Annotated in this window: 46 protein-coding genes and 2 tRNA genes (2 of these 48 cut by a window edge); 29 read left to right on the top strand and 19 right to left on the bottom strand. The window is 35.6% G+C overall.

The genetic code is table 11. From position 1 onward, the window contains the following. The 7 genes in view from ACZZZI_RS05740 to ACZZZI_RS05710 are tightly spaced (at most 1 nt apart) and all read left to right on the top strand, a layout consistent with a single transcriptional unit that may run on beyond the window. Nucleotides 1-42: the 3' end of an NAD(P)/FAD-dependent oxidoreductase gene (locus ACZZZI_RS05740; RefSeq protein ID WP_424056834.1), read on the top strand. It extends 1,092 nt beyond the left edge of the window; 42 of the gene's 1,134 nt are visible here — the last part of the coding sequence; the start codon falls outside the window, past its left edge; its stop codon occupies nt 40-42. Further along, nucleotides 43-753: a methyltransferase domain-containing protein gene (locus ACZZZI_RS05735; protein ID WP_316763476.1), complete on the top strand. Its 711-nt coding sequence runs from the start codon at nt 43-45 to the stop codon at nt 751-753. After that, on the top strand, nt 750-1,802 hold the full coding sequence (locus ACZZZI_RS05730; RefSeq protein ID WP_463488909.1) for a type III polyketide synthase: 1,053 nt from the start codon (nt 750-752) through the stop codon (nt 1,800-1,802). Before ACZZZI_RS05735 ends, ACZZZI_RS05730 begins: the two co-directional genes overlap by 4 nt. 1 nt (nt 1,803) lies before the next feature. Continuing rightward, complete coding sequence (locus ACZZZI_RS05725) at nt 1,804-2,250, top strand: 3-hydroxyacyl-ACP dehydratase FabZ family protein (RefSeq protein WP_463488908.1); 447 nt, start codon at nt 1,804-1,806, stop codon at nt 2,248-2,250. Next, complete coding sequence (locus ACZZZI_RS05720) at nt 2,243-3,523, top strand: beta-ketoacyl-[acyl-carrier-protein] synthase family protein (protein ID WP_463488907.1); 1,281 nt, start codon at nt 2,243-2,245, stop codon at nt 3,521-3,523. The genes ACZZZI_RS05725 and ACZZZI_RS05720 overlap by 8 nt, the downstream gene beginning before the upstream one ends. Continuing rightward, entirely contained in the window at nt 3,516-3,776 is a 261-nt protein-coding gene (locus ACZZZI_RS05715; protein ID WP_316763467.1) for an acyl carrier protein, read from the top strand. Before ACZZZI_RS05720 ends, ACZZZI_RS05715 begins: the two co-directional genes overlap by 8 nt. Next, on the top strand, nt 3,766-4,311 hold the full coding sequence (locus tag ACZZZI_RS05710) for a 4'-phosphopantetheinyl transferase family protein (RefSeq protein WP_463491775.1): 546 nt from the start codon (nt 3,766-3,768) through the stop codon (nt 4,309-4,311). The genes ACZZZI_RS05715 and ACZZZI_RS05710 overlap by 11 nt, the downstream gene beginning before the upstream one ends. A gap of 340 nt (nt 4,312-4,651) precedes the next feature. Here ACZZZI_RS05710 and ACZZZI_RS05705 read toward each other — a convergent pair. Both ACZZZI_RS05705 and ACZZZI_RS05700 read right to left on the bottom strand, forming a co-directional pair. Further along, a tRNA-Leu gene (locus tag ACZZZI_RS05705) sits at nt 4,652-4,735 on the bottom strand. A 69-nt stretch (nt 4,736-4,804) separates the two neighbouring features. Continuing rightward, nucleotides 4,805-4,877, bottom strand: a tRNA-Gly gene (locus tag ACZZZI_RS05700). Between the two features lie 482 nt (nt 4,878-5,359). Between ACZZZI_RS05700 and ACZZZI_RS05695 the strand changes: the two genes are divergently transcribed. Both ACZZZI_RS05695 and obgE read left to right on the top strand, forming a co-directional pair. Then, nucleotides 5,360-5,929, top strand: a complete 570-nt coding sequence (locus ACZZZI_RS05695; protein WP_344765908.1) for an adenylate kinase — start codon at nt 5,360-5,362, stop codon at nt 5,927-5,929. A gap of 168 nt (nt 5,930-6,097) precedes the next feature. After that, nucleotides 6,098-7,093, top strand: a complete 996-nt coding sequence (obgE, locus tag ACZZZI_RS05690) for a GTPase ObgE (RefSeq protein ID WP_424057830.1) — start codon at nt 6,098-6,100, stop codon at nt 7,091-7,093. A gap of 79 nt (nt 7,094-7,172) precedes the next feature. Here the strand turns inward: obgE and ACZZZI_RS05685 are convergent, their stop codons facing one another. Both ACZZZI_RS05685 and ACZZZI_RS05680 read right to left on the bottom strand, forming a co-directional pair. Continuing rightward, nucleotides 7,173-7,916 carry a YdcF family protein gene (locus ACZZZI_RS05685; RefSeq protein WP_463488906.1) on the bottom strand — a complete coding sequence of 248 codons (744 nt, stop codon included), beginning with the start codon at nt 7,914-7,916 and terminating at the stop codon, nt 7,173-7,175. Nucleotides 7,917-7,963: 47 nt separating this feature from the next. Further along, nucleotides 7,964-8,329 (bottom strand): YtxH domain-containing protein, encoded by a 366-nt coding sequence (locus tag ACZZZI_RS05680; protein ID WP_424057832.1) that lies wholly within the window; start codon nt 8,327-8,329, stop codon nt 7,964-7,966. Between the two features lie 495 nt (nt 8,330-8,824). Between ACZZZI_RS05680 and ACZZZI_RS05675 the strand changes: the two genes are divergently transcribed. The 4 genes from ACZZZI_RS05675 (at nt 8,825) to ACZZZI_RS05660 (ending at nt 13,771) form a co-directional block, all read left to right on the top strand. Further along, nucleotides 8,825-9,205, top strand: coding sequence for an OsmC family protein (locus ACZZZI_RS05675; protein WP_316763451.1), 381 nt, complete (start codon nt 8,825-8,827; stop codon nt 9,203-9,205). A gap of 86 nt (nt 9,206-9,291) precedes the next feature. Beyond that, entirely contained in the window at nt 9,292-10,545 is a 1,254-nt protein-coding gene (locus tag ACZZZI_RS05670; protein ID WP_463488905.1) for a DUF2130 domain-containing protein, read from the top strand. Between the two features lie 289 nt (nt 10,546-10,834). Beyond that, nucleotides 10,835-12,925 carry a glycoside hydrolase family 97 protein gene (locus ACZZZI_RS05665; RefSeq protein ID WP_463488904.1) on the top strand — a complete coding sequence of 697 codons (2,091 nt, stop codon included), beginning with the start codon at nt 10,835-10,837 and terminating at the stop codon, nt 12,923-12,925. Nucleotides 12,926-13,294: 369 nt separating this feature from the next. Continuing rightward, nucleotides 13,295-13,771, top strand: coding sequence for an acyl-CoA thioesterase (locus ACZZZI_RS05660; RefSeq protein ID WP_316763444.1), 477 nt, complete (start codon nt 13,295-13,297; stop codon nt 13,769-13,771). 328 nt (nt 13,772-14,099) lie between these two features. Here ACZZZI_RS05660 and ACZZZI_RS05655 read toward each other — a convergent pair whose 3' ends face one another. Then, nucleotides 14,100-15,581, bottom strand: a complete 1,482-nt coding sequence (locus ACZZZI_RS05655; protein WP_463488903.1) for a phytoene desaturase family protein — start codon at nt 15,579-15,581, stop codon at nt 14,100-14,102. A gap of 153 nt (nt 15,582-15,734) precedes the next feature. Between ACZZZI_RS05655 and ACZZZI_RS05650 the strand changes: the two genes are divergently transcribed. The 3 genes from ACZZZI_RS05650 (at nt 15,735) to ACZZZI_RS05640 (ending at nt 17,469) form a co-directional block, all read left to right on the top strand. Next, complete coding sequence (locus ACZZZI_RS05650) at nt 15,735-16,265, top strand: hypothetical protein (RefSeq protein WP_344765914.1); 531 nt, start codon at nt 15,735-15,737, stop codon at nt 16,263-16,265. Continuing rightward, entirely contained in the window at nt 16,266-16,949 is a 684-nt protein-coding gene (locus ACZZZI_RS05645) for a lycopene cyclase domain-containing protein (RefSeq protein WP_463488902.1), read from the top strand. A gap of 286 nt (nt 16,950-17,235) precedes the next feature. Continuing rightward, the gene (locus ACZZZI_RS05640) at nt 17,236-17,469 is read left to right on the top strand and encodes a cytochrome b5 domain-containing protein (RefSeq protein WP_344765916.1); all 234 of its coding nucleotides are present in this window, start codon (nt 17,236-17,238) and stop codon (nt 17,467-17,469) included. Here the strand turns inward: ACZZZI_RS05640 and ACZZZI_RS05635 are convergent. Next, nucleotides 17,466-18,293, bottom strand: a complete 828-nt coding sequence (locus tag ACZZZI_RS05635) for a helix-turn-helix domain-containing protein (RefSeq protein ID WP_316763430.1) — start codon at nt 18,291-18,293, stop codon at nt 17,466-17,468. The two genes, ACZZZI_RS05640 and ACZZZI_RS05635, sit on opposite strands and share 4 nt — an antisense overlap. Before the next feature lie 85 nt (nt 18,294-18,378). Here ACZZZI_RS05635 and ACZZZI_RS05630 point away from each other — a divergent pair, with 85 nt between their 5' ends. Genes ACZZZI_RS05630 through ACZZZI_RS05620 form a run of 3 tightly spaced genes read left to right on the top strand, consistent with a single transcriptional unit; the run spans nt 18,379 to nt 22,371 of the window. Then, nucleotides 18,379-19,713, top strand: coding sequence for a TolC family protein (locus ACZZZI_RS05630; protein WP_316763427.1), 1,335 nt, complete (start codon nt 18,379-18,381; stop codon nt 19,711-19,713). Between the two features lie 2 nt (nt 19,714-19,715). Beyond that, on the top strand, nt 19,716-20,783 hold the full coding sequence (locus ACZZZI_RS05625) for an HlyD family secretion protein (protein WP_463488901.1): 1,068 nt from the start codon (nt 19,716-19,718) through the stop codon (nt 20,781-20,783). Beyond that, the gene (locus ACZZZI_RS05620) at nt 20,776-22,371 is read left to right on the top strand and encodes an MFS transporter (protein WP_463488900.1); all 1,596 of its coding nucleotides are present in this window, start codon (nt 20,776-20,778) and stop codon (nt 22,369-22,371) included. Before ACZZZI_RS05625 ends, ACZZZI_RS05620 begins: the two co-directional genes overlap by 8 nt. Nucleotides 22,372-22,716: 345 nt before the next feature. Here ACZZZI_RS05620 and ACZZZI_RS05615 read toward each other — a convergent pair whose 3' ends face one another. Further along, nucleotides 22,717-23,301 (bottom strand): RNA polymerase sigma factor, encoded by a 585-nt coding sequence (locus ACZZZI_RS05615; RefSeq protein WP_316763416.1) that lies wholly within the window; start codon nt 23,299-23,301, stop codon nt 22,717-22,719. A gap of 264 nt (nt 23,302-23,565) precedes the next feature. On the opposite strand from ACZZZI_RS05615, the gene uvrA reads away from it, so the two are divergent. Both uvrA and ACZZZI_RS05605 read left to right on the top strand, forming a co-directional pair. Further along, nucleotides 23,566-26,379: an excinuclease ABC subunit UvrA gene (uvrA, locus tag ACZZZI_RS05610; protein WP_463488899.1), complete on the top strand. Its 2,814-nt coding sequence runs from the start codon at nt 23,566-23,568 to the stop codon at nt 26,377-26,379. A gap of 8 nt (nt 26,380-26,387) precedes the next feature. Next, nucleotides 26,388-27,041: a LysE family transporter gene (locus ACZZZI_RS05605; RefSeq protein WP_316763410.1), complete on the top strand. Its 654-nt coding sequence runs from the start codon at nt 26,388-26,390 to the stop codon at nt 27,039-27,041. An 83-nt stretch (nt 27,042-27,124) separates the two neighbouring features. Here the strand turns inward: ACZZZI_RS05605 and ACZZZI_RS05600 are convergent, their stop codons facing one another. The 3 genes from ACZZZI_RS05600 to ACZZZI_RS05590 form a co-directional block, all read right to left on the bottom strand. Further along, complete coding sequence (locus ACZZZI_RS05600; RefSeq protein WP_463488898.1) at nt 27,125-30,058, bottom strand: DNA gyrase/topoisomerase IV subunit A; 2,934 nt, start codon at nt 30,056-30,058, stop codon at nt 27,125-27,127. Between the two features lie 117 nt (nt 30,059-30,175). Next, nucleotides 30,176-31,861 carry a PNGase F N-terminal domain-containing protein gene (locus tag ACZZZI_RS05595; RefSeq protein ID WP_463488897.1) on the bottom strand — a complete coding sequence of 562 codons (1,686 nt, stop codon included), beginning with the start codon at nt 31,859-31,861 and terminating at the stop codon, nt 30,176-30,178. A gap of 34 nt (nt 31,862-31,895) precedes the next feature. Then, the gene (locus ACZZZI_RS05590; protein WP_316763402.1) at nt 31,896-32,384 is read right to left on the bottom strand and encodes a cytidine deaminase; all 489 of its coding nucleotides are present in this window, start codon (nt 32,382-32,384) and stop codon (nt 31,896-31,898) included. Nucleotides 32,385-32,532: 148 nt separating this feature from the next. Here ACZZZI_RS05590 and ACZZZI_RS05585 point away from each other — a divergent pair, with 148 nt between their 5' ends. Genes ACZZZI_RS05585 through ACZZZI_RS05575 form a run of 3 tightly spaced genes read left to right on the top strand, consistent with a single transcriptional unit; the run spans nt 32,533 to nt 40,845 of the window. After that, nucleotides 32,533-37,527 carry a translocation/assembly module TamB domain-containing protein gene (locus ACZZZI_RS05585; RefSeq protein WP_463488896.1) on the top strand — a complete coding sequence of 1,665 codons (4,995 nt, stop codon included), beginning with the start codon at nt 32,533-32,535 and terminating at the stop codon, nt 37,525-37,527. Continuing rightward, complete coding sequence (gene tamL, locus ACZZZI_RS05580) at nt 37,511-39,820, top strand: translocation and assembly module lipoprotein TamL (RefSeq protein ID WP_463488895.1); 2,310 nt, start codon at nt 37,511-37,513, stop codon at nt 39,818-39,820. Before ACZZZI_RS05585 ends, tamL begins: the two co-directional genes overlap by 17 nt. 8 nt (nt 39,821-39,828) lie before the next feature. Continuing rightward, on the top strand, nt 39,829-40,845 hold the full coding sequence (locus ACZZZI_RS05575; protein ID WP_463488894.1) for a YihY/virulence factor BrkB family protein: 1,017 nt from the start codon (nt 39,829-39,831) through the stop codon (nt 40,843-40,845). A gap of 358 nt (nt 40,846-41,203) precedes the next feature. On the opposite strand, the gene ACZZZI_RS05570 is transcribed toward ACZZZI_RS05575, so the two are convergent. After that, nucleotides 41,204-43,072, bottom strand: coding sequence for a DNA topoisomerase IV subunit B (locus ACZZZI_RS05570; protein ID WP_463488893.1), 1,869 nt, complete (start codon nt 43,070-43,072; stop codon nt 41,204-41,206). 344 nt (nt 43,073-43,416) lie between these two features. On the opposite strand from ACZZZI_RS05570, the gene ACZZZI_RS05565 reads away from it, so the two are divergent. From ACZZZI_RS05565 to ACZZZI_RS05555, 3 genes are all read left to right on the top strand, one after another. Beyond that, the gene (locus ACZZZI_RS05565) at nt 43,417-44,754 is read left to right on the top strand and encodes an APC family permease (RefSeq protein WP_316763386.1); all 1,338 of its coding nucleotides are present in this window, start codon (nt 43,417-43,419) and stop codon (nt 44,752-44,754) included. Nucleotides 44,755-45,118: 364 nt separating this feature from the next. Further along, complete coding sequence (locus tag ACZZZI_RS05560; RefSeq protein ID WP_463488892.1) at nt 45,119-46,453, top strand: MFS transporter; 1,335 nt, start codon at nt 45,119-45,121, stop codon at nt 46,451-46,453. A 206-nt stretch (nt 46,454-46,659) separates the two neighbouring features. Next, complete coding sequence (locus ACZZZI_RS05555) at nt 46,660-47,964, top strand: DEAD/DEAH box helicase (protein WP_344765381.1); 1,305 nt, start codon at nt 46,660-46,662, stop codon at nt 47,962-47,964. Between the two features lie 132 nt (nt 47,965-48,096). Here the strand turns inward: ACZZZI_RS05555 and ACZZZI_RS05550 are convergent, their stop codons facing one another. The 8 genes from ACZZZI_RS05550 to ACZZZI_RS05515 form a co-directional block, all read right to left on the bottom strand. Next, on the bottom strand, nt 48,097-49,131 hold the full coding sequence (locus ACZZZI_RS05550) for a DUF2157 domain-containing protein (protein WP_463488891.1): 1,035 nt from the start codon (nt 49,129-49,131) through the stop codon (nt 48,097-48,099). A gap of 101 nt (nt 49,132-49,232) precedes the next feature. Continuing rightward, on the bottom strand, nt 49,233-51,446 hold the full coding sequence (locus ACZZZI_RS05545; protein ID WP_463488890.1) for a cation:proton antiporter domain-containing protein: 2,214 nt from the start codon (nt 51,444-51,446) through the stop codon (nt 49,233-49,235). Between the two features lie 506 nt (nt 51,447-51,952). Beyond that, entirely contained in the window at nt 51,953-52,951 is a 999-nt protein-coding gene (locus tag ACZZZI_RS05540; RefSeq protein ID WP_344765375.1) for a bifunctional riboflavin kinase/FAD synthetase, read from the bottom strand. A 166-nt stretch (nt 52,952-53,117) separates the two neighbouring features. Next, a complete protein-coding gene (locus tag ACZZZI_RS05535; protein ID WP_316763371.1) occupies nt 53,118-53,978 on the bottom strand; it encodes a YitT family protein in 861 nt (286 codons plus the stop codon). Next, entirely contained in the window at nt 53,975-54,706 is a 732-nt protein-coding gene (truB, locus tag ACZZZI_RS05530; protein ID WP_424057166.1) for a tRNA pseudouridine(55) synthase TruB, read from the bottom strand. The genes ACZZZI_RS05535 and truB overlap by 4 nt, the downstream gene beginning before the upstream one ends. A gap of 26 nt (nt 54,707-54,732) precedes the next feature. Further along, the gene (locus ACZZZI_RS05525) at nt 54,733-55,527 is read right to left on the bottom strand and encodes an undecaprenyl-diphosphate phosphatase (RefSeq protein WP_463488889.1); all 795 of its coding nucleotides are present in this window, start codon (nt 55,525-55,527) and stop codon (nt 54,733-54,735) included. Nucleotides 55,528-55,606: 79 nt separating this feature from the next. Beyond that, entirely contained in the window at nt 55,607-55,834 is a 228-nt protein-coding gene (locus ACZZZI_RS05520) for a DUF3098 domain-containing protein (protein ID WP_316763364.1), read from the bottom strand. Next, entirely contained in the window at nt 55,834-56,712 is an 879-nt protein-coding gene (locus ACZZZI_RS05515) for a cell division protein FtsX (RefSeq protein WP_316763361.1), read from the bottom strand. Before ACZZZI_RS05515 ends, ACZZZI_RS05520 begins: the two co-directional genes overlap by 1 nt. Nucleotides 56,713-56,913: 201 nt before the next feature. Here ACZZZI_RS05515 and ACZZZI_RS05510 point away from each other — a divergent pair, with 201 nt between their 5' ends. Together ACZZZI_RS05510 and leuS are read left to right on the top strand one after the other, a co-directional pair. Further along, the gene (locus ACZZZI_RS05510; protein WP_316763359.1) at nt 56,914-57,318 is read left to right on the top strand and encodes a hypothetical protein; all 405 of its coding nucleotides are present in this window, start codon (nt 56,914-56,916) and stop codon (nt 57,316-57,318) included. A gap of 343 nt (nt 57,319-57,661) precedes the next feature. After that, a protein-coding gene (gene leuS, locus ACZZZI_RS05505; protein WP_463488888.1) for a leucine--tRNA ligase crosses the window boundary here: on the top strand, nt 57,662-57,671 show its start. It continues 2,777 nt past the right edge of the window; the window shows 10 of its 2,787 coding nt (coding positions 1-10); its start codon is at nt 57,662-57,664; its stop codon lies off the right edge, out of view.

Here is a 57,671-nt window from a genome sequence, read left to right as displayed (position 1 = left end):
ATCAAAATGACGCATGGAAAACCACTATCAATTTCTCAATAAATGCCAATAGATACAAAATTTAGAAGCACAGCTGCAGAAATCATGGATGACTTCGCAATGGAGGGAGATATCTTAACGGATGCCTTGGATAAAATCGCGGCAATAAACAAACTCCTTGGGGGAAACAAAGTGACTTTGGAAGGCGTTAGAATGTTGATGCCGAAAAATAATGCTGCTAAGCTAAGCATTACTGACGTAGGTTGTGGTAACGGAGCAATGCTTAGAATGCTCGCGGATTATGCCCGTAAAAATCATTTGAACTTTGAGTTGAAAGGAATAGATGCTAATAAATGCACCATCGCACATGCCGTGCGCTGTTCTTTGAACTATCCGGAAATACAATATCAGTGCAGTGATATTTTTGATCAAAGCAAAGAAACTGAGCGATGCGATATCATGCTCTTCACCCTCACCCTGCATCATTTTTCCGACGGCCAGATAACTAATCTTTTCAACAACCTTATCAAGGGGGTTTTCGTAGGTATAGTTGTCAATGATCTGGAAAGAAGTGGTCTTGCATACCGTCTTTTTACCGCGTTGAGCTATGTGTTCAAGCTTAATGATATGTCAAGGGAAGATGGTCTAGTGTCAATTCTTCGTGGATTTAAGAAGGCAGATCTAAAGCGCTACGAAAAAGCCTTAGACATTACTTCAAGTTATATAGGCTGGAGATGGGCTTTCAGGTATTTATGGGTTATTAAAACAAGATGAGCGTAAAAATTAAAACAATAAGCAAAGCTTTACCTGAGTTCTCCAGAACAACTTCTGAAATTCTGCCATTTTTGGATATTTGGTTAGCTGGACAGGACGACCGATTTATCAGAAAGGTTAAAAAGATATTTGAAGGTGCTGCAGTGGACAAGAGGTATTCAATTATGTCACCCGAAGAAGTATTTTCCGACTTGACTTTTGAAAAGCGAAATGATATATATGTTCGGGCGGCAATTAAGCTCGGCATACAATGTCTTTCTTCTGCTCTGGAAAAGGCAGACTGGAAACCAGTCGATTTAGATTTTATCATTACCGTAAGTTGTACGGGGATTATGATTCCGTCATTGGATGCGTATCTAATCAATGCCCTTGGCTTAAGGCAAGATATTGTTAGGCTTCCAGTTACTGAAATGGGCTGCGCAGCAGGTGTGTCTGGGATGATTTATGCTAAAAATTTTTTAAAGGCAAATCCTGGAAAAAGAGCAGCTGTTATTGCTGTTGAATCCCCGACAGCAACATTTCAGCTAAATGACTTTTCCATGGCCAATATCGTCAGTGCGGCAATTTTTGGAGATGGGGCTGCATGTGTGCTGCTAAGCTCTCATGAATCTGATCAGGGGCCAGAGATCCTTGCAGAGGAAATGTATCATTTTTACCACGCAGAAGATATGATGGGTTTTAAGCTTACCGATAGCGGACTTCAGATGGTGCTTGATGTGGAGGTACCCGAAACCATCGCGGAGCATTTTCCAGAAATAATTCATCCTTTTTTACTAAAAAACGGGTTGGAAATTTCGGATATAGACCATCTTATTTTTCATCCCGGAGGAAGAAAAATCATCCAGGTGGTAGAAGCACTATTTGGTCAGTTAGGCAAAAATATAGATCATACCAAAGAGGTGTTGAGACAATATGGTAATATGAGTAGTGCTACGGTACTTTACGTTTTGCAGCGTCATATGGAAACGAATCCCGCCTCTGGTGAAACGGGTTTGATGCTCAGCTTCGGTCCAGGCTTTTCTGCCCAAAGAATACTTTTGAAGTGGTAATATGACTAAAGCAGAAATTCTAAGCAAACTTCCTTACGGGAAGGACTTTTTATTTGTCGGGGAATTGTTACATGTCGATGAAGATGGCGCAAAAGGTACCTATACTTTTGATAAAGAGCTTTCCTTTTATAAGTCACACTTCAAGGATTTTCCGATTACTCCGGCAGTCATACTTACAGAAACCATGGCGCAGATTGGCGTGGTGTGTTTAGGGATCTTCCTGGTTGGAGAAACCTTGATGGAAAAAGGTTTTGGACTCGCGATGACCTCCAGTGAAATTGATTTCCTGAGACCTGTCTATCCTGGAGAACAAGTTTTTGTTACAAGTGAGAAGATTTATTTCAGGTTTAACAAACTATCCTGCAAAGTGGTTATGAAAAATTCAGCAGGGGAAACAGTTTGTAAAGGTATAATATCGGGTATGTTAACAACGAATGCAAATGACTGAAAATAGGGTTGTAATTACTGGCTTGGGTGTATGTGCACCAAATGGAACAACTGTTGAGGAATTTCTTCATGCCATAAAAAATGGGCTATCTGGAATAAGCCATCAGCCCGAACTTGAAAGACTGGGTTTTTCTTGTCAGATAGCAGGCAAACCTACTCTTGATGAAGCGCGGATAGCTCAATATTTTACCCCTCTTGAAATAAGAAGCTTAGCGAGTTCTGGAATTGTTTATGGAGTTATTGCAGGACTTGACGCTTGGCGGAATGCAGGCCTTGAAATATCCGCCGCGGCTGATCCTGACTGGGATAGTGGAACTTTTTTTGGAACTGGAACTTCTGGGATTGATAAGTTCAGATGGGCAATTAACAAAATAGATGAACTTGATATAAGAAAGCTAGGTAGCAGTGTTGTAGCGCAAACAATGGCCAGTGGTGTGAGTGCTTTCATCAGTGGTAAGCTTGGATTAGGCAACCAGGTTAGCACAAATTCTGCAGCCTGTGCAACAGGCACAGAAAGTATCTTGATGGCTTACGATCACATTAAATCTGGAAAAGCGAGGAGAATGCTTGCAGGAAGTACAAGTGATAGTGGACCATACATTTGGGGGGGATTTGATGCGATGAAGGTTTGTACCTTCAAACACAATAATTCACCTGAAAGTGGTAGCAGGCCAATGAGCGCCACTGCAAGTGGGTTTGTTCCTGGCAGCGGGGCAGGTGCAATCGTATTGGAATCTCTCGATAGTGCGCAGTCCAGGAATGCCAGTATTTATGCTGAGGTAATCGGTGGTCATGTTAACTCGGGTGGTCAGCGTGGCGGGGGGACAATGACCGCTCCTAACCCAGGGGCTGTTCAGCGTTGTATCGTAAAAGCGATTGAGAATGCCAGAATTAATCCTGAGGACATCGATGTTATTAACGGGCATTTGACTGCAACAAGCAAAGACGCACTTGAAATTGAAAACTGGAAGCATGCACTTGGCTCCTCCAAAGAAAATTTTCCATATATAAATTCGTTAAAAGGAATGATTGGTCATTGTATTAGCGCCTCAGGGAGCATCGAATGCGTTGCATCCGTGCTGCAGTTATACGAAGAATTTATCTTCCCAAACATAAACTGCGAGGATTTGAATTTGGAAATTTCCTCACTGATAGATGAGCGTAGGGTTCCTCGCAAACTTTTAAAAAGAAGTTTTAATATTTTGGCCAAAGCGAGTTTTGGGTTTGGAGATGTGAATGCCTGTTTAATTTTAAAAAAATACCGCAATGGATAAAAAAGAAATAATTGCTGAACTTAAGGAAATTGTTTCCCTTTATACCGAAAACCAGGATTCATTGGAAAACATAAATGAACAGACTGATTTCATTACGGACTTGAAAATAAATTCAGCTAATCTTGTGGATATCGTACTTGATATCGAAGAAAAGTTCAATATCTCAATCGACAATGATTCGATGGCGAGAATGCTAAATATTAAAGCTACAGTTGAGGTCATTGAAACTAAACTTGCTGAAAATGCTGGGTAATGATGTTATAGATCTAAGACTTGCCAAAACGCAAAGCAACTGGAAACGGTCAAACTATTTGTCTAAGGTTTTTTCTTTAAATGAGCAGGATATAATTTATAATTCAGACAATGCGGACCTGATGGTCTGGCTGATGTGGAGCATGAAAGAGGCAGTCTATAAGATTGTAAACCGGCAAACGGGAATTCGTGTTTATGATCCAAAGGCATTCATTTGCGGATTCGATCTGAATGGTTCGAAGGCAAAGGGTTCTGTCGACTATTTTGGTGAAAAATTTTTAACAAGTAGCGAGGTTGCTCAAAACTACGTTCATACGCTGAGCTTTAAGACTTATGCCAGCTATGAAAAGTGCAGGATAATTCACGCAAAAAACTGTACCGATTACTTAACTCTTTTTAACCGTGATCATAACGATTTATTTCTGCAAACAGATGAATCGGGACTGCCTGAAATCTTTAGGAAACAGGCGATGACACATCATATCACGACAATAAGCCATCATGGAAACTTTCTATTTATTGCTTACCTGTTATAGTGAGCAATTTTGGGCCAGCTTAAATGGGATAAATTGCAAATTTTGTATTCCTATTTGATGCTCTCGTTGGTTAGAAATTCGGGTGGCCGGTTTTGCACGGAATCACATAATTATTTTTTCGATACTTCGTCAATTCAATTGAAGATTCTAATTTCATAGTACCTCTTAGGTTTTAATATCACACAACTTCCAGCCAAGAACAATATTCATGCTCGAACTATAAGTTGGATTAAGCTTGTATTCGAAATGTGATGTGATTAAAATTCGAAAAGAGAGGGAAAAAAGGTATAAAACAAAAAGCCATCATTTCTGATGGCTTTAGTTTCGATTTTTTTTGAAGTACTCGGGGCGGGAATCGAACCCGCACGCCTTTGAAAGCACAGGATTTTAAGTCCTGCGTGTCTACCAGTTCCACCACCCGAGCATTAGCCTGTTCCGAAATCCTTCGGTAGGTTAATTTTTAATAAATGCTTTCTGGTAGGAAAACATTTAGAGCGAAAGACGAGATTCGAACTCGCGACCCCGACCTTGGCAAGGTCGTGCTCTACCAACTGAGCTACTTTCGCAAATTAATACATTGCTGTATTCCTTTGGGGTTGCAAATATAGGGATATAATTTTCAGTACCAAAAATAATTGAAAATAATTTTCAATATTAATATAGATATCGCGAATGCTAAAAGTCAAACTAATATTTGTACCTGCTTTCGGATTATTTTAGTGTACTTGAAAGTTGATATCAATCGCATCATTAAATAATTTTTATCAGACAAATAATTAAATGTTTTGGGAAACGACTTGCATACGAATAGAATATTTGGTTAAGTGTAAACAAGACCTAAGATTCTTTGCAAAAGCATTTAGAATGCTTTTAAAATGGGTTTATTTTCAAATAAATTCTCAATTATAAATAGCATCTAAATTAATAATTATATATTTGCAGCCTTGAAAGGCAACGCTTTAATTTAATATTAGGCATTGACTTTCATATTTAGTACAGCCATAGGAATAAGGCTTTTTTAATTTTAAAGACAACCTAAACAACTTGAATGCTTAATTTAGTTCTCTTTGGCCCTCCAGGGGCGGGTAAAGGCACCCAATCTGAAAAACTGATTGCAAAATATCAGTTGGTACACGTTTCAACAGGCGATCTATTTAGAGCACACGTTAAAGGAGAAACAGAATTAGGAAAAAAAGTTAGTCAATTGTTAGCTGATGGAGAATTGGTGCCAGATGCGATTACAATTGCCATGCTTGAAGAAGAAGTAGATAAAAACCCTGATGCAAAAGGATTTGTATTTGATGGTTTTCCTCGAACGGTTCCGCAAGCAAAGGAACTTGATTTATTTTTAGAGCGTAAGGACAGTAAAATCGCTGGTGTTATTGCTTTAGATGTTGATCAGGATGAATTAACAAAACGCATAGCTGAACGTCATAAAATTAGTGGCCGTCCAGATGATGATGCAGAAAAGTTAAAAAAACGCATTTCAGAATACTTCGATAAAACTATCCATGTATTACCTTATTACGAGGAGCAGGGGAAATTGAAGAAAGTAAACGGAATTGGTGAAATAGATAGAGTTTATAATGATCTTTGCGCTGTAATAGATCAGTTTTAAATAATCAATTTTTTTAAAAATAGCATCCGCAAAAAAGGCATTAGTTGTTTTTTGCGGATGTTTGTTTTTTAGCGATTTTTGTAATCTAAAATCGTTAATAGTAGATACAATAAGAATTCATCGTCGATTTTTTTTAATCTAAATCGTCAATCTAAAATCGTAAATAATATGTCACAGGGTTCGAATTTCGTAGATTATGTAAAAATTTGTTGCCGTTCTGGTAAGGGCGGGGCAGGTTCTGCACATTTGCATCGTGATATTTTAACATCTATGGGTGGGCCTGATGGTGGTGATGGCGGTCGTGGCGGCCACATTATCGTTAAAGGTAGTAGCAACATCTGGACATTATTACACCTTAAATACCGTAAGCATATTATTGCTGAAGATGGTTTGGCGGGAGGAAGTTCACACAAATTCGGCCGACAAGGTAAAGACGAAATTTTAGAAGTTCCGTTGGGAACTATTGCTAAAGATGCTGAAACTGGAGAAGTTCTTTTCGAAATTACAAAAGATGGCGAAACTAAGATTTTAACGGCTGGTGGCCGTGGCGGTTTGGGTAATGCACACTTTAAAAACTCCGTTCAGCAAACACCACGTTTTGCACAACCTGGCGAACAAGGACAAGAAGTTTGGAACGTTCTGGAACTTAAAGTTTTGGCTGATGTAGGTTTGGTTGGTTTCCCGAATGCAGGTAAATCTACCTTGCTTTCAGTAGTTTCGGCTGCTAAACCAGAAATTGCCGATTATCCTTTTACCACAATTGTTCCTAATTTGGGTATAGTAAGTTATCGTGGTGGTAAGTCGTTCGTAATGGCCGATATTCCAGGCATAATCGAAGGTGCTTCTAAAGGAAAAGGTTTAGGTTATCGTTTCTTACGCCACATTGAGCGTAATTCTGTATTGTTATTTATGGTTCCTGCAGATACGAGCCGTTCGATAAAAGAAGAGTATGAAATCCTTAAAAAGGAATTAGAATCTTACAATCCCGAATTAATGCAAAAACCACATGTTTTAGCTATTACCAAATCGGATATGTTAGATGAAGAATTAATGGCAGAAATGAAACAGGATTTGCCAAGTGTGCCATCCATATTTATATCATCAGTTGCCGAAAAGAATATTTTAGAATTGAAGGATATGCTTTGGAAAGCAATTGAATCTTAAGTTGAAAGGTGAAAAATTGGGCAAGTAAGAAGCAGTTTAGCTGAAATTTGCTTGCACAGTTAATCATTTTATTCAATTATTAAGATCTTATTCCATCTACAACATAACCTACCCATTCTTTTAAAATATATTGCCAATAGCCTAAAGAACCAGCATCTGGTAAGTAGTAATCAGATATATCGTAGTTTTCTTTGCCAATATAGTCTGTTGGGTAGTAATCCAGTTTTCTTTTAAAAGCTTTGTCAAATATCATTCTAGAACGGGGAATATGCCATGCACTGGTAACTACTAGGATAGAAGCTTTGGGCTGCGTTTTGTTTACCAGCTCTGCACTATATTTTGCATTTTCTATCGTGTTTTTACTCCTGTTTTCAGTTAGAATTAATGAATCTGGAATACCTAAACTTTTCAAATAAGTTAAAGTTAAGTCAGCCTCTATTAACTCTTTTCCGATAAGTTTACCTGAACCGCCACTAACTAAAATCTTCTTGATAATGCCACTTTTTAATAAGTTAATGGTCTGAATAAGCCTATCCCCACGCTCATTCACAGCCAACTTACCACCTTGTGTTGATTTTGAAAAACCGCCCAATAAGATACCAATGTCGTATTTCTTGTTGGTGGGATAAGAAGCTTCGTAAAAATTGTAAGCTTTACCAACCAAAAAGCGATTTGAAAAAATAAATAGCAATGATATCGCGAGTATTAGTAATTTCTTTCTTCGCTCATGCTTTTTAGAAAAAATCGCAAATAAAAGTATTACGAAAACCCAGATTATAGGCTGGAGGATAAAAATTAAGATCTTGGAGATAATGAACGTCATTCAGCTTAAATAAACTCAAATGTATGTCAAAATCCGCTAATTGTCAATTATCCTTGTCCTTCTTGCACTTGTCCATTATCGTGCGCATGTTCTAAAATATCTTGCACATCCGATTTACGTTTCTTTTGTACTTTATGCTTAAAATGAGGCACCTCATGCTCTACAATATCTTCTTCAATGGCCTCAACGCCAAATACTTTTTCTTTTAACAGGTTATATTTATCCTGAAAACCAAAACGAAGATTTCTTGCTCCACCTGCAATTTTTCCACGAGTTCCAGCACCACTATCTGGTGCAAATAATACACTGATAACGGCTCCAGCCGCTAAGCCTGCAACTAAAGCAATGGCAATTTGTGCGTTATTATGAGATTTGTGCGCTAAGTATTTTCCGATTAACTTTCTGTATTTCATAGCAATATATTTTAAAAAGAACAAATGCCATTTAATAATGTTTCGTTATTTTTAAATGAATGACAATTTCATAATCTTTAAAGGATTATTTGCTGAAGCGTAAATGCACAACATCTATTAAAATCAGTCCCGCTCTTCGTTTCAATCTTTTCAAACTTCTGTCATGCTGATACACGAAGCCTCTATTTCATTTGTTGCAAATGCTTTGTGCCTGCGCATTACATCATATTTACGGTTACTGCACCAAAAAGTATTTTCACTTCAATCGGGGCTAAAAAGCAGAGGCAGATTTTTATTTTGGCGGTTTACAGGGTGCTTAACCCATTGTTTATAAATCTGATTTTAATGAAAAGCACGCAAGCGAGGTACGAGTGCGGACTTGTAATGGTAAGCAGGACTGCAAACCTCCAAATAAACAGAACCTTTCATTTTCAATAAATTATTATCTTAATGTTTAAAATAAAACCAATATTTGATTTCAAATTTTAATAAACAATGGTAAAAGCAACGATAAATAAAGAACATTATGCTTGTTCGGTTACAAATGGCGCTCATGAAGTTATAGTAGATGAGCCTGTAGAATTAGGTGGAACGCATAAAGGTTTTGCGCCAAAAGGCTTGCTTATGGCTTCGCTTGCATCTTGTGTGGCCATTACGCTGCGCATGTATGTGGATAGAAAGGGTTGGGCGGTTGATAAAATTGAAGTGGAGGTAAATATGGGCATCGAAAATGCGCAAAACATTTTCCTCGAAGAGATTACTTGTACAGGCGATTTAACCGAAGAGCAAAAACAGAGACTGGAAGATATTGCGACGAAATGCCCAGTGAGTAAAATTCTTACGGCGGGTAACGAGGTTCGGTCGAAAGTGTTATAGTAAAATGGTGCAAAACTCGTTTACCATTTCCTTAAAAGCTTTAATATCTTTGTAACTCTTCAATTTTGTGAAGTAAAAAATTATTTATGGCTACCGAAATTAAATGTCCAAACTGTGCTCATGTTTTTCCGATGGAAGAAGCAATGGCCGAAGATTATAAGAAAGAGCTGAGAGAGAAAGCGGTGGCTTATGCCAGACAAAAAGATGAAGAATACCAACGTAAACTTCAGGTTTTTGAGACAGATAAACAGCAACAACAAAAAGTTTTCGACGCTAAATTGGTGGAAGAAAAGAATAAACTAAAAGGGGATTTGGAAGAAAACCTACGTAAAAGTATCGCGTCGGATTTTGAAACCAAATTGCAAATGTTGGAAGGCAATGCAAAAGAAAACGAAGAGAAACTAAAACTTGCCCGCGAAAAGGAATTGGAGTTTTTGCGTCGTGAGCAAGGTTTGAAGCTAAAAGAGGAAGAAATGGAATTGGCTTTCCAACGTAAAATGCAAGAACAACGCAACGAGTTGGTGGAGCAAATTCGTAAACAAGAAGCCGAGAAAAATAGCATTAAAGATACCGAGCATCAGTTGCGTTTAAGAGAACTTGAAAAACAACTCGACGACCAGAAAAAACTGGCAGAAGAAATGAAACGCAAAGCGGAGCAAGGCAGTATGCAATTGCAGGGCGAAGTACAGGAGTTGATTTTGGAGGAATTACTGCGTAGTAATTTTCCATTCGATTTAATAGAAGAGGTTGGGAAAGGTGTTCGCGGAGCCGATTGTGTACAAGTTGTGCGTAACCAATTCGGACAGGAGTGTGGCAAAATTATTTATGAAAGTAAGCGCACCAAAGATTTCGGAGGCGATTGGATTGAAAAGCTGAAAAAGGATATGCGTAGTATGGGCGTTGATGTAGCGGTAATCGTGAGTCAATGTTACCCGAAAGGAATGGATTGTTTCGGTCAAAAGGATGGTGTTTGGATTTGCTCTTTCGAAGAAGTGAATGCAGTTGCTTATGTATTGAGAGACGGAATTTTGCGTTTATCTACAGCAATGAAATCTCAAGAAAATCGTGGCGATAAAATGCACATGCTTTATGATTACTTAACAGGAGTAGAATTTTCTGAGCAATGGAAAGCTATTCGCGAGGGTTTTATGAGTATGAAATTATCCATCCAACGCGAACGTGATGCAATGGAGCGTTTGTGGAAAGCCCGCGAAAAACAGCTGGAAAAAGTTTTGTTAAACGCAACACATATTCGTGGCTCGATTGAGGGTATTGCAGGTAGCGATAGTATTCAGTTAAGTTTGACTGATGATGAGGATGATACATTGTTATTGGATTAACTGGAAAAGTATGTCGTGCTTAACGGAGTGAAGATCGTGTAATAGCTGCGAAGTAAATCTGATGAAATAGAAGGCTGGCTTTTAGAGATAGTAAATCAAAAAAGTGGATTAATTTTATTCAAGGCTTTTAGGTTAGGGATTCTTCCACTGCGTTCAGAATGACAACAAATTAATATAAAATAGTTGCCGAGCTAAATTCGGCATGGCGATAAATGAAACAGAATTATAAAATAAATTATATAAAGTGAATAAAAACCTAAACAACAAACCCTTTAACCTCTCAAAATTTATGGCATTAATTTGCCTTTTGCTATTTTTCGGGAACGTTTCCGCTCAGGAATTAAAATCGCCTGATGCAAATTTGGTTGCAAATTTTTCTTTAGCAGATGGTGGTGTACCAACTTATAGCTTAAAGTACAAGGGCAAGGATGTTATTAAAACGAGTAAGCTTGGTTTGGAGCTTAAGGATGGTAAAAACTTAACCAATGGTTTTACAATAAGCGATGCCAAAACCAGCACATTTAACGAAACCTGGAAACCTGTTTGGGGCGAGGTAAAGCAAATTGTAAATCATTACAATGAGTTGGCTGTTACTTTAACGCAAAAGGAAACCAATCGTTTCATTATTGTTCGTTTGCGTTTATTTAACGATGGTTTGGGTTTCAGATATGAATTTCCAGAACAGAAAAATCTTGATTATTTCGTAATTAAAGAAGAAAAAACACAATTCGCGTTAGCTGGCGACCATAAAGCTTTTTGGTTACCTGGCGATTATGATACGCAGGAATATAGCACCGTAACTTCTAACTTATCAGAAGTTCGTGGTAAAATGAAAGATGCGGTTACACCAAATGCATCGCAAACTACATTTTCGCCAACGGGTTTACAAACGCCTTTAATGATGAAAAGTAAAGATGGTTTGTATATCAATATCCACGAGGCAGCATTAATTAACTATTCTTTAATGTCGTTAAATTTGGATGATAAAAACATGGTTTTAGAATCGTGGTTAACGCCAGATGCGGTAGGAGATAAAGGTTATATGCAAGCGCCTTGTTTAACGCCTTGGAGAACAATTATTGTAAGTGATAAGGCAGGCGATATTTTAACCTCGAAATTAACATACAACTTAAACGAACCTACAAAATTTAAAGATGTATCATGGATTAAGCCGACGAAATATGTTGGCGTTTGGTGGGAAATGATTACAGGCAAAAGCACCTGGGCTTATAACGATTTAACCAGTGTTCAATTGGGTATAACCGATTATTCGAAAACTAAACCTAATGGAAAACATGCCGCAAATACTGCTCATGTAAAAGAATATATAGATTTTGCTGCTAAAAATGGTTTAGATGCTGTTTTAGTTGAAGGTTGGAATGAAGGTTGGGAAGATTGGTTTGGTAAGACGAAAGATTATGTTTTCGATTTTGTAACACCATATCCTGATTTTGATGTGAAAGAATTACATCGCTATGCGGCAAGCAAAAACATTAAAATGATTATGCACCACGAAACTTCTTCATCGGTTCGTAATTATGAAAGACACTTAGATACCGCTTACAAATTTATGAAAGCAAACGGTTACGATGCTGTGAAAAGTGGTTACGTGGGCAATATGATTCCTCGTGGCGAACATCATTATGGTCAATGGTTAAACAATCATTATTTGTATGCGATTGAAAAAGCTGCAGAATATAAAATTATGGTTAACGCCCATGAGGCGGTTCGCCCTACTGGTTTGGCCCGTACTTATCCTAACTTAATTGGAAACGAATCGGCCCGTGGAACAGAATACGAAGCTTTTGGTGGTAATAATGCCGACCATACGACCATTTTACCTTTCACGCGTTTAATTGGCGGTCCGATGGATTATACGCCAGGTATTTTCGAAACCAAAGTAAGTGCATATAATCCAGAAAATAATTCATTCGTACATACTACAATTGCCCGTCAGTTGGCGCTATATGTTACCATGTATAGTCCATTGCAAATGGCTGCCGATTTACCAGAAACCTATAATAAATATATGGATGCCTTCCAATTTATTAAAGATGTAGCGGTCGATTGGGATGATACTAAAGTTTTAGAAGCAGAACCTGGCGATTACATCACTTTTGCCCGTAAAGCAAAAGGCAAAAACGATTGGTTTGTTGGTAGAACGAATGATGAGGTTGCCCGTACTTCGAAGATTGATTTTAGCTTTTTAGATGCTGGTAAAAAATATACAGCAACCATTTATGCTGACGCAAAGGATGCGCATTACGAAACGAATCCAAAAGCTTATACCATTCGTAAAATGGAAGTAACCAATAAAACGAAATTAACATTGAATTGTGCTCCAGGTGGTGGTTATGCAATAAGTATAATGGCGAAATAAGTTTACTGATTTAAACGCAAAGAGCCTAAAGTTCTTCGCGAAACTTATAAGTTTATTTCAAGTCGTTCCTAATGGGTCGACTTTTTTGTTTTAATGATGATTTTTAAAAAAAATGCTCCCAAAGATTTCGCTGATTTCAGCCGATTTATGATTTCCTCTATGATTTATTATAGATGTTTCGTTATTGCGAAAGCACGAAGCAATCTTAAAACCAAAAAGTTTCAATAGCTACCGTGTTAGGATTGCTTCGTGACTCGCAATGACGTGCATGGTAGTAATAGTGGTAGAGTTTTATCTAAAAAATCCATCTTCGCTTTCTTTGCGTTTTCACTTTTTGTACTTTGCGGTTAATAATTCAAAATTATAATCATGGCCAGAAAAAAAAATCACATCGAATTACAGTTTTTAAGCGAACCATCTGATGTAAATTATGGAGGAAAAGTGCATGGTGGAATGATGATGAAGTGGATTGATCAAGCTGCTTTTGCCTGCGCTTTACAATGGAGCGACTCTTATTGTGTAACGGTTTATGTGGGTGGAATTAGATTTTTTCATCCAGTTCACATCGGTCATTTGGTTAAAATGGAGGCTCGCATAATTTATACAGGAAAAACCAGTATGCATATTGCTGTCGATGCCTTTTCAAAGCCTGTTGGTCAGTCAGAATTTGTTAAAAATACCCACTGCATAATAGTTTTTGTAGCTGTTGATGAAAACGGACAGCCTAAAACAATTCCATCTTTCACTCCCAAAACAGAAAAAGAAAACGCGATGCATGGTTATGCGATAAAACTAATGGAACTTCGAAAAAGCATCGATAAAGAAATGGAACCTTACATCGTTTAAAATACAAATTCCAAGAGTTAATTAAGCCCTGCTGCTGTTGGGTCGAATTTACTAAAAAGAGTTATCCAGGTGAAAAATTCACCTTCAACTTAACAAAGTTAAATATTTAGTAAAAAAGAAGAGGTTATAAAAAGCAAAAGGCCCGGAAAAAATTCCTGGCCTTTTTGCTTATCATATATTTGGTTAGTTGATTCTTATTTTTTATTTCAACAATCTGCCTTCTCTCTAATTTCGAAACAAATGCAAACCTCAGTTAATAATGTGTTTTAACTATGTTTTGCAGTGTTTTTGTTTTGTGGTTATAAAGATAAGGGAAATTTTAAATTTGTCAAGCTTTTTTTAACTTTTTTTTTATTTCTTTTGCTACCACCTGTCCAGAGATGATTGCAGGCGGTACGCCAGGGCCTGGAACCGTTAATTGGCCTGTAAAAAAAATATTTTTTACTTTGCTTTTCATTTTAGGTTTCAAAAAAGCCGTCTGTTTCAGCGTGTTAGCTAATCCATAGGCGTTTCCTTTAAAGGCATGGTAGTCTTCAATAAAATCATTCATAGCATAGCTTCTTTTAAACAAAATTGCATCGCTAATATCGTTACCTGTTAAATCTTTAAATCGGTTAATCAGCAAATTAAAGTATTCTTCTCTTTTGGTTTCGCTGTCTTTCAATCCAGGTGCAATCGGAATCAAAAAAAATAAATTTTCACAGCCCTCAGGCGCAACCTGTCGATCTGTAATCGAAGGACAACAAGCATAAAATAATGGTTTCGATGGCCATTTTGCTTCCGTATAAATTTCTTCGGCGTGCTCATCAAAGTTTTCGTCAAAAAATAAATTATGATGAAGGATATTAGCAAGCTTTTTATTTAAACCTATGTAGAACAAAAGGCAAGAAGGTGCCATTGTTCTTTTATCCCAATAATCTTCACTGTAGTTTCTATTATTTTGACTTAAAAGATGTTGTTCTATGTGATTATAATCGGCATTTCCGACAATAAAATTGGTTTTAAAAGTTCCCTTATTCGTTACAATTTCTTCGGCAATATGATTTCTTACTTCAATTTTTTGCACCTCTGTATTGAAATGAAAATTTACACCTTGTTCTTCGGCAATAATTTTCATGGCAGAAACAATTTTATGCATGCCACCAATTGGGTACCAGGTGCCTAAAACCAAGTCGGCATAGTTCATTAAACTATATAATGCTGGTGTGTTTTGTGGTGTGGCGCCTAAAAATAGAACTGGAAACTCTAAGAGTTTTCTAAGTTTATCATTCTTAAATAGGGTATGAACATGTTTGCGCATGTTGCCAAGCAGTTGTAATTTAATTCCACTAATGGCCAGCCTTGGGTCGAAATATTCCATAACGCTATGCGAAGGCTTAAAAACATATTCGTTCATGCCTACATCATATTTGTATTTAGCTTGAGCGAGAAAAAGTTCTAAATTTTTACTGCTGCCTGGTTCAAGAGTTTCGAATAAACTATTCAGAGCATCTAAAGTTGCTGGAACATCTAAAACATCATCTTTACCAAAGTATATCCTGTACGATGGGCTAAGTCGTTTAAGTTCATAGAAATCGGAAGTCGTTTTGCCAAAAAGCTTAAAATAGTTTTCAAAAACGTCTGGCATCCAATACCAACTTGGCCCCATATCAAAAATAAAACCGTCTTTTTCCCAAGTTCTGGCTCTTCCTCCTGCCATTTCATTTTTCTCGAGAACAGTAACCTCGAAACCATCCTTGGCTAACAAAGCGGCTGCAGCCAAACCAGCAAAACCAGCTCCAATTACAGTCACATCAGCTTTTTTATTCATTTTGTAAATAAAGCAATTTTAAAGGGTTTTGTTTGAATTTTTAATGGTGGTTTACAGCATTTTCGTTTAGTTGGATTTTTAGCTACCGAAAGGCGATTGATTATTTCTGTCCTTGTAGCACTATAATTATGTTTTATTAACTTTACCCAATCAATGAAATATAAAAGCCTAATTTTTTTTCTTCTAATTTTAATAAGTAGTGTTGTAAAAGCACAGCTTTCTACTAAAGAGATTTCGGTACTTAAAACCAATTTGGTTAAAGCAGTAGAAAGCTCGAAACTAACCGATTCGCTTTATAAAAAACTAATTAAGCTCCCAAATAAAACTGCACTAATAACCGCATATACGGGTACTTTGGAAGCGCTTAAAGCTAAGCACTCCTGGAATCCTTACAATAAAATTAAATATGTAAAGGTTTCGCTTAAAACCATGCAGAAAGCCATTAACATGGATAAAGAAAACATGGAAATTCGTTTTATGCGTTTTTCTATCGAGCATTTTACCCCATCGTTTTTAGGTTTTAGTAAAGATTTAACGGCCGATCGAAAAGAAATTGTTAAACATTATCAAAACAACAACTTTGGCCTCGCCGATGAAATTCTGATAAAAAATGTTGCCAAATTTATGATAGACAGTGAGCGTTGCACTGACGAAGAAGTTAAGATTTTTAAGAAATACATTTAAATGAATTATATTTATTTACTCATCAACATTGCCGTATTATTCTTTCCGTTGGTTTTATCTTTTGATAAAAAAGTGCATTTCTTTAGTAAACGGAGATTTGTTTTGCCCGCAATTTTAATTACAGGCTTGGTTTTTTTGGTATGGGATTTACTTTTTGTAAAACTAAATGTTTGGTCATTCAATCCCGACTATTTAATTGGACTAAGCTTTTTTGGTTTACCATTAGAAGAAATTTTATTTTTTCTAACCGTTCCATATGCTTGCATATTTATTTACGAATGCTTAAACGCTTATTTTCCATCAAATTATTTACAAAAATACAGTTTAGCACTTAGTCATTTAATATTGGGCATTTCTATCGCAGTTTTATTCTTCGGTTTTAACAGATGGTACACGCTTATAAACTTTGGTTTCTTGTTTTTAGTGCTGGTTTATGTAGAGTATGTAAATAAACTTAGATTTATGTATAAGTTTTATAGAGCATATTTGGTTTCGTTAATTCCGTTTTATATCGTTAATGGTTTTTTAACTGCAATTCCTGTGGTTATTTATAACAGTAAAGAAATTTTAGGCTTTAAAGTTGGTACAATTCCTTTTGAAGATCATTTTTATTTAATGAGTTTGCTGCTAATGAATATTTATTTGTACGAATTTTTTAAAAGTAAGACTGCTAAAAAAGCATGAGCTTAATAAAATTAGAAAATGAGCGTTAGGTTAATTTGGCGCTTGCCGTCCTGACATTTGCTATAGCCCTCATAGCAAAAATTTTGGGCTGCCGCTATTGTCTGCTTTAAACACAAAGTTTGCGTCAGGCCAACCGTAAAAATAAATTTCCTCAGTTGCCATTTAGGAGCGGTTGTAGCGCTACCCTGCTGTACCGAGGTAAGAGTTTGCTAAGCGTAAAACGGGAAGTAACGTATTATTTTGTAAAACAATTGCGCTTCAAAATCACATTAGAATATTAATTTAAATGGATTTACCAGTTTATACCAAACAACAACTCGCTTTACGAAACGGACAAGATAAACCGCAGATTTGGGTAGCCTACAAAGGTTTTATTTATGATATGACCGAAAGCCGCTTATGGCGAAATGGCAGGCACTATGAACATTGGGCGGGGCAAGATTTAACTGATGAATTGTCTGATGCACCACATACAGAGGCCGTTTTTGAAAAATTTGTGCCAATTGCCGTTTTAGCTTAAACGGTATTAAGTTTTGTTAAAGTAGATTGCTTCAGCTCTTTAAATTCTGATGGTCTTTTGCCAACCACTTTGTAAAACGTATTGCTAAAGGATGAAATACTGTTGTAACCAACTGCGTAAGCAATTTCGCTAATGGTTAAATCAGTTTCTAATAATTTCTCCATCGCTTTAATCATTCTCGCCAGTTTTAGGTATTGGAAAAAAGATGTTTCTAATGCCGATTGAAATAACCTAGATAAAGTCCGTTCGCTAAATCCCATAGTTTTGCTTACGCTTTCCAGGCTTAATGCGTCGTTTGATAAATGATCTACAATATGTCTTAATGCTGGTCTTAATCTTTGGTTTTCGGTTGTTGGTAAAGCAATTGGCAAAGGATGCTCGCTTACAATTGGAAGAATGTTTTTTAGTGTACTTAAAAAATCGTATTCCTTCGTTTTGGGCTCGATGTTTCCATTCCATCTTTCCGAAAACAAGAACATCTCCAACAGCAAATTGTTTACAGGGTAAATTCCAATTTGCTTGTAAAATGGGTTTTCTTCATCTGTTGTGGTATCGAAGTAAATATTACGAACAATTGCTGCATGATAGCGGTGTTGCAAATGATGTTCTACACCAGCGGGAATCCAAACGTAATGCCTTGCGGGTAAAAAGTAGGATTTTTCCTTAGTGTACAAGAAAATGATTCCACCTTCTACGTAAGTGAGCTGGCCTTTTAAATGAGCATGATCTTTAAAACGGTCTTCGAACCGACTATGCCAAACATACATAGTTTCTGGTTTTTCGTCGATTGCAAATAAAAGGTCTTCATTGCTAACTTTTATCATTTGGCTGGTTTGAATAAATATATGTCGGTTTAGATAAAACAAAGAAACAAATCTCTATCGAAATTTGCAGCATTAATTAATGAATATGAATTTTATAAGGTATAAAAGAAATTTATGGCTGTGGATGGCTTTTCTTTTATTAACGGTTTTTGCTCATGCGCAAGATATACAAAATGATAATTTAACCATTAATCGGGTTTGGGCGCTTGTTGATAGTAATAGCAAAAAACTTGAAATGCAAAATATTAACATCGCCGCAAATGAGGCACACTTAAAGGTGAGCAAGGCGGAACGGTTACCAGAAATTTCTGCTGGCGGAACTTACGCATACGTTTTTCCATTACCCATTTACGAAAATGGTTTGTTTCATACGCCATCTCAATTTCCAGTAGTATCCACTTATTATAAAGCTGGAGCAGACGCCTATTTAAATATTTATAACGGTGGTAAAACCAATACCGAAATAGCGGCATCGAAAGTAGAATATGAATTAAGTAATGTGCTAAGAAATCAAAGCAGACAAGAAATTCATTACACAGCCGCGGTTTATTTTTACGATGTTTTTCGAAATATTTCTTACAAACGATTGCTGGAACAAGATATTAGAGATCGGGAGAAACAGCTAGCGGAAATTAATCAGCTCTACAAAAACGGAGCGGTTTTAAAAAGTGATGTTTTGAGGGTAGAGTTGCGTTTATCGAAACAGAAAATGCTGTTAACTGAAATTGAAAACAGTATAAAAATTGCTTCTCAAAAACTAAATATCTTAACTGGTGGAAAAGACGACGAACTCGTAAATCCTCAAATCTCAGAATATGAAACCGATGCTATTGCATTGAAAGAAATTGATAGTTATTTCGACTCAGCCAAGGGATCTTCTTATAAACTCCAAATTTCGGAAAAGGAGCACGAGCTGGCTAGGTTAAAGTTGAAAAACGTGAAGTCGAATATTCTGCCCACGTTGGGCTTTTTTGGTGAATATGCTTTTGCTTATCCTCAAATTCAGTTTTATCCTTATACACTTTCTTTATATAGTAACGGGATGGTTGGTTTGAAGTTGAAAATTCCAATTTCAAGCTGGTACACCAATCAACATAAAGTTAAAGAAGCGCAAATTAGATTACAACAACAAGAGGTGGAAGATGAGGAAGTAAAAGATAACATTCGCCAAGAAGTTCAGGAGAACTACATTAGATATAGAGAATCGGTACAACGGATTAATCTGGCTGAAGAAAATATTAAACAAGCTTCAGAAAGTTATCGTATTGTTCAAAATACTTACTTCAATCAATTGTCGCTTCTAACCGATCTACTCGATGCAGAAACGCAATTACTTCAATCTAAATTTGAGCTGACCACAGCTAAGGTAAATGCTAAAATGCAGTATTATCAATTACAAAAAGCCATAGGAAATTTATAAAAATGAGCACACATATACAAAGTAAATCTGATAAAATTATCAGTAAAGTAACAACCGTAATTGCTGTAGTCGTACTCGTTGTTTTGTTAATTTGGGCAGGTAAAACATTGTTCGGTTACTTGAAATATGAAGAAACAAACGACGCACAGATAGACGAATATATTAATCCAGTTGCGGCAAGAGTAAGCGGTTACATTAAAGAAGTTAGGTTTGAAGAAAATCAGGAAGTAAGAAAGGGTGATACACTTGTTCTAATTGATGATGACGATTATACTGTGCAACAAGATGAAGCATCTGCATCATTATTGAATGCTAAAGCGCAAATTTCTGTTCAGCAAGGTAATGTAAGAACGGCTCAAAGTGTAGCTTCGGTTGCAAATGTAAAAATTGTTGCCGCCAAAGCAAAGCTTTGGAAAGCACTAACCGAGTATAAGCGTTATAAAAAACTATTTGATGCAGAATCGGCAACTAGGCAACAGTTAGAAACTATTGAAAGCGTGTGGCAGGTAGCGGAAGCAGAATACCAAGCAGCGAAAGAAGATTACGTTACAGCAATTTCTAAAACTAACGATATTAAGGCACAAAGTCATGTGCTTTTATCTGAAATAAAAAGGAGGGAAGCTGTGGTGAAAAGGAATACCTTAAATACATCGTATACGGTTATTGTAGCACCTTACAATGGGAAAATGGGCAGAAGAACGATACAAGCAGGCCAATTGGTTCAAAATGGACAAACCTTAGCGTATTTAGTTGATAGGAGTGCAGGGAAATGGGTTGTGGCAAATTTTAAAGAAACACAAATTGCTAAAATGCATGTTGGCGAAACCGTAAATGTTGAGGTAGATGCATTTCCGAATCAAATTTTTGCAGGTAAAATCGAATCACTTTCAGGAGCTACAGGTTCAAGATTTTCTTTATTACCTCCAGATAATTCTACTGGGAATTTTGTAAAAATTGCTCAGCGAATACCAGTTCGTATTCTTTTAAACAAGAATGATAAAGATTTAGATTTATTAACTGCAGGCATGAGCGTAAGTGTTAAGGTTAAAAGAGAAGGTCAGAATGATTAATAGTTTATCCATATTTAAAGTTAAAGTACCCGAATGGTTAATTGTTACCAGTATTTTTATGGTGCTATTGTCATCTGTTTTACTTTTTGCTTTGTCTACAGCCGACGGAACTGCCGCCGCAGGGTATTACGGAGCAGGACCTGCAGACATTCAATTTTCTATGCTGATGTTTTACGCTGCTGTTGCAAGTTTTGCTGTTGTAGAACGAAGATTTTTCTCACGTGTAGTAACTAAAGATTACCTCTTAATCTGTATAATTCTCGAAATTATAACAGCATACTGGTGCTTCAAAACCCGCAATATGTGGTTGATTTTCGCTCTCCGCTTTTTACAAGGGATTGTGAATTGCGGTTTAACAAGTATTTCTCTTAATTTATTGTTTAGTAGGTTAAAATCAGAACATGCTAAAGAAACAGGCTACACTATATTTTATGGAATGATACTTTGCGTATCGCCTGTAACTGCACTTTTTTCAGCTCCATTAGTAGAGAATTATGAATACAATGTTGTTTATAAAGCCATTATATTTTGTTTCTTACCAAGTGCCGTGTTACTTTTTACAATAATGAACCGTAGCCATGCCATGCGCAAAACGCCACTTTATAAGATAGATTGGATGAGTTTTGTCCTTTTTTCTACCATGTTAGTCCTTATCGCTTATGTATTAATTTATGGGCAGCAGAAAGATTGGATGGATGATTCAAGTATTCTTTATTCAATCTCGTCTATAGTATTTTTATCTATAGTCTCGATACTTAGACAACTTACTTTAAAAAGACCTGCAGTTAATCTATCCGTTTTTAAATACCGAAATTTTATCATTGGAATTGTATTTCTGGTTGTTTTATACATTATTCGTGGCGCTTTTAGTTTAACATCTTCGTATTTTGTTATGGTTTTAGGGATGGATTCCCTTCATGCCAATGAAATTATGATTTTCAATGTAGCAGGCGTTATTACGGGGTCATTGATTGCAATTAAATTCTTAATCAGGCAAAAACATTTAAGAATTTTATGGATAGCGGGTTTTCTGCTGTTGTCTTCATTTTTCTTTTGGATGTGTTTACTTTTTGCGAATGAAGCAGGCACAACTAATTTCTATTTACCGTTATTTTTGCAGGGCGTTGGCGCAGGTATGCTCATGTCTCCTGTCGTAATGTTTATTATGTCTTCAGTTCCAGATGCTATGAGCCAGTCGGCTGCTTCTGTAGGAATTTTTGTTCGTTTTGCTACCTTTAGTTTGAGCTTGGCTTCCGTCAATTTTTATCAATTGTATTTCAAGGGGGTTCATTATGATGATTTGAGAAGCAATCTTTCTATTCTTGATTTTAACTTACCCGAAAGATTAAAATTGTATCAAGGCATATTAACCTCCAAGGGGATGCCAAGCGATGAAGCTGGAAAAGCGGCAGTTGGTCTATTAAGTAGAGCCGTTCAGAAACAAGCTTTTTTGCAATTTTGTGTAAGTTATTACGAATGGATTGCCATATTATGCTTAGCGACAATTTTATTAATCACTTTGCAGCCAGTAATTAGTAGGACGGCAATTAATTTGAGAGGTAAACAACCTGCTGCGGTAGGTTTTTAAGTTGCTTTTTAAAAAAAAAGCTGCCTCTTATATAATAAGGGCAGCTTTTTTGCTCATGTAATTTACTTTGATTTGCTGTACGCTAAAATCCTTTTGATTGTATCATCCGAAGGATTTTTAATCAATCGATCTAACTTACCTTTGATTTGATCATAAAATAAGTCGATTTCCGCATCAGATTCATTATCAGTTGTTGAATGAAACATGTTTTGGGTAGGTAAATTTACATTTGTTTTTGATGTAGAGGTTTTTGTCATAAGCAACTAAATGTTATAAGTTTTATAAACTTAACGATAGTTCAGATGCTTTATTTCAATCCCTAAAACATTTTATGTAATTTTTTTATTACCCTTTGTAAGTCATCTCTTTAGTTTTAAGCATTTTGCGCAAGTTACTTAGTGCATAGCGCATCCGACCTAAAGCTGTATTAATACTTACTTCAGTTAAATCAGCGATTTCTTTAAAGCTTAAATCTGCATAATGACGCATTAAAAGCACTTCTTTCTGCTCATCAGGCAGTAATTGAATCATTGCTTTTAAATCCTTATGAGTTTGATCGCGAAGCATTTTTTCCTCTGCACTTTCATCATAAAAGTGTAGCATATTAAATACATCCATTCCATCAGAGCTCGTAATAATTGGAGTTCTTTTTTCTTTTCTGAAATAATCGATAACTAAGTTGTGTGCAATACGCATTACCCAGGGTAAGAACTTGCCTTCCTCGTTATATCTTCCCGATCGCAGCGTATTAATTACTTTTATAAAAGCATCTTGAAATATATCTTCCGCCAAATATTGGTCTTTTACCAATAAGTAGATAGAAGTATAAATTTTGCTTTTATGTCTTCGTAAAAGTTCCTGCAATCCATTCTCGTTCCCAGTAATGTATAACTTTACCAGGTCCTGATCATTATATGATTGTAAATTCATAGGTTTACCTACACTAAATCCCGTACTATTTGCTAAAAATTAATTTGTAGAAGTATAATTTCTATAGCTGCTCTCCTATGTTTTTTGAATGTTGTTAGTTTGGTTCTGAGGTTGTTAATATTCAAAGAAAGTGTTTTTTTTATCAAAAAACAAAAAATAAAATGTTAAAAAATAAATTAACGGCCTCAGTACCCTATTTTTGTATATTATTTCTAAAACCTAATTTACCGTAAAAAGGTTTATATTTTATATCGTTTATAATACATGAGCAAAAAAGAAGCCGAAAAAGATCCGCATAAAAATATTATTATAAAAGGTGCCCGTGTGCACAACCTAAAAAATATAGATGTTGCTATTCCAAAAAATAAACTGGTTGTAGTAACGGGTATGTCTGGTTCGGGTAAATCTTCGCTCGCGTTCGATACTTTATATGCAGAGGGTCAGCGTCGTTACGTTGAAAGTTTATCATCATACGCCCGTCAGTTTATGGGCAGAATGAACAAACCTGATGTAGATTATATTAAAGGAATTGCCCCCGCTATCGCAATTGAACAAAAGGTAATTACCTCAAATCCCCGCTCTACGGTAGGTACATCTACAGAAATTTACGATTATTTAAAGTTACTTTTTTCGAGAATCGGAAAAACTATTTCACCAATTTCGGGGAACGAAGTTAAAAGAGATTCGGTAAGTACGGTTGTGGATTATGTTAGCGCACTGCCTGAAGATACAACGGTTACCGTTTTTTGCCCGCTTTATCCGCATAATAATAGAACGATAAAAGAAGAACTTGCCATTTTATTACAAAAGGGATTTTTAAGAGTTCTAATTGATGATAAAGTTTTAAAAATTGAATCTGTTCTGGATGATGCTGATTTTAAGGATGCTGAACTAACTGATGACAAAACAGTACAGATTCTGATTGATAGGATTGTTACTAACCCAGAAGAAGAAACACTAAACAGGTTAGCGGATTCTGTTCAAACGGCTTTTTTTGAAGGCAAAGGTGATTGTTATGTTGAAACAAAAGGAAAAACGAAACATTTTAGCGATCGTTTTGAATTGGACGGTATGCGTTTTGAAGAACCTACACCTAATTTTTTCTCTTTCAACAATCCTTATGGTGCTTGTAAACGTTGTGAAGGTTATGGGAATGTAATCGGAATTGACGAAGATTTGGTTGTGCCTGATAAGAGCAAAAGTGTTTACGACAATGCAATTGCCCCTTGGCGTGGCGAAAAAATGGGTGTGTGGCTGCAAAATTTTATTAAAGCATCTTCTAAATTCGATTTTCCGATTCACCGTTCTTACAGTGCTTTAACCGAAGATGAACAACGTTTAATTTGGACTGGTAATAAGTACTTTCAGGGTTTGGATATGTTTTTTAAAGAACTAGAAGAACAAACCTATAAAATTCAGTATCGCGTAATGCTTTCTCGCTATCGCGGAAAAACAACTTGCCCCGAATGTAAAGGTTCTCGCCTGCGTAAGGATGCATCATACGTTAAAATTGCCGAAAAATCTATTATTGATGTAGTTTTAATGCCTTTATCGAAAGCTTTAATTTTCTTTAACGAATTAAAATTAGGTATTAACGATGCAAAAATTGCCAAACGATTATTGGCCGAAATTGATAACCGCTTTCTTTTTCTGAATAATGTTGGTTTAGGCTATTTAACCTTAAATCGCTTGTCGAATACTTTGTCTGGCGGGGAATCGCAACGAATTAACCTTGCAACTTCGTTAGGTAGCAGTTTAGTTGGCTCTATTTACGTTTTGGATGAGCCAAGTATAGGTCTTCATCCTCGTGATACTAATAAGCTAATTGAAGTTTTAATTTCTTTAAGAAATGTTGGAAACACCGTTTTGGTGGTTGAGCATGAAGAAGAAATGATGCGTGCTGCTGATTATATAATCGACATTGGTCCTGAGGCGGGAACGCATGGTGGAAATTTAGTTTTTAGTGGTAATTATGAAGAAATATTAAAAGATAAAAATAGTTTAACTGGCCGTTATTTATCAGGTATTGAAAAAATTGCAATTCCAGAAAAACGTCGTAAATGGAAAGACCATATATTGATTAAAGGTGCCAGAGAAAATAATCTTCAAAATATTGATGTCAAGTTTCCTTTAGGTGTTTTCACCGCAGTAAGTGGAGTATCGGGTTCTGGTAAAACTAGTTTGGTTAAGAAAATTCTTTATCCTGCTTTGCAGAAAGCTATTGGAAATTATGCTGGGGAACAAACTGGTACTTATGATGGCATTTTTGGTAATTATGATTTGGTTAGTGCAGTAGAAATGGTCGATCAGAATCCAATTGGTCGTTCTAGCCGTTCAAATCCAGTTACTTATGTTAAAGCTTGGGATGATATTCGTGCTTTGTTCTCAGGTTTGGCTGCAGCAAAAGCTGCGGGATTAAAACCAGCAGCATTTTCTTTTAATGTTGAGGGCGGGCGTTGCGATGTTTGCCAGGGTGAGGGTGAGGTTAAAATCGAAATGCAATTTATGGCAGATATTTATTTGCCATGCGAAGCCTGCGCTGGAAAACGTTTTAAACAACAGGTTTTAGATGTAACTTATAAAGAAAAAAATGTATCTGAAGTTCTGGATATGACAATTGAAGAAGCAGTTGACTTCTTCAAAGACGAGCAAAAGATTCTAAACAAGCTAAATCCGTTGGTTGATGTTGGTTTGGGCTATGTTCATTTAGGGCAATCTTCAAACACTTTATCCGGCGGTGAAGCGCAACGTATTAAACTGGCTTCATTTCTAATAAAAGGCAATAACGCAAACAAAACTTTATTTATTTTTGATGAGCCGACAACAGGTTTACATTTTCACGATATAAAGAAACTGTTAAAAGCTTTAAATACCTTAATTGAGCAAGGCAATACAATTTTAGTAATCGAGCACAATATGGATATGATAAAATGTGCCGATTGGGTAATAGATATTGGGCCTGAAGGGGGCGATGGAGGAGGTAAGCTTGTTTTTGAAGGCGTGCCTGAAGATTTGGTAAAAGAGAAAACTTCTTACACAGGAAAATATTTAGCATCGCATTTGAATTTAAATCCATAATTTCGGCTATGCTTTTTTTAACGTTTTTCATAGGCATTATCCTTAACGCCATGGGTTATATCCCGCCTGGCAATATTAATTTAACTGTGGCGCAACTTGCTATTAATAAAGGCATGCGGCAGGTTTGGTATTTTATTCTCTCGTTTTCGTGCGTAGAAGTATTTTTTACTTTTGGTATGATGCGTTTTGCCCGTTGGGCGATGAGCGATATCAATCCTAATGAAGCCGTGAGTGAAGTAAGGTTGGGAACGCTGGTAGATTGCTTTATGATTCTCATGTTTGTTGTAATGGGTACCATTACATGGGTAAATCGTAAAAAAGCACCTAAAACAAGTAGTAAAAAGGAAGATAAACGTAGTGGAAGTGTATTGTATGGCTTAATTCTTGGTGTTTTAAACCCTGTCCAAATTCCGTTTTGGTTATTTTTCGGTAATTACGTTATTCTTCACGAATGGATTAAAACAGATTACCTATCTCTTGTAGTTTTTGCTTTGGGTTCTGGTTTTGGATCGGCTGGTGCACTTTATTTATATGCGCACTTTGCTACTTTTATTCAAGAGAAATTTGCGCTAAGCAGCTTAATCATAAATAAATCGATAGCGATATTTTTATACGTTTTAGCTGCTTATTTGATTGTTAAACAATTGATAATAATATTTTAAACCTTAAATTTTTATAAAAAAAAGAATCCAGTTCAATTTATTTGAACTGGATTCTTTTTTGAGTTTTGAAACGAAATCGCAGATTAGAACAATCCTAATTGTCCTTTGTCATCAATGTCAATATCATCGGGATTGGTAATTTCGAAATCAACTTTTTTTGCAGGTTTCTCTTCTACTTTAGGTTTTTCTTCTACGCTCGGGTCCTCTTTAGTTTCTTCTTGCTTAACAGGATTTTGTACTGCTTGGGGTTTCACTTCAGTCTTTGCCTCTTCTTTTTTTACAGGCGATGATTGAGTAGTTTCCACTGTTTCTGATACCCTAGCCTGGTTTTCTAATTTTACCTCAGGATCTGGTTTACGTTCAAATTTGGGTTTTGGTTGTGTCACAACTGGCTTTTCAAGCACTTCTTCACTTTTCACTTCTGTTTCAATAGTAACTGCATCGCCATCAGAAATCTCCGTTTCTATAGATTCCTCTTCGCCAACATCATTAGTTGTTTCTTCAACTTCTTCAATCACTTCCTCAGGCTCCTCCAAAACTACTTTTTTTACATCGTGCGGCGATAAACGATTTCCATTAGCCTTTAAGCCTTTAACATCGATCAGTTCTGATAGCATTAAATCTAGCGTTTCTGGGATTTGCGTTTTACCTTTTAAAACATCAACAATGATTTTAGCAGCTGGATTAGCAGTTAAGTAAAGTAACCTTGATTTTTGCTCCTCACTAATGAAGATTGTTTTTTTGCCTATGGATTGCAGTTCAAAAGCAAATCGTTTAATAAAGTAATTTTGCGCTTTTCCTTCAAAATGAACTGCGGCAAAAACTTTTTCAGGGTCGAATTTTTGGATTAGAATTAATCCGTCGTCGAAGTGATTACTCAATTCGAAAGAGCTTAATTCATAATAACCATCTTTATGAACCTGTAAAATCCTATCATCGCCATCAAATTCTCCAAGATATTTCCCTCTGCCATCAACATTTAAGCGTTTGAGTAAATCATCGTACCAAATTTTTAATCCCGATAGGGTAGAAACACCTTTACTTTTTAATATGATTTTCTTAACGGGATATTTCGAAATAATATTACCCTGCGAACCTCGACCTTTAATTGCCACTTCTGCAAAATCCTGGTCGAACTGTAACTTCCGTAATTTTGAATGTGGTTTTAAAGCAACGTTCACAATTTCAGCTTCACCATTTGGATTAGCTGTAAAATATAAAACCTTCGAACCTTTAGATCCTTTGGTTAAATCGTATTCTTTATCGCGGGTAACCCCAACAACAGCGAAACGTTTAATGTAGGATGTGCCCGAGGTGCCATCTTTATAAATCATATTATAGATGGTGCGTTCGTCGTTCTTTTTGAAAACTTGCGCATGTATAATGCCCTTACCTACAAAGGTTTTATCCGCAACTTTAGTGATGATACATTTCCCATCTTCACGGAAAACGATAATTTCATCAATATCGGAGCAATCAGCAATAAATTCATCCTTACGTAAGCCCGAACCAATAAAACCGTCTTCACGGTTCATGAAAAGCTTAATGTTTGCCAAGGCAACTTTTGCAGCTTCAACACGGTCGAACAAACGAATTTCTGTTTTACGTTCCCGGCCTTTTCCGTATTTATCTTTAAGTTTTTGATACCAGGCAATGGCGTAATCTGTTAAATGTTTCAAGTGATTTTTAACCACTTTGATTTCATCTTCCAGATTTTTCATTTGCTCATCAGCCTTTTTAACATCGAAACGGGTGATGCTACTCATTGGCTTATCAATCAATTTCTTGAAATCTTCTGGCAAAATCTCACGGTAAAGCGATGGCTTGAATGGGTCGAACAATAAATGTAAAACCTCTACAACGGTATCAAAATTACTTGAATTTTCATATTCAGGATTTTTATACATGCCTTCCTGAATAAATATCTTAAGCAAAGAACTGAAGAAAATTTTCTCCTGCAGCTCGTGCAAACGAATTTCTAATTCTCTTTTTAATAAATATTTGGTGTGTTTTGTATTCTCAATTAAAATGTCGTTCACACTTAAAAAGTGTGGCTTATCGTTGTTGATAATACAGGTGTTTGGCGAGATTGATACTTCGCAAGCCGTAAATGCATAGAGTGCGTCGATCGTTACATCTGGAGAAATTCCTGGTGCTAAATGCACAACAATTTCTACATTAGCAGCTGTATTATCTTCAATCTTTTTGATTTTGATTTTACCCTTATCATTAGCGGATAAAATACTGTCGATGACAGAACCCGTGGTTGTACTAAAAGGAACTTCAGTAATTACTAATGTCTTTTTGTCTTTCTCGGTAATTTTAGCTCGAACTCGGATTTTACCTCCTCGTTGCCCTTCGTTATAATTAGAGAAATCGGCCATACCACCCGTAAAAAAATCGGGTAAAATATTCGGACGAATGCCTTTTAATGCATCTATCGAAGCATCAATCAGCTCAATAAAATTATGCGGCATTACCTTAGTAGCTAAACCTACCGCAATACCTTCGGCTCCTTGTGCTAATAACAAAGGAAATTTAACGGGCAGCGTTATTGGCTCATTATTACGTCCGTCGTAACTTAGCTGCCATTCGGTTGTATCTGGATTGAAAACAACTTCGTTTGCAAATTTAGATAAACGGGCTTCAATATAACGTGGTGCAGCTGCGCTATCACCAGTAACAGGATCGCCCCAGTTACCCTGCATATCAATCAATAAATCTTTCTGACCGATTTGTACCATGGCATCGCCAATTGATGCATCACCATGTGGGTGATATTTCATGGTGTTACCGATTACGTTTGCTGCTTTGTTGAAACGCCCATCATCCATTTCTTTTAAAGAATGCATAATACGACGCTGAACGGGCTTCAAGCCATCGTTAATATGCGGAACAGCCCTGTCTAGAATTACATAAGATGCATACTCAAGAAACCAGTTTTCGTACAAACCGTTAATTGGTGTTATGGTGTGTTTATGTTCTTCGTTTACGTTTTGGTCTAGTTCTTCACTCATTAAGAAATCAAATTTTTGATGATTGTGTAAATATAGTGTAAAGCAAAATTTTGTTAAAAATAAGTTATAAACACCATTTGTTACTTTTTTTAGCACATTATTGTACTAAATTTTATGTTATTCTATTCCCATTAATAGGCCAGAAACATTCCATGCACTAGAGCTGTTTCCTTGTGGTTTTCCCATTGGGATACTAACTTTTATGGTGTGTGTGCCTGCTCTTAAATCGCCTAATTCAATAAAATTTGGATTAGTGACTGTTCCAGGGCACCAGTTTGAGCGGCTTAAATCTGACGAAGATAAGCCAGTTTCAAAATTTCCTGAAGCTGGATTTGATAATCGGTAAGAACCACAATCCTGACGCCAGGGTACGAATGCAAAGCTTTCTTTCCCATCTAGCCAGATGGTATTTTTCTTAGGTACGAATTCATCGCCTTCGCCCCAACCTCCATGTCCAGTTGTAATGTAGCGAAGTTTTGCACCTTTCAAATCTTTTGGTAAAGTAAATGAAACCTCCAAACCTTTATCAATACTAAACATGGTTGCATATTCTTGCCCAGCCATTTCCATTACATTTGTAGAGTTAAATAATGGTAATATTATCTCTTTGCCTGCCTTTTGCTTTCCTCCATTATGCAAAGTAATATTTAAAGAAACTTTATGTCCTCCTTTATCATAATTGCCAATAAATACAGCAACCCACACTTCTTTTCCATTAACCAAAGGAAATAACTCAGAAATATCTTGTCGGTAATAAACCTGATCAGCCCAATTCTTATCCTTAAGCTTTAGTGTGTTATACTTGCCAACTCCAAAAGGTGTAAAAAACCGCATTAATTCTATTACAGGATTATAATTTGAAGTTGCAATTACTCCCTGATATTGTTTTCCATTTCCATTATCGTAGATGGGTAAATCTTTAACAGAATTTTTCAATGCATCCATCAGGCTCAAAGGCTTATCCGTTGGAATGATAAATACCGAACCCGTTCTATCATAAGCATCACCGTTAGATTGTTCCTTTAAATCAACAAAAACGTTCTGTATTGTCGAATATTTAGGGAATTTAATTTTTCTGGCAATAACGGTTCCTCCAGCAAATCTGAAAATAGAATCTGTTGATTGAGGCTTATCAATAAAATTAATAGTTTCGTTATTGAATACATTTAATGTAGTAAATCTGCTTTTCCAAAGTAAATCCTTATAAGATAATGGGTCGGTTAGCTTCGATTTTATTTTTTCTAAATCGATTGATTTTACATTTTTTACTTCTTCGATTTTTGTAGCCGTAATAAAACTGTTTCCATTTCTAACTTGCTCTAAAACTAATCCTAAATTCTGCCCTAAATTTGTTGGTGCCGCTTTTATTCCCGCATCGGTTGTAAACCATAGTTCGATTGTGTTAGAGTTTACAATCGTTTTCGCTTTTTTACAGGTGTAGCCTAAAATGTTTTTGGTTTCATTACTGAATTCAAAAATTTGCTTGCTAATTGCCGTGCTGTCAGTTGTAGATATTTGATAATCCTGATTTAGATCTGCAATCTGAAACAACAAATTCTCTGGTTTTAAAACCAGGCTTTGCTCAAAAGGATATTTAGTTTTACCATCAAGAATGTTTGCAGATGTTATCAAGTTTTGATGCTCTGCTACAATTACCACTGCTGCATTTCTATCTTCAACAGGCTTTCCATCGGCAGACCGCCAATAAACAATTTTATAGGCACTATTGGCTTTAAGTTTATTTTGCGCCTGGGTTAAAAAAGAGATAAATGTTAGAGAAATAAAGAAGTAAATTTGTTTCATATTATCGAAAAATCAAATATAAACAATACTTCAATTATCCTTCTAATCTCTCCTCTACAAAAGCGAAAGGCAATAAACTCTTTACACTATTTACTTTTAAAATTTCTCCTTTAAGGCAATAAAAAATTACTTCGATAGGCGAATTTTGTTTGCGTTCAAACTCGACCATTACCTGTAAACAACCACCGCAAGAAGTTACTGGTTTTAAAATTTCGAAAGCATCGGTTTGAGCCGTAATCGCCATGCTTTCGATAACTGCATCGGGGCGTGAAGAACCGATTGTGAAAAGTGCCACACGTTCGGCACATAAACCAGAAGGATAGGCTACGTTTTCCTGATTACTACCTAAAATGGTTTCGCCCGAAGCTAAACGAATTGCAGTGCCTACTTTAAACTTTGAATATGGCGAATGAGAAGTTGCTAAAGCCTGTTCAGCAAGCTCACAAAGTAACCTGTCTTTTTCATTCAGTTCTTCAATATTATTATACTGGTCAAAACTTATATTTAGATTTATTGATTTCATTTATAACTAATTATCAAACCGCCAGTGTTAAATTTTTATAGCGGGCGAACAATTTAGGTTATTTTTTGTATTAATTATAAAAAACTGTCTTAAAATTAATTTAAGTGGCACGTTTTTAGTACTTCGTAAACACCAAACACGCTTAGCTTTGAATAAATACGTACGTAAAAGTCTCAAAATTTTATTGTGGGTTATCGCCTCCATAATTATACTGGTGGTCGCTTTAGCGCTATCTTTAAATATACCTGCCGTTCAAAATTTCGTTAAGGGCAAGGCAATTAATTACCTTAAAAATAAAACAAAGACAGAAGTAAGCTTGGAAAGCATAAAAATTGCATTGCCGAAGGATGTGGTTTTAAATAAGTTTTATATTGAAGATCGCAATAAAGACACCTTGTTATATGCAGAAAAACTAGCTGTTGATATTAGTCTTTTCAAACTTCTGGATAATACTGTAGAGGTAAATAATATTGAACTAAAAAATATACGTGCAAATGTTAAACGAATAAGTCCGGATACAACTTTTAATTTTTCTTTTTTGGTTGATGCTTTTATGAGCGAAGAAAAAAAGCCAGAAGAAAAAATTAACAAAGACACAACTTCTACCCTAAAATTTTCTGTTGACAAGGTTTCTTTTGAAGATATAGGAATTACCTACCGCGATGATGTTGCGGGAAATGATGTAAAGCTTTATTTAGGTGCTTTTAAAACGAAGTTAAAAACATTCGATTTGGCAAACCAACATTATGTAATCAAAGATTTAAACTTAAATAACACTTCTTTAAGCTATTTACAGCGTAAGCCATTGGTTCAGCTTGTACAGCATATAACCAATAGTGTTGATAGCAGTCAAAAGGAAACAGGAAAACTTCCTCTAATTGAAGTGGAAAACTTCGCTTTCAGTAATGTGAAAGTAAATTACGATGATCAGGTTTCGACAACGAAGGCCATTGCAAATGTTAATGAACTGGGTTTGGTTAATTTAAAAGTCGATTTAACAAATAGCAAATATACTGTAGATGATGCAAAGTTGAATAAATCGAACATTCTATTCGCTTTTAAACCAGCTCCAAGTAACGATTTAAAGAAAGTTAAAGATACTGTAGTTGTAGAAAAATCGCCTTTAGGTTTACTCATTAAAAACATCAGCCTTGCAGAAAATAATGTACAGTTTGATAATTTAGGTGCAAAGCCCGCTCCAAAGGGAATGGATTTTAATCACCTAAAAATTACTAATTTAACCTTTGGGGCAGCCGATGTTAATTATAGCGCAGCTGGAATTACAGCAAACGTTAAAAATGGATCGCTAAAAGAAAAAAGTGGTTTTGCGTTAAATGAGCTAAAAGGAAATGCCATTTATAATGATAAACAGATAAAGCTGAGCAATTTCGTTTTAAAAACACCTAATACAACAATAGAAAACGCAACGGAGTTAAATTTTACTTCTATGGAAGATTTAACAAAACATCCTGAGCGGGTAAAAATGGCCTTGAGCTTAAAAAACACAACTATTGGTTTAAAGGATGCGGGTTATTTCAGTAGTGCTATCCCAGCAAATTATCGTAATGAAAAAATTAAAATAAATGCAGAGGTAAATGGATATTTAAACAATTTAAACATTCCTCGCTTGCAAGTAAGTGGATTGAAAAATACACAAATTGATATCAGCGGAACAGCTAAAGGCTTGCCGGATATTAATAAAACTTTTCTCGATCTAAATATCAAAAAACTATATGTAACTAAGAGTGATATTTTGGTTGCTGTACCTAAAAAGTCGTTGCCACCATCAATCGAATTGCCAAATGTAATTAATGCAAAAGGTAATTTCAAAGGTTCAATGACTGATTTTAACACCAATTTAAATATTCAGACGGATATGGGCGGTGCGATTTTGGTTGCAGGAATGAAAGGCGCAAAAGGTAAAGAAAGTTACAAAGCAGATATCAATTTAAACAATTTTAATGTTGGCCGATTGTTAAAAATGCAGCCAAAACTTGGTCGTGTTTCGGTAAAAGCTAATGTTGAAGGAATTGGCCTTGATCCTAAAAAGATAAATGCAAAGTTTAACGCAAAAGTTTTAAGCGCATATTACAATAAATACACTTACCGAAATTTAAATGTTGCTGGTACTTATGCCAATCAAAATGTTTCGATAAAAAGTAGCATGCCAGATAGCAACGCCAATTTTGCTTTAGATGCAAAAGTAAGCTTAGCAGGGAAATACCCTTCGGTTAAAGCCGATTTGAATCTGAAACAGGTTAACCTGCAGGCGTTAAATTTCAGTCCGACAGTATTAAGTGCTGCTGGTATTGTAAAAGTTGATTTGAAAACTGCAGATGCAGATTATTTAAACGGAACAGTTGATATCACGGGTTTACAAGTGGTTAAAGATGCACAAAAAATAGATGTTGATACAATTTCCGTTTTTGCAAAAACAACTGAAACAACAAATGAGCTTACGTTAAAATCAGAAATTCTTTCGGCTAAAATTGACGGAAAATATCAGTTAACGAAAGTGAGCAATGCAATTATTAATGAGATTAATAAATATTATGCTTTTGGAGAGGTCACAAAAATCCCCGATCAACGATTGAGATTTGCTGTACAGATTTATGATTCCAAATTATTAAAACAATTTGTGCCAGAGCTAACAGTGTTTAAGCCTTCTCAATTTTATGGCTTAATTGATACACAAAAAGATAGCCTGCAGATTAAGGGAAATTTCCCACAAATCGTTTATGGCGATTTCAAGGTAGATACAACTGTACTTAACATTAATAATGATAATAATAAATTAGCGTACGGTTTAACTGTAAAAGCATTGCAAAGTCCGTCTATTGCTCTATTTAATACCGAAATTAGTGGTGATGCCGCAAATAATTTATTAGGTGTAAATATCTTTCTTCGAGATAGACAGCGTAAAGATAAATACGTAATTGGTGGAAATTTTCAATCTATAAATAAAGATTTCAAGTTTACTTTAGATCCACAGAAACTACTTTTAGATTATCAAAAATGGGTAGTATCTCCAGATAATTATATTCAGTTTGGCGCATCGGGCATATTGGTTAATCAATTCCAAATTAGCAATAGCGGGCAATCTTTATCAATAAATAGTAACCCAACGCAACCAAACGCACCTTTGGCGGTAGAGTTTAAAGACTTTCAATTAGAAACTTTAACCAAATTTGCCGAAACGGATACAACTTTAGTTGGCGGTCGTTTAAACGGAACGGCTAATGTTAAAGATCTAGCTTCTACACCGAAATTCGAAGCTAACTTAACTATAGATCAGTTACGCTATCAAAAAGATGAGCTTGGAACCTTACGTTTAGCGGTAAATAATAACACACAAAATGCATTTGAAGTGAATGTTGCTTTAAGTGGCGTACATGAATTACGTGCTAATGGATTTTACTATACTGCACCTCAAAGCGCTTTAGATTTAACTGTTAATATTGATAAAATTGAGATGAAAAACATCGAAAGCTTATCACAAGGTCAATTAAAAAATGGAAGTGGAACCTTAACTGGTGCACTTACAGTAAAGGGTGCTTTAACTGCTCCAAAAATATTGGGCGATGTTACTTTCAATAATGCAGGAATCAATGTTGCTTATGTAAACTCGTACCTACGCATGCCAAACGAAAAAATTTCGTTTACCAACGAAGGCATAAGCTTTAATAACTTCACGATACTCGATTCACTTAATCAAAAAGCAACCCTCAACGGAAAAGTATTAACAACCGATTTTAAAAATTACCGTTTTGCACTTGATATCCGCACAAATAATTTTAGGGCTATTAATTCTACTGCTGCTGATAACGATATGATTTATGGGACCGTGTTTTTAACCAGTAACATTAAGGTTCGCGGCGATTTAAACCAACCCGATGTTAATATGGATATCAACATAAATAAGGGGACAAAATTTTTCTTCGCTTTGCCAGCAAATGACCCCTCGGTAATCGACCAGGAAGGAATTGTTCAGTTTATCGATGCTGATGCACCACCATTTAATGGACAGAGAGCTTTAAAAGTTGATAGTATTAGTAAATCGCCAATTAAGGGAATAAACTTGGTAGCTGCAATAAAGATTGATCCAGAAGCGGAACTTAATGTTGTGGTTGACCCATCGAATGGTGATGCACTTAATGTGAAAGGTGAAGCTAACTTAAATGCGGCAATTGATCCTAGTGGAAAAATAAGCCTTACTGGTCGTTACGAGATTGTTGACGGATCTTATAATCTGTCAGTTGGCCCATTAGGCAAAAAAGAGTTTAGATTGGTTAAGGGAAGTACCATAATTTGGACCGGTGAGCCGACAACAGCTAATGTAAATCTAACTGCCTTATATGAAGTTAACGCTGCCCCAATCGACTTGCTTAACAAGCCAGATGACGTCATCGCTAAAACTAAACTACCGTTTCAGGTTTACCTAATGATGAAAGGCGAATTACTGAAGCCAATTATTTCATTTAGATTAGACTTACCCTCAAATGAAGGTGGACCGCTGTATAACGATATTAGGGCTAAATTGAATAATGTTAATCGAGATGAAAGCGAACTTAACAAACAAGTTTTTGCCTTACTTGCTTTAAATAGATTTATTGCTGACAATCCATTTCAAAGTTTAGCCGGAGGAGGTGGTGGTGTTTCTACCCTTGCCCGTTCTAGCGTAAGCAAACTTTTGACTGAACAGCTGAACAATCTAACTTCGGACTTGATACAGGGAGTTGATTTGAACTTTGGCGTAAATTCATCAGAAGATTATTCAACAGGCTCCCTTCAACAGAAGACTGATTTGGAAGTTGGGTTGTCAAAAAAACTATTAAATGATCGGTTAACAGTTACTGTAGGTAGTTCTTTTGCTTTGGAAGGACCTCAAGCGCCAGGTGAAAAATCGACAAATATTGCAGGGAATGTAAATGTAGAGTATGCCCTTTCTGCAGATGGCAGATACCGTTTGAGAGCATATAGACGTAACCAAAATGATGTTATTGTACAAGGCCAGATTATAGAAACCGGATTAGGTTTTACTTTAGTTGTTGATTACAATAAATTCAGAGAAATATTCCAGAAAAAGAGAATCAGAAAAATAAGAAACATTGAACAGAAAGCACAAAATGAAACAACTAATTAGACCATCGTTATTTATATTGGCCTGCTTAGTTTGGGCTGCTTGCAGTAGTACGAAATCCCTAAAACCCGGACAGGCATTATATACTGGAGCCGAGGTTAAAATTAATCCTGATTCGTCTGGGAGAATTGATGATGAAAAACAAGTAAAAAGTGATTTAGAGTCGAAAACAAGACCACGTCCTAATAAATCTTTTCTTGGAATAAAGTTTAAGCTCGGTATTTATAATTTAGCAGGCGAACCAAAAAAGCCTAAAGGCTTTCGGAACTGGTTAAGACGACAAGGCGAACCTCCAGTATTAATGAATGAGGTTAAATTAAAATACAATAATGATGTTTTAACAAGTTATCTAATTAGTGAAGGTTATCTGCAGGCTGTTGTAACTGGCGATACCATTGTAAAAGATAAAAAAGGTAAGGCTATTTACACTGCTAACACTGGAGATAGATATAAAATTAATAAAATTACTTTCCCTGCAGATACTGGCATGATGACAAAAATCATCAATGAGAACAAGGCTAAAACACTTTTAAAAGTTGGGGATTTTTATGACTTGGATGTTTACAAAAATGAAAGAATTCGTATAGATAATGACCTCAAAGAACGTGGTTACTTTTATTTCAGTCCAGATTACTTAATTATGCAGGTAGATAGTACCATTGGCAAAAACCTTGTTAACATCACCGTTAAAGTTAAAGATATTGCGCCAGAAGCGGGCTTAAAACCATATTCTATTAAGAAAATCAATATTTACCCAAGCTACTCCTTGAGAAGAGATAGTGTTTTAAGAAAAATGAAACCGCTAGTCTATAATGATTTCAACATCTATGACGACCGGAATACTTTTAAACCTAGGTTGTTTGACAGACTGGTTTTCTTTCAGAAAGGAGAGTTATATAATCGCAAAGATCACAATCAATCGTTAAACAGAATGGTGAATATTGGCGCCTTCCAAGATGTGAGAGCGGAATTTTTGCCGATAGACAGTTTTAAAAACAATGAACTCGACCTTAATATATACTTAACACCGCTTAAAAAGAATTCGCTCACCTTTTCAGTCACTGGAACAAGCAAATCGAACAATTTTGTCGGCTCGGAAGTTAAAGTTACCCAAACCACTAGAAATTTATTTAGAGGCGCTGAGCAGCTGGATGTCAGCGTAAGTGGTGGATTCGAAACTCAAACCAGAGGTACATCAATCGGCAAAAATACGCTCTCATTAACAGCTGAAGGTAAATTAACTTTTCCACGTTTTATTGTACCATTTTATAAGCCCAATAGCACAAACGCATTTATTCCAAAAACAATTGCCTCTTTATCTTATCAGATGTTGAGTCGCGGTTCAGAGTATACATTGAGGGCATACAAAGGAGAATTTGGTTATAACTTTAAAGAAAATTTATATAAAGAGCATAACTTTAATCCAATTTCTATAAGCTATATCTCTACAGGATTCCAATCAGATGGCGCACGAACCTCAGATATGGTAAGAGACAGCTTATATGATGCAAATCCATTGTTGAAGGCTACTTTAGAAAGTCAGTTCATTATTGGTAGTAATTACAATTTCACCTATACCAACCAAATGGAAGAAAGCCGCAGAAATAACACTTATTTCTACGGGGGAATTGAAACTGGAGGTAATGTGTGGGGTTTGTTTACACCTAAAAATGATGCTGGACAACGAACATTGTTTAATACACCATTAACTCAGTTTATAAGATTTGAAGCTGATTTACGAGATTACTATAAAATCAACAAAAACTTAATTTGGGCGAACAGACTAAATTTAGGTTACGGTTATGCTTATGGCAATAGCTCATCTTTACCTTTCGTACGACAGTTTTTCGCAGGTGGTAGTAATGATATACGTGCCTTTCCAGCCAGAACGCTAGGACCTGGTACTTTTAAAGTTGGTGACGAGGCAACTTTTGCAGATCAAGGCGGGGATATTAAACTGATGTTAAATTCAGAACTTCGTTTTAAATTGGTAAGTGTTTTATACGGAGCTTTATTTGCAGATGTTGGAAATATTTGGCTAAGAAAAGAAGATCCGTTGAGACCTGGATCTGGCTTTAAGGCAAGTAATGCATTAAATGAATTAGCAGTAGGTACTGGCGCTGGTTTACGTGTAGATGCAACCATATTTGTGGTTAGGTTAGATGTAGCGTTTCCAGTTCGTAAACCATATTTACCAGAAGGACAGCGATGGGTGTTTGACAGTATTGCTTTTGGCAACAAAGATTGGAGAAGAGAAAATTTAATCTTCAATATCGGTATAGGATACCCATTTTAAATTTATAGATGAAACTAATTCATAAGATTAAACATTTCTTTATTGCCCTTTACCATCTTTTTATTGCTGCAGGTAAAGGTTTTGCTGAAGATAGGGTGATGAAGCTCAGTGCGGCGCTGGCTTACTATACTATTTTTTCGTTAACCCCATTAATTATTATAGTACTATCTGCTGCAACTTTATTCTTTGGAGAAAGAATGAAAACCAGGGATAAGTTTTTTACAGAAATTACTGAGTTAGTTGGTAAAGATGCTGCAACTCAAATTCAAGGTTTTGTAGAACATGCTAATAAATCAGGTCAATCCACAATAGGGCTAATTATTGGTATTGGAACATTAATTATTGGTGCTACGGCAATTTTCATCGAAATTCAAGATAGTATAAACTTAATATGGAAAGTAAAGGCAATGCCAAAAAAAGGGTGGCTAAAAATGCTTACCAATCGATTACTTTCCTTCTCACTAATTGTTTCAATGGGCTTTTTACTATTAGTTTCACTTGTTATAAATAGTGTTGTGGTAGGTTTAGGCGATAAATTGGTTTCTTTACTTTCAGAAAGCAAAATAGATGATGTAATACCTGTTGCTAACGACACAATGGCATTACTTATTTATATTTTAAATAATGTGATCACTGTTGCTGCGGTAACTGCGGTGTTTACAATAATTTTCAAGGTTCTTCCTGATGTAAACATAAAGTGGAAGTCAGCAATAATAGGGGCGCTTTTTACCGCATTGTTATTTGGTTTGGGTAAGTATTTGATAGGAATTTATATAGAAAAAGGTAGTACAGTATCAGCATTTGGAGCCGCAGGTTCAATAATTGTAATTTTACTTTGGATATATTATACTTCAGTAATTTTATATTTCGGGGCAGAATTTACACAGGCGTATGCAGAAAAATACGACGGTGGAATTACCCCAAGCAAATATGCAGTGTTCACCAAAATAACAATTGTAGAGAAAAACGTAGATGTTTTGCCTCCACAGCACCCAGAGGATACAGTTGATGCACCAAAAAGCTAAAAAATAATAATTTAGAAGATGTTTCCCTTTAAACGTTATTATTTCTTAGCTCAGAAACGCAAGCTTTTTTCTAAAAGTTCCTTCTCAGGAAAAGCGTTAAAAATTCGTTCAAATCTAATTCTGAATAAATCTTGCGATCTTCTTGCATAACATCTATGGCAACACCTATAATGAGGATGATATTTTAAAAGTATTTTTTATTCTTATTTTTCAACCTATCTCTATTCCTTCCGTTTCTGGTATTTGAATGCCTTTTAAAAATAATATTGTAAACATTGCCACCTAACATACTAAAGGTGTGAGGTGAATTAATTAATATGTGCTCAAATAATTTTCGCAATTACATCAACGCTTATTTTTATGCTACTTCATCAATAATTTTAGGTTCTTCGGCTACCTGATCTTTTTCCACTCGTAGATTTCTGATAATGTGTTGCTGTCTATCTGGAGTATTTTTTCCCATATAATATTCAAGCAAACTTTTTATAGTTTGGTCTTTTAAAATAACTGGGTCTAGCCTGATATCTTTACCAATAAACAAACCAAATTCATCAGGCGAGATTTCTCCCAAACCTTTAAAACGGGTGATTTCTGGTTTATTACCTAATTTTTCAATAGCATTTCGGCGCTCTTCATCGCTATAACAATAAATGGTTTCTTTTTTATTTCGGACTCTAAACAATGGGGTTTGTAGAATATATACATGCCCTGCTTTTACTAAATCAGGGAAAAATTGAAGGAAGAAAGTCATCATTAACAAACGAATGTGCATACCATCCACATCGGCATCTGTGGCGATAACAATGTTATTGTAGTGTAAACCTTCTAAACCATCTTCAATGTTTAAAGCATGTTGTAAAAGATTAAATTCCTCGTTCTCGTAAACTACTTTTTTTGTTAGCTCGTAACAGTTAAGTGGTTTACCTTTTAAGCTAAAAACAGCTTGGCAATCTACATCACGAGATTTCGTAATCGAACCCGATGCCGAATCTCCCTCGGTAATAAATAAAGTGGTTTCGTAACGTTTTTCATGTGTAGTGTTAAAATGAACTTTACAATCGCGAAGTTTTTTATTATGCAACGATGCTTTTTTTGCTCTGTCATTGGCTAGCTTTTTAATACCAGCAATGTCTTTTCTTTCTCTTTCTGATTGGTTAATGCGTTTCAACAATGCATCAGCAACATCTGGATTTTTGTGCAGATAATCATCCAGTTCCTTTTTCACGAAATCGTTAATAAACGTAGCAACTGATGGTCCTTCTGGTCCCATATTTTGCGAACCTAATTTAGTTTTCGTTTGCGATTCGAAAACAGGTTCTTGTACACGCACAGAAATTGCAGCAATAATTGATGAGCGAACATCCGATGCATCGAATTCCTTCTTGAAAAATTCGCGAACCGTTTTTACAACCGCTGCACGAAACGCCGCCTGGTGTGTTCCGCCTTGAGTTGTATGTTGTCCGTTAACAAACGAATGGTAATCTTCTCCATACTGCTGACCATGTGTCATTGCAATCTCGATATCATTACCAATCATATGTATAATTGGATAACGAATTTCTTCAGGTTTATTAAATTTAGAAAGCAAATCGTATAAGCCTCTTTCCGAGAAGTATTTTTGGCTGTTAAAATTTACCGTTAATCCAGTATTTAAGAAAACATAGTTCCAAACCATACTTTCTACAAAATCAGGAATGTAGTGATAGTTTCTAAAAATTGTTTCATCAGGATAAAAAGTAATAGCAGTACCATTACGCTGAGTGGTATCAATTATTGGTTGTTCGGTTACAATTTCGCCCTTAGAAAATTCTACTTTTTTAGTTTTTCCATCTCGATAAGATTGAACAATAAAATTTGTAGATAAAGCATTTACCGCCTTTGTACCTACGCCGTTTAAACCAACTGATTTTTGGAAGGCATTACTATCGTATTTACCACCAGTATTTATTTTGCTTACACAATCTATAACCTTACCCAAAGGTATACCACGGCCATAATCGCGAATGTTTACCTTTTGCTCAGAAACTGTAATTTCGATGGTTTTTCCTGTGCCCATCACAAACTCATCAATAGAGTTATCTACAATTTCTTTTAACAAAACATAAATTCCATCGTCTTGCGCAGAGCCATCACCAAGCTTACCGATATACATACCAGGGCGTAGTCGAATGTGCTCTTTCCAATCTAATGAGCGAATACTGTCGTCGTTATAAATTACTTCTGCCATAAATTTTAATTATTTATCAGGTCGATTGAACTTTGCGCAATACAAAGTAGCAAGGCCGAGGGATTTTCGGAACGAGCTTTAACATTCAACATAACAAGTTTTTAGGAATGATTTGATATCGAAATTTGGTTTATGATTATTCAAATATCGAGTAGCAAAATTTATTTACAATAATAGATTTATTCTTTGAGGCTAGCAAATGAAAATTTCAACAAAAGGAGACGAAAAATGTAAGAGGTAAGGTGGATGGCCTGTAAACTTAAAGTCTATTTCTATCGTAAATCTTCCATCAGACATCATCCATAAATTCCTTATCTTCACCCCATTATTTATAATCCATTTTAATGCAACCAAAAAAGCAACTTTCGCTCTTCGATTTATCCATGATTGTGGTTAGTTTAGTCATTGGCATGGGTATTTTTCGTACGCCAGTTAATGTAGCCGCAAAAGCGCAAATACCTGAATTGTTTTATTTGGCTTGGTTTATTGGAGGTTTTGTAGCTTTTTGCGGAGCACTTACTTATGCCGAAATTGGGTCACGATATCCAGTAACGGGTGGTTACTACAAAATTTTCTCAGCAGCCTATCATCCATCAATTGCTTTCGCCATTAATTGTATAGTAATTATTTCGAGTGCAGCTTCAGTTGCAGCTATATCTATCATAGGAGCAGAGTATTTAGGCAAAATAGTTTTACCAGTTAATATGCAAACCGATGCTTATCGAGTTGCAATAGCCATAACTACTATTTTGGTTTTCTATTTAATTAATTTACTCGGTTTAAAAGCCAGCGCTAAAACCCAAAATGTATTAACCATTGTAAAAATCGGCTTAATTTTATTGCTTATTTGTGCGGTGTTTTTCGGCTCACAATCCGAAACGGTTACACCTGTTTTTAAAACTAACAATGGCAATTTGCCAAACTGGTCTGATTATGGAAAAGCATTAGGTTTATGCCTTATAGCCGTTTCCTTCTCCTACGCTGGTTATGCGCAAACGATAAATTTTGGCGGCGAAGTTAAAGAAGCAAAAAAGGTAATTCCTCGTTCTATTATTATCGGTTTAACCATAATTGTTATTCTTTATTTAGTACTCAACTACGTTTATGTTAAAGTTATAGGTTTCGAAGAATTAAAAACAGCAGAAAGTATCGCTGCTATTTTAGCTTCAAAAATTTTTGGTCCAGCAGGGTTTAAAATGCTATCCGTAATTATATTCGTTTCGGTTATGGGTTATGTAAACGTAAATTTGTTAAGCAACCCGAGGGCCATGTTTGCTATGGGGGAAGAAGGAGCTTTGCCGAAAATTTTTAGCAGAATGAATAAAAAAACAGAGGTAATTACCGTAAGCTTAACTGTTTTTACGTTAGTTGCTGTGGTTATCATTTTCTACGCTAAAACATTCGATAAAATTTTAAATTATACAATCTTTTTAGAAAGCATTAGTATGGCAAGTTCGGCAGCTACCATTTTTATACTGCGGAAACGTACCTCACATCTCGATATAAAAACAATTTACACGGTGCCACTGTATCCTGTTTTACCAATTATATTTATTGCAGCCTATACTTTTGTTGCTTTAAGTATTTATGCTGATGATCCAAATGCTGCGTTAAATGGCTTATATATCTTCATCGGCTTTTTGGCTATTTATTTTATCAGTAGGTTATTTAGCAAGAAATAATTATCTAATTTGAAAAGCAATTTTAGTGCTCATCGGTTTCGATAGCCCCGCTATTCGCTAAGAATAGGGATGTATCGCTGCTATCGGGTTTAAATAACCTAAAGCATTGCACCGTAAAACCTAAAAATAGGTTAGGAGTGGAGCATTTTTCACTGCAACCAGTGGCATAGCTTTCTGAAGCAGTTTTTTGAATTGGAAGCAACCTTTTTGATTTTGGCATTTTGTGTTAAATTGTAGCAGCAGATAAGTAAAATAAAACTGATTTGAATGAGCATGGAGCGCAGCGAAATAAAATGTAAAGCAGGACTGATTTAACCAATAAAAAATAGGAACTTGCTTTACATAATGAAATTTAAAAATCTTAATGAATAAAGCACTCTCAGGGAAACAAAAAATTGCTTACGCGGCTGGAATGATGGGCTGGAGTATTATGACGAATATTATAATCGTAATGCTCCCTTATTTCTATTTACCGCCAAGTAATTCGGGTTTATCGCCTTTGGTGCCACAATTACTGCTATTTGGTGCTTTTAATCTTTTATCTATTATTGCCGCATCGGGTAGATTAATTGATGCTGTTTACGACCCGTTTATTGCCTCGGTTAGCGATAGAAGTACGAACCCGATGGGTAGGAGATTTCCGATAATGAAATGGGCAATTTTACCTGCGGTAGTTTTTTGCTGTTTGGTTTTTCATCCTTGGGTAAAAGGCGAAAGTGTAAATAATGCATGGTGGCTAACCGCGGTTTTGGCTGGGTTTTTCATCTCCGTTACTACTTATATTATCCCATACAATGCGCTACTTGCCGAGTTAACAAATACAGCCGAAGAAAAAGTAAAGCTTTCTACTTTACAGCAGGTGGGTTTTGTTTTGGGTATGATTTTAGGTGCTTTAATTAACAATTTTGCAGATTTGATACAAAGCGGTTTTCATGTAGCGAGCCGTTTCGAAGCATTGCAATACACCATTATTGCTTTAAGTGTTTTCTCTGGTTTGGTAATGATTTTGCCAATTCTGTTTATTAACGAACGAGAATATGTAAATAGTAAACCATCTCATATTCCGCTTTTGGCGGCCATTAAAAGCACTTTTAGAAACTCGAATTTTAAATATTACCTAATTTCGGATTTTACTTACTATACGGCATTAAGTATTATGTCGAGTGGTTTATTATATTTTGTAACGGTTCTACTTGGTTTACCAGATTCTGACGGTGGAAAATTTATGGGTTTAATGGTTTTACTATCTCTATTATTTTATCCATTTATTAACTATGGCTCTAAAAAGTTTGGAAAGAAAAAACTGGTTTTGTTTGCATTCGGAATTTTGAGTTTAATTTTTGTAACCATTTTCTTTTTAGGTAAACTTCCCTTTGCACCTGCAAATCAGATGTATATTTTGGTTGTTTTTGCTTCTTTTCCGTTAGCGGCCTTAGGTATTTTGCCTAATGCTATTCTTGCCGATATTGCACAAAAAGATACGATAGAGAGTGGCGAAAACCACGAGGGTATGTTCTTTGCTGTCAAATATTTATTTGTAAAACTAGGGCAAACCATAGGTATTGCAGTTTTTGCAATGTTAACAATTTATGGTAAAGATCCAGGAAATGATTATGGTTTAAGGCTGAATGGAATTGTCGGTTTCTCGCTTTGCATTGTAGCATTGTTATTTTTTAGTCGCTTTAAAGAAGAAAAATAACTTATGGTTTTAATTGTGAGAAAAGTTGTGTACAGCTTGCAAAAGTTTAGATTTACGCCATCTACTTTACATTTTTACATCTTCCATATTTTATTTGTATCTTTGCAGCGAAGCAGAATTTCTTTATCATTTAAAGCAATCCGCAAGTTAGTCCTTCAATAAATGATTGTTCTAGCTTCTTCGATAAATATTACATAGAAACATACATGTTATTCAAAGAATTAAACCTCATTGAGCCGATTTTAAAGGCGCTTGAGAAAGAAGGTTATACACAACCGACACCTATACAGGAGCAATCCATCCCAACAATATTAAAAGGAAAAGATTTATTAGGCTGCGCACAAACAGGAACAGGTAAAACTGCTGCTTTTGCCATCCCGATGTTGCAATTATTGCACGAAAAGCATATTAATACTAAAGCAACTAAAAACATTAAAGCTTTAGTTTTAACCCCAACACGCGAACTTGCCATTCAAATTGAAGAAAGTTTTAAAGCTTACGGAAGTAACTTAAACTTACGTCGTTTGGTGATTTTTGGTGGCGTAAATCAACACTCGCAAGTTGAAGCTTTAAGAAAAGGCGTAGATATTTTAGTGGCTACTCCTGGTCGTTTATTAGATTTAATGAACCAGGGTTTTATTAGCTTAAGCACCATCGAACTTTTTGTTTTAGATGAAGCGGATAGAATGCTGGATATGGGTTTTATCCACGATGTGAAAAAAGTGGTTGCTAAATTGCCTGCTAAACGCCAAACTTTATTTTTCTCGGCGACTATGCCAGATGAAATTCAAAAGTTAGCCAACACAATTTTATCGAGCCCAACTAAGGTAGAAGTAACACCGATTTCTTCTACTGCTGAAACTATCGTTCAATCTGTTTATTTTGTTGATAAACCAGATAAAAAGAAGTTGTTAATTCATCTTTTGGAAGATAAAAAAATTGAAACCGCTTTAGTTTTTACCCGCACTAAACATGGTGCAGATCGAATTGTGAAAGATTTAGCGCATGCTGGAATTAAGTCTGCCGCTATTCACGGAAATAAATCGCAAAATGCTCGTCAACGTGCTTTAACTGACTTTAAAGATAGAAAAATTCGTGTTTTAGTAGCTACTGATATTGCTGCTCGTGGCATTGATATCGATCAGTTATCGCATGTTTTCAATTTTGAATTACCAAACATTCCTGAATCTTATGTACACAGGATTGGCCGTACTGGTCGTGCTGGTGCAAATGGTATAGCCATTTCTTTCTGCGATGCGGAGGAAAACGAATATTTATTAGATATTCAGAAACTTATTAAAATTACTTTGCCTGTTGTTGATGATCATCCTTATCCATTAACTTGGGAGAGTATGCTAGCTAAGAACCAGGTTAAGCGCAAACCACAAGCGCAATCGAAAGGCGGCGGCGGTGGAGCTAAAAGAGGCGGTGGCGATGGTAACATGAGTGGTAAACCTCGTAACGCCAGCAATAATCGTCGTTTTGGTGGAAACAGAAAAAAGAGAGATTAAAAAGGCTGGAGCATTTTAAAGCAAATGCTAATACATAAGCTTAGAATATATAATAAAACCCCTAATTGTAACAGTTAGGGGTTTCTTTTTTATAGTTTGTTTATCAAAAATGCCAATGAATATTTAGTGATATTATTTCAAAAATTCTACATTCCAAATTTTTTCTGCTTTTCGGCCAATGAGCCAGAACGAGGCTGCAAGTACAGAAAAGAATAACGCTTTATGCCAGCTATCCCAGAAATATTCAAAATATCGGGTGTATAAATTGATGAACAAAAAAGTAATTCCAAATTCTCTGGCAATATCATCGTTGTATTTTAAGCCAAATGCGGTGCTTGCAACACAAACCGTGGCAGATATTAAAGCCCAGTAGAACAGGCTTAATTGCCTAACTGAATACCATTCTTCTAAACTTGCAAAGTTGCCAAAAACAGATAAAGCCCAAAGTGCAATAAAAAGGTAAACCATTCCAGCTATGTAGGTAACTTGAAAGAAATTTTTCGTTTTAGTATTTACCTTCATCAGAAAAGAAGTTGCCGTTAAAATCACTCCAAATACTACGAATCGAAGTGGATAATTCATGCCAAGAAAATAATAATTCCAGCGGCTTAAATAGCCGGTTTCCGTACCAAACCAAGCACCAAGAGAAATGAGGGCAAAAATCCAAATCAATCTTGAATTAAAAATATAGCCTAAAATACCATAAATGAAAACTGAAATTAAAATCAGAATGGAGAAGTTTCCTGAGCCATTATCTAAAGACTTGCCGAAATAAGCAATGGCATTTGCGGTTAAAAGAATGGCAGAAAATACAATAGCTTCGTTGCTAAATTTTAAATGACCAAGATTTTTCTTCCGTCGAAAACCCAAAATGTAAAGCCAGGCAGCTAAACCACCCGATACGATTGCAATAACGATATTTGGCGTGTTATAAACCTGCTTTAAGTAATTTAGAATGGTGTTATCTATCAATAAAGAACCTAATGCAATAAAACCGCAAGCTAATGCAACCCAAAATGCATATTGTGCTAAGCGAAGCCAATCGAAATTTTTGGCCTCATAACTTTTACGTAGCTTAGTACTTGTTTCTTCGTTAATCAAGCCATCGTTTTGCCACTGCTCAATTATATCATCAAGAAATTCGCTCTTTTCTCTGTCTACTTTCATAAGTTAGGTTATAAACGAAGATAACTTTTTTAGTCGGAAGTGAGAAAGACTGAGGCGCGGCGATATGGCTTGTGAAAACTTCTAACGCCCCACCTCAGATTTTAAATTACTTCCTTAATTTTTTTATTGTTGCCTACAATCCAAATTACATCACCATTATCAAAAACAAAATCAGATGAAGGATTTAGAATTCTATCGGCTCCGCGTTCTATCCCCACAATCAATGCTTGTGCTTTTTCTCTAATTCCAGCATTTCTAATGCTTAAACCATATACAGGAGATTCGAGGTTCACAACTATCTTTTGCAAAGTCATTTCCTTATCTGGAAAACTTTTCTCCGATTCTGTTTCAGGTAAATCTACTTCCAAGATCGCTTTTACCATTGCAAGCTGATCATCTGCGCCAATAAGTAATAATTTATCATTCGGGTACAGACGTTCTTCTCTGCCAGGAGTTGGAATGGAGTTTCTGCCACGTTCAATCATAGCAATGTTAACACCATACTTTTCTCTAATCATTAACTCAGTTAGTGTTTTTCCAACCACTTCCGATTCTGGAGAAACCGTAAGTTCTGTTAAATGTGTATCCCAAGGTAAAATATCTGGTGTCTGATTTTCACGGGCATTTAAATTGAGCATAAATCTACGTTCCAGTTTATCATAAAACGACTGAAGTTTTCGAGAGAAAATTATCATTCCGAAAACAATTAATCCAAGCGCAATTCCAGCGGCAACCCAAGTATCGAAAAATTCATACATCAGGAAGCCAACGAAGAAGATACCCAGGGCAACTCTGAAAGCTTCAATGGCAATTAATGGCCCACGCGTGTATTTTTTGTTAAGCCAAAGATGCGAGTAGGCCGTTCTTTGTATTCTGCGAATTGATAATGCCCATAAGAAAGGAGCCATTAATATAAATGAAACGACCAAACTAATCACCATTGATTTTATCCCGTTTACAACATTTTCTGCAATGAATGGCTGTATGTATCTGGATGCCAGAAAAATTACGGCAACGATAATAACAGAATGTATAATGGTATTGAATGCATAACTGCGTAGTAAAATTTTCCAGTCACTTAATGTCGTTATTCCTGCTGTACTGCTGCTGTATCGCTCAATCCCGTCTAACCATTTTTTTGGTAATATTCGCGTAAGAAAATTATAAAATGGTTCGGAAAGCTTGATCAGATAGGGTGTTGTAAAAGTAGTTATTGCCGAAGCCGCTACCGCGATTGGGTATAGAAATTCACTCGTTACTTTTAGCGTTAAACCTAAGGTTGCAATGATAAAAGAGAATTCGCCAATTTGTGCTAAACTCATACCAGTTTGTACGGATGTTTTTAAAGGCTGGCCCGATAACAGTGCGCCCATAGAAGAACTGAATAATTTTCCTAATATGGTTGCGAGTGTTACCACAACGATTGGTATTGCATAATCTAGCAAAATACTCGGATCAATTAACATACCCACCGAAACGAAGAAAACTGCAGCAAATAAATCTTTAACGGATTTGGTTAAGTGTTCTATTTTTTCTGCCTGTGTTGTTTCTGCTAAAATAGACCCCATTATGAATGCGCCTAAAGCAGGAGAGAAGCCAACTTTTACAGCCAGTAAAACCATTATTAAACAAAGTGCTAATGAAACAACGAGCATGGTTTCGTCGTTCATTAATTTTCTGGTAGCTTTTAAGAAACTTGGAATTAAAAATATACCTCCTAAAAACCAAAGTACCAGAAAAAATGCAAGCTTTAGTATAGAAATTAGCATTTCGCTACCCGCAAATTGCTGACTAACAGCTACTGTTGAAAGTAAAACCAGAAGTAATATCGCGACCAAATCTTCAACAATAAGTACCCCGAAAACCAAGCCTGCAAATTTCTTATGTTTTACACCTAATTCTTCGAATGCCCTAATGATAATTGTTGTCGAGGATACAGAAAGGATACCACCAAGGAAGATACTGTCCATAGTTTTCCAACCCATTAACTTACCTGCTGCAAAGCCAATAAGCAGCATGAAAACAACTTCTACAACAGCCGTAATTGATGCTGAACCACCAACTTTAACAAGTTTTTTAAAACTGAATTCAAGTCCTAGGCTGAATAGGAGGAATATAACTCCAATTTCGCCCCAAATATTTATACTTTTTGTATCGGTAACCGAAGGAAAAAAATCAAGATGTGGTCCAACCATCAGGCCAGCTAGAATATAGCCTAAAACCAATGGTTGTTTTATTTTTTTAAATATAAGTGTTGTTATTCCTGCTGCTGCAAGAATTAATCCTAAATCGGCAATTAGATCTGGTAAATGCATGTGTAAAACTGAGTATTGAGTAATTAAAATTTTTCAGTCAGGTTTTAAAAGCCTAACATTTGGAAAAATCTGCATCGCTGCAGTTAAAAATTAAATTACTTACCAAAAAACATGTTTTGGATAGAGCATTTTAAACAGGCACCAATAGCTAAATCTTATTGTATTGATTATAACTTTGGTATTGTTGATTTTATTTGCTGAGAGAAAAAATGCCAAAACAGCGAACAGAATAAAACAACTTGTTACTGTTTTTAGCTTTGAAATTGTAATAAAGTCTTTCTCTAAACTTTCTTGATCTTGCTGAAGATGAAAGATAATTTTGGCATTCTTTTTACTCGAAACAAAGGTTTCTTTTAATTTGCTTTTTAAATTGGTTATTTCTTTTTTTGAGGTTGCGTAACCAGAAAAAGAAATAGAAATCAGAAAAAAGAATATTATGTAAAAAAGCCTCATTGCCGCTAATATAGCGAAAATGAGGCTTTTTTGAAAGTTAAAAAAACTTTAAACTATTTTTCTAAAGAAGCAAAATAGTTTAAAGTGGCTTCTTTATCTTTTTGTAGCTGAACGGTGAGCGCTTCTAAACCTGTAAATTTAACGTCGTGACGTAGGAATTTTAAAAAATTCATTTTAATATCCTGTCCGTAAATTTCGCGGTTAAAATCAAAAATATTCACTTCGATATTTCTGGTCATGCCGTTTATGGTTGGGCGTTGACCAATGTAAGCCATCCCTTTAAAAGTTAAAGGTTTAAGATTAACAGTTGGATTTTCAGAAGTCGTTTTTGAATCTGTAACTGTTAAATCTGAATTCATTTCTACCGTTACAGCATAAATTCCATCGCCAGGAATTAGCTTGTAAGTTTCTTCGACAAAAATATTGGCGGTTGGAAAACCAATGGTCCGGCCAATTTTATCGCCTTTAATTACTCTGCCGAAAATAGAAAAAGGATAGCCTAAATAATCAGCCGCCAAGCTAACATCGCCAGCTAAAAGTGCCTGTCGGATTTTGGTAGAACTTACGGCAACATCGTGGATATCCTGCTCCATGATTTCTTCGACGGTGAAACCAAAATGCAATCCTGCGGTTTTTAAATCGGCTAAATTCCCTGAGCGATCTTTACCAAAACGATGGTCGTAACCGATAATGATATGTTTGGTACCAATGTTATTTACCAAAGTATTTTTAATATAATCATCTGGTAGCTGGTTAGAAAAATCGCGGGTAAAAGGCGTTATAATTAAATGATCGACACCCAGACTTTTTAAAATTTCTGCCTTTTCATTTATGGTGTTTATCATTTTTAAATCCTGGTTTTCAGGATCAATAATCATCCTTGGATGAGGGAAAAAAGTTAGGATTACACTTTCGCCGCCATCTGTTTTGGCTTTTTCTACCAGTTGTTTAATTATTTTCTGATGTCCAAAGTGTACGCCATCGAAAGTGCCAATGGTTACAATGGCGTTATCGAGCTTAGTGAATTCGGATAGGTTGTGATATATTTTCAATGGAACAATCTTTTTTTTACGATGGGTTTTGCATGAGGGATGGAAGCGGTATCATTTTTTGTTTATCCATAGATAAGCTTAGGACGGCATAGACAAAAAATATTTAGCGTACAGCCCGACCCCTTGCGTAGCTTGGGGGCATGCCCAAATTTATTTTAATAATTTATTAATGTAAAGCATGGCGCTTAACCACACCACCTTTTAAATCGGCAATTTGTTGTTGTATAACAAAAGCATCTGCATCAATTTGTCTTATTGCAGTTTGCAGTTTGCTCATTTCTAATTTAGTAACAACTGTAAAAATAATATCGATATCTTTTTTCTCTCCGTAACCACCTTCTCCTTTATAAATGGTTACGCCACGTTTCATTTCCCCAATAATAAAGCCTTTTATAGCTTCCTGATGTTCGGAAATTATGGTTACGCCCGTGTATTGTTCTATGCCGTTTACAATAAAATCGATGGTGTAAGACGCGGATAAATAGGTTAAAATTGCATAAAGTGCCGTTTCTATATTTAGAAAATAAGCTGCAAATGCAAAAATGATGATGTTTAAAATTAAAATGATGTTTCCAACGGTAAGAATACTGTTCTTACTGATGTAGAGCGCTAAGACTTCTGTACCATCGATTACACAACCGCCACGCATGGCCAAGCCAATTCCACCGCCTAAAAATAAGCCCCCAAAAAAAGCAATTAATAACCGATCGTGTGTAATGGGTTGAAACGGGAAAATTATTAAAGCAATAGAAAGCGCTGCAATGGCAATTGCCGTTTTAATGGCGAAAGTTTTGCCAATTTGGCGATAACCCAAAATAACAAATGGAATATTTATAATAACGATTAGGTAAGATAAATTCCATTTGGTTAAGGTGCTTATTAAAAGTGAAATACCTGTGACCCCACCATCAATGAATTCGTTTGGCATTAAAAAGCTTTTTAAACCAAAACAAGCAGAGGTTACACCCGCTGCAATTAAAAGAATCTCTTTTATAAAACGGGTATTCTTGTTTCTGATGTTGTTCATACTTCGGTTTCTGCTTTAGCTTCTTCTTTCCTGCTACGAATATAATTAACAAGTTCTAAAACCTCAAACGCATCAGATAGCAAAAAACTACCGCTGCGGGTGCGGGTTAGTTTCGAAAGATAAGCACCATTATTTAATGCCTTGCCGAAATCGGAAACTAAAGAACGAATGTACGTTCCCTTACTACAAACAATTCTAAAATCTATTTCTGGTAATTCTATTCTGGTAATTTCGAATTCTGGAACTGTTACAAAGCGCTTGCGTAATTCTACTTCTTCGCCTAAACGAGCTTTAACGTATAAACGTTCTCCATTTATTTTAACTGCAGAATGTGCTGGTGGATATTGTTCGATATCACCCGTAAATTGAGCAGTTGAAGCGTAAATTTGTTCATTGCTAATTTGGCTGATGTCGAAAGTTTTGTCAACCTCAGTTTCCATATCGAAAGATGGGGTAGTGGCACCTAAAACCATAGTGCCAGTATATTCTTTTTCTTCGGCCTGAAAGGTATCTATTTGCTTGGTAAGCTTGCCTGTGCAAATAATAAGCAGTCCTGTAGCCAGTGGATCTAACGTACCAGCGTGGCCAACTTTTAATTTTAGTGGTTTTAAAGAATTACGAATTTTACCAACCACATCAAAGGAAGTCCATTTGTATGGTTTGTTAATTAATAATAGTTCGCCTTCTGCGAAATTGAACTCTTTAAATTTTGAATTTTCTGTACTCACAAATCTTTTTTGCGCAAAGATACTGATTATATAATTTGCATACTGTGACCAGTAAGCAACAGGATTATAATTACCAGGCCAGCAATAATTCTGTACCAGCCAAACATTTTAAAGCCATGTTTATTTAAATAACCAATAAAGCTTTTAATGGCAAGTAAGGCAACAACAAAAGCAATAACATTACCAATAATTAAAAGATTAGTTTGCTCTGGCGTAATGGTGTGCCCTTCTTTATAAAAATCGTAAAGCTTTTTGGCTGTTGCTGCAAACATTGTGGGTACAGCTAAAAAGAATGAAAATTCTGCGGCAACTTTTCGGCTTAACTTCTGTGTCATACCACCAACAATAGTAGCTCCTGAGCGAGAAACACCAGGAATCATAGCTATACATTGAAACAAACCAATTTTTAAAGCGGTAAGATAGCTAATATCTTCTTCCTCGTTTACGGTTGGGTTGTTAAACCATTTATCTACAAATAATAAAATAACACCACCAACTAAAAGTGAAATACCTACGGCCATCGGACTTTCTAAAAGCTCATCTATTTTCTTGCTTAATAACAGGCCAAATACTGCTGCTGGAATAAAAGCAACCAAAAGTTTAATGTAAAAATTTATCGATTTAAAAAACCTTTTGAAATACAAAACTACTACAGAAAGTATGGCGCCTAATTGAATCGCAATGGTAAATAGTTTAACAAAAGGATCACTTGCAATACCCATAAAAGATGAGGCAATAATCATATGTCCTGTACTTGATACAGGTAAAAACTCGGTTAATCCCTCAATAATTGCAAGGATAATGGCTTCGAAAGAATTCATGTTTTTTTAGAAGAGTAAAAACGAAGAAAACGCTTAGTTAAAAAAATAAGCGTTTTCCGATCGTTCTGTTAGGGTGAAATTATTTTTTAAGAATGGCGTAAATACCGAAGGCAAAGCCTAAAAGCACAACTAATGGCGCTAATAAAGTTCTTCTGAAATCGTAAATATCGCCTGTGGTTCCCATCATTAAAATGAAACCGACTGCTACAATTGCGATACTAATTAACAGTAACTGATAGTTCTTTTTGGTAAAAACCAATTCGCTTTTAACTTCCTTTGTAATCGGACTTGTTTTTTTTTCTGCCATTATCTATAAAGATTGTAAGATTTTAAACGTAAATATCTGCTCACTGCAAACCATGTACTAATGCCTGTAATAAAAATACCAACAATTACTAAACCGATAAACACTAAACCGAACTCCCTGTAATTATTAAGTATAATAATTTCTGGAACTTCTTTACGAGCATAAATCAATGTTGCCAATAAAATAATAATTGCAATAAATGCGGCAATTAAACCATGTAATGCAGCAAATAATAAGAAAGGACGCCTAATAAAGTTTTTCGTTGCACCAACAAGCTGCATACTTTTAATTAAAAACCTTTGTGAGTAGATTGCTAATCTTATAGTGTTGTTAATCAGTGCTATAGAAATTACCAGCAACAGTGCTGCAAATGCTAAGATTACTAAGCCAATGGTATTTATGTTTTTATTTACCATATCGATTAAAGAACTCTGGTAAACTACCTCTTTAACAACTGGATTTTTAGCAATTTTTAATTTTAACGCATCTATGCCCTTGTTGTTGGCATAATCTGCTTTTAAATACACATCGAAAGTAGATGTTAACGGATTGTAACCTAAGAAATTAACAAAGTCTTCGCCTAAATCCTGAGTTAAATTTCTTGCTGCAAGCTCTTTATTTACATATTGAGTTTGTTTTACAGCAGCTTCCGAATTCAATTCTTTTTGGAAAGCTAAGATATCGGCTTCCTTCGCACCTTCGTCAACAATAATATTTAAAACGATATTTTCTTTAACGTAGTTAGATAGGTTTTTGGCATGTACAAGTACCAACCCAAGCAGTCCTAGCATTAATAAAACCAAAGCAATACTTATAATAGTAGAGATATATACGGTTTTGGTTTTCTTAGATGCATCACTTACTTCGAATTCTTCCATGTATTTTATTTTTGTTTCTGCGAAAATATAAATTATACCTGATAAACACCAATATTAGGCATTGTTAAATGAACATTAACGCCTAAACTGAATATTTAGTTTGCCATATAATTGGGTATTTAACTTACAGATTTTTATAAAACCGTACCAAATTTCGATAAATCACGTTAATTATAGAAACTGAAACTAAAAATCACCTAAATGAAAAAACAAGTTACAATTCTGAGCCTTTTCCTTATCGTTAGTGCTACATTATTTTCGTGCAAAAAAGATACAACATCTGTAAAGTCTCGTATTATTGGAAAATGGACTGTAAATAAAATCGTGGTAAGCGGAAATACAAACGAATTACTTAATGGTACCTTTAACTATACAGCCAATGATTATTTAGATTTTAAGGCAAATAATGATGACCAGGTAGAGCTGAGTTTAACAAATCAGCGTACAATCGGGAGTTTTGTTACCTCTTTAGGTAACGAATTTAACCTGGTTTTTCCCGAAGGAACTTCTTACTGTAACATATCAACACTTAGTGCAACGCAACTTCAATTTACAGCTAAAATCGATAAAACTAATATTGTTAAAGTTTACACCTTAACCCGATAAAAATCTTAATCCCCCGATTATTTGCTTTGCGCCATTGTTTTTTATAATCAATGGCGCATTTTTTTTGTAAAAATAATATGAAAAGGTTCTTTCAGTTTTTCATCGGAAGGTGCAGTCGGGCTGTACGCTAAATCTTTTTGTTATCGTAATCTCGATATTGTCGAAGGGATGAACAAAAAAGTATATCGCTTCCATCCCGTTTATAAACGTTGGCTTGTTCCCAAAATTAAAATACGAACAAAGTAAAAATCTGTGTTTCGTTGGTAAAAAAGCGATAAAAATTATGTTTCACTAAACCCCTTAATTTCCGTAATTTTGCCCCTTTAAAAAATTAAAACTTGCAATGGATTACC

The organism is Pedobacter sp. AC190, from assembly GCF_979258025.1.
Note: the sequence above shows the minus strand (reverse complement) of the source record. Positions and strands in the feature narration are given on the sequence as shown.

Bases quoted from the DNA above. Each gene is read 5' to 3' on its own strand.
- ACZZZI_RS05735 (WP_316763476.1), top strand. From the start codon at position 43: ATGCCAATAGATACAAAATTTAGAAGCACAGCTGCAGAAATCATGGAT.
- ACZZZI_RS05730 (WP_463488909.1), top strand. From the start codon at position 750: ATGAGCGTAAAAATTAAAACAATAAGCAAAGCTTTACCTGAGTTCTCC.
- ACZZZI_RS05725 (WP_463488908.1), top strand. From the start codon at position 1,804: ATGACTAAAGCAGAAATTCTAAGCAAACTTCCTTACGGGAAGGACTTT.
- ACZZZI_RS05720 (WP_463488907.1), top strand. From the start codon at position 2,243: ATGACTGAAAATAGGGTTGTAATTACTGGCTTGGGTGTATGTGCACCA.
- ACZZZI_RS05715 (WP_316763467.1), top strand. From the start codon at position 3,516: ATGGATAAAAAAGAAATAATTGCTGAACTTAAGGAAATTGTTTCCCTT.
- ACZZZI_RS05710 (WP_463491775.1), top strand. From the start codon at position 3,766: ATGCTGGGTAATGATGTTATAGATCTAAGACTTGCCAAAACGCAAAGC.
- ACZZZI_RS05695 (WP_344765908.1), top strand. From the start codon at position 5,360: ATGCTTAATTTAGTTCTCTTTGGCCCTCCAGGGGCGGGTAAAGGCACC.
- obgE (WP_424057830.1), top strand. From the start codon at position 6,098: ATGTCACAGGGTTCGAATTTCGTAGATTATGTAAAAATTTGTTGCCGT.
- ACZZZI_RS05685 (WP_463488906.1), bottom strand. From the start codon at position 7,916: ATGACGTTCATTATCTCCAAGATCTTAATTTTTATCCTCCAGCCTATA.
- ACZZZI_RS05680 (WP_424057832.1), bottom strand. From the start codon at position 8,329: ATGAAATACAGAAAGTTAATCGGAAAATACTTAGCGCACAAATCTCAT.
- ACZZZI_RS05675 (WP_316763451.1), top strand. From the start codon at position 8,825: ATGGTAAAAGCAACGATAAATAAAGAACATTATGCTTGTTCGGTTACA.
- ACZZZI_RS05670 (WP_463488905.1), top strand. From the start codon at position 9,292: ATGGCTACCGAAATTAAATGTCCAAACTGTGCTCATGTTTTTCCGATG.
- ACZZZI_RS05665 (WP_463488904.1), top strand. From the start codon at position 10,835: ATGGCATTAATTTGCCTTTTGCTATTTTTCGGGAACGTTTCCGCTCAG.
- ACZZZI_RS05660 (WP_316763444.1), top strand. From the start codon at position 13,295: ATGGCCAGAAAAAAAAATCACATCGAATTACAGTTTTTAAGCGAACCA.
- ACZZZI_RS05655 (WP_463488903.1), bottom strand. From the start codon at position 15,581: ATGAATAAAAAAGCTGATGTGACTGTAATTGGAGCTGGTTTTGCTGGT.
- ACZZZI_RS05650 (WP_344765914.1), top strand. From the start codon at position 15,735: ATGAAATATAAAAGCCTAATTTTTTTTCTTCTAATTTTAATAAGTAGT.
- ACZZZI_RS05645 (WP_463488902.1), top strand. From the start codon at position 16,266: ATGAATTATATTTATTTACTCATCAACATTGCCGTATTATTCTTTCCG.
- ACZZZI_RS05640 (WP_344765916.1), top strand. From the start codon at position 17,236: ATGGATTTACCAGTTTATACCAAACAACAACTCGCTTTACGAAACGGA.
- ACZZZI_RS05635 (WP_316763430.1), bottom strand. From the start codon at position 18,293: ATGATAAAAGTTAGCAATGAAGACCTTTTATTTGCAATCGACGAAAAA.
- ACZZZI_RS05630 (WP_316763427.1), top strand. From the start codon at position 18,379: ATGAATTTTATAAGGTATAAAAGAAATTTATGGCTGTGGATGGCTTTT.
- ACZZZI_RS05625 (WP_463488901.1), top strand. From the start codon at position 19,716: ATGAGCACACATATACAAAGTAAATCTGATAAAATTATCAGTAAAGTA.
- ACZZZI_RS05620 (WP_463488900.1), top strand. From the start codon at position 20,776: ATGATTAATAGTTTATCCATATTTAAAGTTAAAGTACCCGAATGGTTA.
- ACZZZI_RS05615 (WP_316763416.1), bottom strand. From the start codon at position 23,301: ATGAATTTACAATCATATAATGATCAGGACCTGGTAAAGTTATACATT.
- uvrA (WP_463488899.1), top strand. From the start codon at position 23,566: ATGAGCAAAAAAGAAGCCGAAAAAGATCCGCATAAAAATATTATTATA.
- ACZZZI_RS05605 (WP_316763410.1), top strand. From the start codon at position 26,388: ATGCTTTTTTTAACGTTTTTCATAGGCATTATCCTTAACGCCATGGGT.
- ACZZZI_RS05600 (WP_463488898.1), bottom strand. From the start codon at position 30,058: ATGAGTGAAGAACTAGACCAAAACGTAAACGAAGAACATAAACACACC.
- ACZZZI_RS05595 (WP_463488897.1), bottom strand. From the start codon at position 31,861: ATGAAACAAATTTACTTCTTTATTTCTCTAACATTTATCTCTTTTTTA.
- ACZZZI_RS05590 (WP_316763402.1), bottom strand. From the start codon at position 32,384: ATGAAATCAATAAATCTAAATATAAGTTTTGACCAGTATAATAATATT.
- tamL (WP_463488895.1), top strand. From the start codon at position 37,511: ATGAAACAACTAATTAGACCATCGTTATTTATATTGGCCTGCTTAGTT.
- ACZZZI_RS05575 (WP_463488894.1), top strand. From the start codon at position 39,829: ATGAAACTAATTCATAAGATTAAACATTTCTTTATTGCCCTTTACCAT.
- ACZZZI_RS05570 (WP_463488893.1), bottom strand. From the start codon at position 43,072: ATGGCAGAAGTAATTTATAACGACGACAGTATTCGCTCATTAGATTGG.
- ACZZZI_RS05565 (WP_316763386.1), top strand. From the start codon at position 43,417: ATGCAACCAAAAAAGCAACTTTCGCTCTTCGATTTATCCATGATTGTG.
- ACZZZI_RS05560 (WP_463488892.1), top strand. From the start codon at position 45,119: ATGAATAAAGCACTCTCAGGGAAACAAAAAATTGCTTACGCGGCTGGA.
- ACZZZI_RS05555 (WP_344765381.1), top strand. From the start codon at position 46,660: ATGTTATTCAAAGAATTAAACCTCATTGAGCCGATTTTAAAGGCGCTT.
- ACZZZI_RS05550 (WP_463488891.1), bottom strand. From the start codon at position 49,131: ATGAAAGTAGACAGAGAAAAGAGCGAATTTCTTGATGATATAATTGAG.
- ACZZZI_RS05545 (WP_463488890.1), bottom strand. From the start codon at position 51,446: ATGCATTTACCAGATCTAATTGCCGATTTAGGATTAATTCTTGCAGCA.
- ACZZZI_RS05535 (WP_316763371.1), bottom strand. From the start codon at position 53,978: ATGAACAACATCAGAAACAAGAATACCCGTTTTATAAAAGAGATTCTT.
- ACZZZI_RS05525 (WP_463488889.1), bottom strand. From the start codon at position 55,527: ATGAATTCTTTCGAAGCCATTATCCTTGCAATTATTGAGGGATTAACC.
- ACZZZI_RS05520 (WP_316763364.1), bottom strand. From the start codon at position 55,834: ATGGCAGAAAAAAAAACAAGTCCGATTACAAAGGAAGTTAAAAGCGAA.
- ACZZZI_RS05515 (WP_316763361.1), bottom strand. From the start codon at position 56,712: ATGGAAGAATTCGAAGTAAGTGATGCATCTAAGAAAACCAAAACCGTA.
- ACZZZI_RS05510 (WP_316763359.1), top strand. From the start codon at position 56,914: ATGAAAAAACAAGTTACAATTCTGAGCCTTTTCCTTATCGTTAGTGCT.